The sequence below is a fragment of the Photobacterium sp. Alg240-V54 genome, assembly GCF_900537155.1.
In the GTDB taxonomy this organism is placed as follows: domain Bacteria; phylum Pseudomonadota; class Gammaproteobacteria; order Enterobacterales; family Vibrionaceae; genus Photobacterium.
In genome coordinates, this window is sequence record NZ_UNRL01000004.1 from 115,343 (window position 1) to 173,013 (window position 57,671).

General features: G+C 39.4%; 58 protein-coding genes, 1 pseudogene and 1 riboswitch (2 of these 60 running past the window's edge). Of the genes and pseudogenes, 25 read left to right on the top strand and 34 right to left on the bottom strand.

The window, feature by feature from the left end:
• Positions 1-359 carry the 5' portion of a beta-galactosidase subunit alpha gene (ebgA, locus tag G6R09_RS12270; protein ID WP_163922722.1) on the bottom strand. 2,719 nt of this gene lie to the left of the window's left edge, so 359 of the gene's 3,078 nt are visible here — the first part of the coding sequence; it begins with the start codon at positions 357-359; the stop codon falls past the left edge of the window.
• 249 nt (positions 360-608) lie between these two features.
• Positions 609-1,586: a transcriptional regulator EbgR gene (gene ebgR / locus G6R09_RS12275; protein WP_163922725.1), complete on the bottom strand. Its 978-nt coding sequence runs from the start codon at positions 1,584-1,586 to the stop codon at positions 609-611.
• Between the two features lie 344 nt (positions 1,587-1,930).
• Here ebgR and G6R09_RS12280 point away from each other — a divergent pair, with 344 nt between their 5' ends.
• The 3 genes from G6R09_RS12280 (at position 1,931) to galM (ending at position 5,354) form a co-directional block, all read left to right on the top strand.
• On the top strand, positions 1,931-2,992 hold the full coding sequence (locus G6R09_RS12280) for a UDP-glucose--hexose-1-phosphate uridylyltransferase (protein WP_163922728.1): 1,062 nt from the start codon (positions 1,931-1,933) through the stop codon (positions 2,990-2,992).
• Between the two features lie 64 nt (positions 2,993-3,056).
• Positions 3,057-4,247, top strand: a complete 1,191-nt coding sequence (gene galK, locus G6R09_RS12285; RefSeq protein WP_163922729.1) for a galactokinase — start codon at positions 3,057-3,059, stop codon at positions 4,245-4,247.
• Between the two features lie 18 nt (positions 4,248-4,265).
• Positions 4,266-5,354, top strand: coding sequence for a galactose-1-epimerase (gene galM / locus G6R09_RS12290; RefSeq protein ID WP_163922732.1), 1,089 nt, complete (start codon positions 4,266-4,268; stop codon positions 5,352-5,354).
• Between the two features lie 77 nt (positions 5,355-5,431).
• On the opposite strand, the gene G6R09_RS12295 is transcribed toward galM, so the two are convergent.
• Positions 5,432-5,950: a hypothetical protein gene (locus G6R09_RS12295; protein ID WP_065168602.1), complete on the bottom strand. Its 519-nt coding sequence runs from the start codon at positions 5,948-5,950 to the stop codon at positions 5,432-5,434.
• A gap of 233 nt (positions 5,951-6,183) precedes the next feature.
• Here G6R09_RS12295 and G6R09_RS12300 point away from each other — a divergent pair, with 233 nt between their 5' ends.
• Complete coding sequence (locus G6R09_RS12300; RefSeq protein ID WP_065168601.1) at positions 6,184-6,540, top strand: DsrE/DsrF/TusD sulfur relay family protein; 357 nt, start codon at positions 6,184-6,186, stop codon at positions 6,538-6,540.
• Positions 6,541-6,600: 60 nt separating this feature from the next.
• Here G6R09_RS12300 and G6R09_RS12305 read toward each other — a convergent pair whose 3' ends face one another.
• Entirely contained in the window at positions 6,601-7,626 is a 1,026-nt protein-coding gene (locus G6R09_RS12305) for a substrate-binding domain-containing protein (RefSeq protein WP_163922735.1), read from the bottom strand.
• Between the two features lie 178 nt (positions 7,627-7,804).
• Here G6R09_RS12305 and G6R09_RS12310 point away from each other — a divergent pair, with 178 nt between their 5' ends.
• The 5 genes from G6R09_RS12310 (at position 7,805) to G6R09_RS12330 (ending at position 11,479) form a co-directional block, all read left to right on the top strand.
• Positions 7,805-8,137: a tRNA-binding protein gene (locus tag G6R09_RS12310; protein WP_045030631.1), complete on the top strand. Its 333-nt coding sequence runs from the start codon at positions 7,805-7,807 to the stop codon at positions 8,135-8,137.
• 198 nt (positions 8,138-8,335) lie between these two features.
• Complete coding sequence (locus G6R09_RS12315) at positions 8,336-9,343, top strand: transposase (protein WP_163922738.1); 1,008 nt, start codon at positions 8,336-8,338, stop codon at positions 9,341-9,343.
• Positions 9,344-9,687: 344 nt separating this feature from the next.
• Positions 9,688-10,029: a 5-carboxymethyl-2-hydroxymuconate Delta-isomerase gene (locus tag G6R09_RS12320; RefSeq protein ID WP_163922740.1), complete on the top strand. Its 342-nt coding sequence runs from the start codon at positions 9,688-9,690 to the stop codon at positions 10,027-10,029.
• Between the two features lie 90 nt (positions 10,030-10,119).
• Entirely contained in the window at positions 10,120-10,512 is a 393-nt protein-coding gene (locus tag G6R09_RS12325; protein WP_065168596.1) for a cystatin domain-containing protein, read from the top strand.
• Between the two features lie 316 nt (positions 10,513-10,828).
• Positions 10,829-11,479, top strand: a complete 651-nt coding sequence (locus G6R09_RS12330) for a Qnr family pentapeptide repeat protein (protein ID WP_065168595.1) — start codon at positions 10,829-10,831, stop codon at positions 11,477-11,479.
• A gap of 62 nt (positions 11,480-11,541) precedes the next feature.
• Here the strand turns inward: G6R09_RS12330 and G6R09_RS12335 are convergent, their stop codons facing one another.
• The 6 genes from G6R09_RS12335 to G6R09_RS12360 all read right to left on the bottom strand — a co-directional run bounded on the left by G6R09_RS12335 (position 11,542) and on the right by G6R09_RS12360 (position 18,742).
• Positions 11,542-11,982, bottom strand: a complete 441-nt coding sequence (locus G6R09_RS12335) for a VOC family protein (RefSeq protein ID WP_163922742.1) — start codon at positions 11,980-11,982, stop codon at positions 11,542-11,544.
• Between the two features lie 101 nt (positions 11,983-12,083).
• A complete protein-coding gene (locus G6R09_RS12340) occupies positions 12,084-13,667 on the bottom strand; it encodes a Na+/H+ antiporter NhaC family protein (RefSeq protein WP_163922744.1) in 1,584 nt (527 codons plus the stop codon).
• Between the two features lie 83 nt (positions 13,668-13,750).
• Positions 13,751-13,925, bottom strand: a riboswitch (Lysine riboswitch).
• Positions 13,926-14,077: 152 nt separating this feature from the next.
• Positions 14,078-16,276, bottom strand: coding sequence for a cytochrome-c oxidase, cbb3-type subunit III (gene ccoP, locus G6R09_RS12345; protein WP_065168592.1), 2,199 nt, complete (start codon positions 16,274-16,276; stop codon positions 14,078-14,080).
• Positions 16,273-16,881 carry a cytochrome-c oxidase, cbb3-type subunit II gene (gene ccoO, locus G6R09_RS12350; RefSeq protein ID WP_065168649.1) on the bottom strand — a complete coding sequence of 203 codons (609 nt, stop codon included), beginning with the start codon at positions 16,879-16,881 and terminating at the stop codon, positions 16,273-16,275. The genes ccoP and ccoO overlap by 4 nt, the downstream gene beginning before the upstream one ends.
• Positions 16,871-18,292, bottom strand: coding sequence for a cytochrome-c oxidase, cbb3-type subunit I (ccoN, locus tag G6R09_RS12355; RefSeq protein ID WP_065168591.1), 1,422 nt, complete (start codon positions 18,290-18,292; stop codon positions 16,871-16,873). The genes ccoO and ccoN overlap by 11 nt, the downstream gene beginning before the upstream one ends.
• 87 nt (positions 18,293-18,379) lie before the next feature.
• The gene (locus G6R09_RS12360) at positions 18,380-18,742 is read right to left on the bottom strand and encodes a c-type cytochrome (protein ID WP_065168590.1); all 363 of its coding nucleotides are present in this window, start codon (positions 18,740-18,742) and stop codon (positions 18,380-18,382) included.
• A 312-nt stretch (positions 18,743-19,054) separates the two neighbouring features.
• Between G6R09_RS12360 and G6R09_RS12365 the strand changes: the two genes are divergently transcribed.
• Complete coding sequence (locus tag G6R09_RS12365; RefSeq protein ID WP_163922746.1) at positions 19,055-20,272, top strand: 3-phenylpropionate MFS transporter; 1,218 nt, start codon at positions 19,055-19,057, stop codon at positions 20,270-20,272.
• A 238-nt stretch (positions 20,273-20,510) separates the two neighbouring features.
• Positions 20,511-20,747: a hypothetical protein gene (locus tag G6R09_RS12370; RefSeq protein WP_065168588.1), complete on the top strand. Its 237-nt coding sequence runs from the start codon at positions 20,511-20,513 to the stop codon at positions 20,745-20,747.
• Positions 20,748-20,832: 85 nt separating this feature from the next.
• Here the strand turns inward: G6R09_RS12370 and artM are convergent, their stop codons facing one another.
• From artM to punC, 5 genes are all read right to left on the bottom strand, one after another.
• Positions 20,833-21,504 (bottom strand): arginine ABC transporter permease ArtM, encoded by a 672-nt coding sequence (gene artM / locus G6R09_RS12375; protein ID WP_065168587.1) that lies wholly within the window; start codon positions 21,502-21,504, stop codon positions 20,833-20,835.
• Complete coding sequence (gene artQ, locus G6R09_RS12380) at positions 21,501-22,205, bottom strand: arginine ABC transporter permease ArtQ (RefSeq protein ID WP_163922748.1); 705 nt, start codon at positions 22,203-22,205, stop codon at positions 21,501-21,503. Before artQ ends, artM begins: the two co-directional genes overlap by 4 nt.
• 3 nt (positions 22,206-22,208) lie before the next feature.
• Positions 22,209-22,943 (bottom strand): lysine/arginine/ornithine ABC transporter substrate-binding protein, encoded by a 735-nt coding sequence (locus G6R09_RS12385; protein WP_065168585.1) that lies wholly within the window; start codon positions 22,941-22,943, stop codon positions 22,209-22,211.
• A gap of 61 nt (positions 22,944-23,004) precedes the next feature.
• On the bottom strand, positions 23,005-23,733 hold the full coding sequence (gene artP, locus G6R09_RS12390) for an arginine ABC transporter ATP-binding protein ArtP (RefSeq protein ID WP_163922749.1): 729 nt from the start codon (positions 23,731-23,733) through the stop codon (positions 23,005-23,007).
• 428 nt (positions 23,734-24,161) lie between these two features.
• Positions 24,162-25,367 carry a purine nucleoside transporter PunC gene (gene punC, locus G6R09_RS12395; protein ID WP_163922751.1) on the bottom strand — a complete coding sequence of 402 codons (1,206 nt, stop codon included), beginning with the start codon at positions 25,365-25,367 and terminating at the stop codon, positions 24,162-24,164.
• Between the two features lie 104 nt (positions 25,368-25,471).
• Here punC and punR point away from each other — a divergent pair, with 104 nt between their 5' ends.
• On the top strand, positions 25,472-26,374 hold the full coding sequence (gene punR, locus G6R09_RS12400; protein WP_065168582.1) for a DNA-binding transcriptional activator PunR: 903 nt from the start codon (positions 25,472-25,474) through the stop codon (positions 26,372-26,374).
• Positions 26,375-26,439: 65 nt separating this feature from the next.
• Here the strand turns inward: punR and G6R09_RS12405 are convergent, their stop codons facing one another.
• The 14 genes from G6R09_RS12405 to G6R09_RS12470 all read right to left on the bottom strand — a co-directional run bounded on the left by G6R09_RS12405 (position 26,440) and on the right by G6R09_RS12470 (position 40,952).
• A complete protein-coding gene (locus G6R09_RS12405; protein WP_065168581.1) occupies positions 26,440-27,048 on the bottom strand; it encodes a CDP-alcohol phosphatidyltransferase family protein in 609 nt (202 codons plus the stop codon).
• A 17-nt stretch (positions 27,049-27,065) separates the two neighbouring features.
• Positions 27,066-27,701, bottom strand: coding sequence for an ATP-binding cassette domain-containing protein (locus G6R09_RS12410; RefSeq protein ID WP_087843406.1), 636 nt, complete (start codon positions 27,699-27,701; stop codon positions 27,066-27,068).
• Positions 27,698-29,374 carry an ABC transporter permease gene (locus tag G6R09_RS12415; protein ID WP_163922753.1) on the bottom strand — a complete coding sequence of 559 codons (1,677 nt, stop codon included), beginning with the start codon at positions 29,372-29,374 and terminating at the stop codon, positions 27,698-27,700. The genes G6R09_RS12410 and G6R09_RS12415 overlap by 4 nt, the downstream gene beginning before the upstream one ends.
• Positions 29,375-29,454: 80 nt before the next feature.
• Complete coding sequence (locus tag G6R09_RS12420; RefSeq protein WP_240345753.1) at positions 29,455-30,630, bottom strand: ABC transporter substrate-binding protein; 1,176 nt, start codon at positions 30,628-30,630, stop codon at positions 29,455-29,457.
• Positions 30,631-30,683: 53 nt separating this feature from the next.
• Positions 30,684-32,849: an FAD-dependent oxidoreductase gene (locus G6R09_RS12425; protein WP_163922755.1), complete on the bottom strand. Its 2,166-nt coding sequence runs from the start codon at positions 32,847-32,849 to the stop codon at positions 30,684-30,686.
• Positions 32,839-33,468 carry a carboxymuconolactone decarboxylase family protein gene (locus tag G6R09_RS12430; RefSeq protein ID WP_163922757.1) on the bottom strand — a complete coding sequence of 210 codons (630 nt, stop codon included), beginning with the start codon at positions 33,466-33,468 and terminating at the stop codon, positions 32,839-32,841. The genes G6R09_RS12425 and G6R09_RS12430 overlap by 11 nt, the downstream gene beginning before the upstream one ends.
• A gap of 469 nt (positions 33,469-33,937) precedes the next feature.
• A complete protein-coding gene (locus G6R09_RS12435; RefSeq protein ID WP_065168577.1) occupies positions 33,938-34,525 on the bottom strand; it encodes a TfoX/Sxy family DNA transformation protein in 588 nt (195 codons plus the stop codon).
• Between the two features lie 377 nt (positions 34,526-34,902).
• On the bottom strand, positions 34,903-35,907 hold the full coding sequence (purR, locus tag G6R09_RS12440; RefSeq protein WP_065168576.1) for an HTH-type transcriptional repressor PurR: 1,005 nt from the start codon (positions 35,905-35,907) through the stop codon (positions 34,903-34,905).
• Positions 35,908-36,290: 383 nt separating this feature from the next.
• Positions 36,291-37,088: a heme ABC transporter ATP-binding protein gene (locus G6R09_RS12445; protein ID WP_065168575.1), complete on the bottom strand. Its 798-nt coding sequence runs from the start codon at positions 37,086-37,088 to the stop codon at positions 36,291-36,293.
• Positions 37,085-38,122 (bottom strand): iron ABC transporter permease, encoded by a 1,038-nt coding sequence (locus G6R09_RS12450; protein ID WP_065168574.1) that lies wholly within the window; start codon positions 38,120-38,122, stop codon positions 37,085-37,087. Before G6R09_RS12450 ends, G6R09_RS12445 begins: the two co-directional genes overlap by 4 nt.
• Before the next feature lie 18 nt (positions 38,123-38,140).
• The gene (locus G6R09_RS12455; RefSeq protein ID WP_163922758.1) at positions 38,141-39,061 is read right to left on the bottom strand and encodes a hemin ABC transporter substrate-binding protein; all 921 of its coding nucleotides are present in this window, start codon (positions 39,059-39,061) and stop codon (positions 38,141-38,143) included.
• The gene (locus G6R09_RS12460; protein WP_065168573.1) at positions 39,061-39,477 is read right to left on the bottom strand and encodes a biopolymer transporter ExbD; all 417 of its coding nucleotides are present in this window, start codon (positions 39,475-39,477) and stop codon (positions 39,061-39,063) included. The genes G6R09_RS12455 and G6R09_RS12460 overlap by 1 nt, the downstream gene beginning before the upstream one ends.
• The gene (locus tag G6R09_RS12465; RefSeq protein ID WP_163922760.1) at positions 39,474-40,175 is read right to left on the bottom strand and encodes a MotA/TolQ/ExbB proton channel family protein; all 702 of its coding nucleotides are present in this window, start codon (positions 40,173-40,175) and stop codon (positions 39,474-39,476) included. Before G6R09_RS12465 ends, G6R09_RS12460 begins: the two co-directional genes overlap by 4 nt.
• 3 nt (positions 40,176-40,178) lie before the next feature.
• Positions 40,179-40,952, bottom strand: a complete 774-nt coding sequence (locus G6R09_RS12470; protein WP_163922762.1) for an energy transducer TonB — start codon at positions 40,950-40,952, stop codon at positions 40,179-40,181.
• A gap of 442 nt (positions 40,953-41,394) precedes the next feature.
• On the opposite strand from G6R09_RS12470, the gene hutW reads away from it, so the two are divergent.
• The 4 genes from hutW (at position 41,395) to G6R09_RS12490 (ending at position 44,592) form a co-directional block, all read left to right on the top strand.
• Complete coding sequence (gene hutW / locus G6R09_RS12475) at positions 41,395-42,771, top strand: heme anaerobic degradation radical SAM methyltransferase ChuW/HutW (protein WP_163923028.1); 1,377 nt, start codon at positions 41,395-41,397, stop codon at positions 42,769-42,771.
• 46 nt (positions 42,772-42,817) lie between these two features.
• The gene (gene hutX / locus G6R09_RS12480; RefSeq protein ID WP_163922765.1) at positions 42,818-43,339 is read left to right on the top strand and encodes a heme utilization cystosolic carrier protein HutX; all 522 of its coding nucleotides are present in this window, start codon (positions 42,818-42,820) and stop codon (positions 43,337-43,339) included.
• An 82-nt stretch (positions 43,340-43,421) separates the two neighbouring features.
• Positions 43,422-43,979, top strand: a complete 558-nt coding sequence (gene hutZ / locus G6R09_RS12485) for a heme utilization protein HutZ (protein ID WP_163922768.1) — start codon at positions 43,422-43,424, stop codon at positions 43,977-43,979.
• Positions 43,980-44,196: 217 nt separating this feature from the next.
• Entirely contained in the window at positions 44,197-44,592 is a 396-nt protein-coding gene (locus G6R09_RS12490; protein ID WP_163923031.1) for a hypothetical protein, read from the top strand.
• Between the two features lie 99 nt (positions 44,593-44,691).
• On the opposite strand, the gene G6R09_RS12495 is transcribed toward G6R09_RS12490, so the two are convergent.
• Positions 44,692-45,270 carry a hypothetical protein gene (locus G6R09_RS12495; RefSeq protein ID WP_065168567.1) on the bottom strand — a complete coding sequence of 193 codons (579 nt, stop codon included), beginning with the start codon at positions 45,268-45,270 and terminating at the stop codon, positions 44,692-44,694.
• 407 nt (positions 45,271-45,677) lie between these two features.
• Here G6R09_RS12495 and hypB point away from each other — a divergent pair, with 407 nt between their 5' ends.
• The 5 genes from hypB to hypA are packed head-to-tail and all read left to right on the top strand — an operon-like array spanning position 45,678 to position 49,147.
• Positions 45,678-46,412, top strand: a complete 735-nt coding sequence (hypB, locus tag G6R09_RS12500; RefSeq protein WP_065168566.1) for a hydrogenase nickel incorporation protein HypB — start codon at positions 45,678-45,680, stop codon at positions 46,410-46,412.
• 2 nt (positions 46,413-46,414) lie between these two features.
• Positions 46,415-46,654, top strand: coding sequence for a HypC/HybG/HupF family hydrogenase formation chaperone (locus tag G6R09_RS12505; protein WP_060997506.1), 240 nt, complete (start codon positions 46,415-46,417; stop codon positions 46,652-46,654).
• The gene (hypD, locus tag G6R09_RS12510; RefSeq protein WP_065168565.1) at positions 46,651-47,772 is read left to right on the top strand and encodes a hydrogenase formation protein HypD; all 1,122 of its coding nucleotides are present in this window, start codon (positions 46,651-46,653) and stop codon (positions 47,770-47,772) included. Before G6R09_RS12505 ends, hypD begins: the two co-directional genes overlap by 4 nt.
• Positions 47,769-48,800, top strand: coding sequence for a hydrogenase expression/formation protein HypE (hypE, locus tag G6R09_RS12515; protein WP_087843422.1), 1,032 nt, complete (start codon positions 47,769-47,771; stop codon positions 48,798-48,800). Before hypD ends, hypE begins: the two co-directional genes overlap by 4 nt.
• Positions 48,800-49,147 carry a hydrogenase maturation nickel metallochaperone HypA gene (gene hypA, locus G6R09_RS12520; protein WP_065168563.1) on the top strand — a complete coding sequence of 116 codons (348 nt, stop codon included), beginning with the start codon at positions 48,800-48,802 and terminating at the stop codon, positions 49,145-49,147. Before hypE ends, hypA begins: the two co-directional genes overlap by 1 nt.
• Before the next feature lie 136 nt (positions 49,148-49,283).
• Here hypA and G6R09_RS12525 read toward each other — a convergent pair whose 3' ends face one another.
• Positions 49,284-49,874: an isochorismatase family protein gene (locus tag G6R09_RS12525; protein ID WP_065168562.1), complete on the bottom strand. Its 591-nt coding sequence runs from the start codon at positions 49,872-49,874 to the stop codon at positions 49,284-49,286.
• 17 nt (positions 49,875-49,891) lie between these two features.
• Positions 49,892-50,704, bottom strand: a complete 813-nt coding sequence (locus G6R09_RS12530; RefSeq protein WP_082955755.1) for a pirin family protein — start codon at positions 50,702-50,704, stop codon at positions 49,892-49,894.
• A 101-nt stretch (positions 50,705-50,805) separates the two neighbouring features.
• Here G6R09_RS12530 and G6R09_RS12535 point away from each other — a divergent pair, with 101 nt between their 5' ends.
• From G6R09_RS12535 to G6R09_RS19940, 3 genes and pseudogenes are all read left to right on the top strand, one after another.
• Positions 50,806-51,693, top strand: a complete 888-nt coding sequence (locus G6R09_RS12535; protein ID WP_163922771.1) for a LysR family transcriptional regulator — start codon at positions 50,806-50,808, stop codon at positions 51,691-51,693.
• Between the two features lie 482 nt (positions 51,694-52,175).
• Positions 52,176-52,901 (top strand): hypothetical protein, encoded by a 726-nt coding sequence (locus tag G6R09_RS12540; RefSeq protein WP_240345743.1) that lies wholly within the window; start codon positions 52,176-52,178, stop codon positions 52,899-52,901.
• Between the two features lie 15 nt (positions 52,902-52,916).
• Positions 52,917-53,012: pseudogene (locus G6R09_RS19940) on the top strand (HNH endonuclease); the annotation flags it as partial.
• 150 nt (positions 53,013-53,162) lie between these two features.
• Here the strand turns inward: G6R09_RS19940 and G6R09_RS12545 are convergent.
• Both G6R09_RS12545 and G6R09_RS12550 read right to left on the bottom strand, forming a co-directional pair.
• Positions 53,163-55,766: a family 20 glycosylhydrolase gene (locus G6R09_RS12545; protein ID WP_163922774.1), complete on the bottom strand. Its 2,604-nt coding sequence runs from the start codon at positions 55,764-55,766 to the stop codon at positions 53,163-53,165.
• A 242-nt stretch (positions 55,767-56,008) separates the two neighbouring features.
• Entirely contained in the window at positions 56,009-56,998 is a 990-nt protein-coding gene (locus G6R09_RS12550) for a LysR substrate-binding domain-containing protein (protein WP_065168557.1), read from the bottom strand.
• An 82-nt stretch (positions 56,999-57,080) separates the two neighbouring features.
• On the opposite strand from G6R09_RS12550, the gene G6R09_RS12555 reads away from it, so the two are divergent.
• Positions 57,081-57,671, top strand: partial view of an aminotransferase class IV gene (locus G6R09_RS12555; RefSeq protein WP_065168556.1) — the 5' portion only. Its footprint extends 264 nt past the window's final position; 591 of the gene's 855 nt are visible here — the first part of the coding sequence; the start codon lies at positions 57,081-57,083; the stop codon falls past the right edge of the window.

A 57,671-nucleotide genomic window follows, 5' to 3' on the forward strand; every position in this document is an offset into this window, starting at 1 on the left:
CTTAAGAAAAAAGTACGTTGATATGCGCCTGTTGGGTTATTTGATGGCACGAAAGGTACATCAATTGGGAACGGAAACCCTTCGTCGGTGTATTGTAAGTTACCATGACCTTCCATTTGCCACATGTTTGGCACTTGGATTGTGCTCCAATCGTTCATCTCTTGGTTATAGAATTCTTCAGGAACGAGCAATGGATGAGTAAAGAAATTAAATGTCCATTGGCCACTTAGCAACATAAAATGCTGACTTAAATCACGCTGAAAGCGTTGTGCTTTATTTAATGCGTTGTAAGAGAAAAAATATGCACGAGGTGCCAGTCTATTTTCGCTAAGTAAGTTAATGTTTTCCCAGTTATTCACGATGCCTCCGAGACATGTTTTAATTATCTGGAGTCATTATTAAGTAAAGTTTTACTAAAAAATATAGGTAAAACTTTTTAGTATTAACTTGGTCACATTCTGTTTTGAGCTTTGTGAGGTGGGCTACAAAAAAATCATCACTGGCGTTTATTTGAGTGATCTTGCTCCTATTTTAGGCTGTAGTTGATATTTTAAACAAAAAAAACGACATCAATGATGTCATTTTTTTATTTATTATCAATATGTTATTTATTTTTTGGTGGTGCTACGTAAAATTAATTGGCTTGGTACAAATACTCGTAATGGAATTTTTCTGCCATCGCGACTGCGCTCTAATAATAAATTAACCCCTTGAGAACCCATTAACTCTGAGTGAATTCTAAAGGTTGATAACGGTGGATAAGTAAACTTTGCGGTTGGTATATCATTGACGCTGATTAATGAAATATCATCAGGAATATTGAGCCCACTTTCATGTATCGCACGTAATACACCAATAGCAATCGAATCAGATGCGACGAATAACGCGTTAGGATGATCGGTTGTAAGCATTTGTTTGGCTAATGAATAGCCTGATTGACTACTAAAATCACCGCGGTAGATATCTTTATCAGAGACAACGCCTTTAAATTTTCCATATTCAGTAAAGGTTAACTCACGAATATCGTATTTATCGGGGTTATCTTGACCGCCAATAAATCCAATTCGCTGATAGCCTTGTTGAGTAAAATGGTTAATTACTTCTTTGCTGAGTCGCTCCAAATCAATATCAATACAATCTATATCAAGGTTGTGATCGGTGTAATCAACATAAACGGTGTTATTTGATAAAGCACGTATTGCAATAAGATTGTCTTCACTGACTTGGCCAATGATCAATATACCATCAATGGCTTTAGGTGCGGCGGCAAGGTTACATTCATAGATATTGGTGAGTTTTATGCCCAATTTATCGCATTGAGTATCAATACCATGGCGAATCGCAAGATAGTATGGATCGTCAACTTCAACGTCTTGTTTGTAATTATATAAAGCGAGGAAATGAAGTGTGTGCTTTTTCGCCGTTTTTCGTGATTGGCTGGTGGTGTATTCAAGTTGCTCTGCAATCTCAAATATTTTTCGTTTGGTTTCATCCTTTACGCTAAGGCTAGGATCATCGTTTAAAACACGGGAAACAGTTGCTAATGATACGCCCGCTTTGGTTGCGATTTGTTTTAATGTTGCCATCTTTCCTCCGGCAATCCCTGCAACCTAAGTAACGTTTGCTGTGTGTTTGAGGGATGTGTTGTTATATTTTATAGAATGATATTATCCATTTTTAGTAAAAAACTCGAATAAATCAGTACCTGTTTGACAAAATTTTATCATTTCGTTCATATTTACACGGTTGTGACCGTAAAATAATTGAATCATATGCCATAAATTACCAATAAGGTTGATCTTATCCTGTGATGGTTTTCACGAATGATGCTTTTTGTGGAAACGTTTACATAACGTGTCATTGATCACGGAAGTTAATTTAAAATCGCTTTAGACTTTTTAGCATTACAGTATCTAACAGCGAAATTATTATGTCTGAAATTTTTGATCCGATTGACCATCCTCACCGTCGCTATAATCCTCTAACAGGGCAGTGGGTATTAGTTTCTCCTCATCGTGCTAAGCGTCCATGGCAAGGTGCTGATGAACAACCACAACCGGAATCAAATGTGGCTTATGATGATTCTTGCTTCTTATGCCCAACCAACACCCGTGTTTCAGGTGATAAAAATCCTGATTACACTGGCACTTATGTTTTTAGTAACGATCATGCAGCGTTAACAGCAAATACACCGTCAGCGCCTGAAAATAGTAACCCTCTCTTTCGTTGCCAAAGTGCGCGTGGTTTAAGTCGCGTAATTTGCTTCTCGCCAAACCATAGCAAAACATTGCCGCAGCTTTCAGTGCCAGCGATCCGTAAAGTGGTTGATACTTGGAATGAGCAGATAGAAGAGTTAGGTAAAGATTACGTTTGGGTGCAAGCGTTTGAAAATAAAGGCTCAGTGATGGGATGCTCGCAACCACACCCTCATGGTCAAATTTGGGCTAATAGTTTTTTACCCAATGAAATTAGTCGTAAAGACACCTTATTACGGGAATATTACTCACAGCATGGGACTAATTTATTAGTCGATTATGTTAATAGTGAATTAGCGGATGGCTCACGTACTGTTGTGGAAACTGAGCATTGGTTGGCAGTGGTTCCTTATTGGGCTGCATGGCCGTTTGAAACCATGTTATTGCCTAAAACCCATATTCGCCGTATGGATGAATTAACCGAAGCTCAGCGTGATGATTTAGCGTTAGCGATTAAAAAACTGACTAGCCGTTACGATAATTTATTTAAGTGTTCATTCCCTTATTCAATGGGCTGGCATTACGCACCTTTCTTTGAATCTGATCGTGATTTTAGTGACACCTCAACCGAACACTGGCAGCTTCATGCACTGTTCTATCCACCATTATTACGTTCTGCTTCTGTGAAAAAATTCATGGTGGGCTATGAGATGTTGGCTGAGAGTCAACGTGATTTAACCGCAGAACAAGCGGCAGAAAAGCTGCGTGCAGTCAGTGATGTGCACTATTTAGATTAAGTACTAGCAGCGTTAATGAATAATATTGTTTCTTGATAATCTTTGGTAATAGTAGGTAAAAATAATGACAACAAATCGTACTCAACACCTTATTGATAATGTATCGGCTGTTTTTGCATCTGTTTTAGGCTACAACCCTAGTCATATTGTTCAAGCTCCTGGTCGTGTAAATCTTATTGGCGAGCATACTGATTACAATGATGGCTTTGTGCTTCCTTGTGCAATTGATTATCAAGCGATAGTGGCCGCAGCTCGTCGTAACGATAATATTGTGCGTGTGGTCGCGGTTGACTACACCAATGAAATTAATCAATTTGATATCACTCAACCGCTTGAATTTGATAAACAGTGCATGTGGGTTAATTATGTTCGCGGTGTGATCAAGTGCTTATTAGATCGCGGTTATGTATTGGGTGGCGCAGATATTGTTATTAGTGGCAACGTACCACAAGGCGCAGGTTTAAGTTCATCAGCGGCACTTGAAGTGGTGATTGGACAAACGTTTAAGGCTTTATTTGAGCTAAATATTAGTCAGCAAGAAATAGCGCTAAATGGCCAGCAAGCAGAAAACCAGTTTGTTGGTTGTAATTGCGGCATTATGGATCAGTTAATCTCAGCTGAAGGTGAGAAAAATCACGCTCTCCTTATTGATTGTCGCTCGCTAGAAACTAAGGCTGTTGCAATGCCTGAAGATATGGCGGTGGTGATCATTAACTCTAATAAGAAGCGTGGTTTGGTTGATAGTGAATACAATACCCGCCGTGCTCAGTGTGAACAAGCAGCTGATTTCTTCGGTGTTCCAGCATTGCGTGATGTAACGCTAGCCATGTTTACTGAACGTGAAGCAGAATTAGCGCCAATGGTGGCAAAACGTGCACGTCACGTTATTACTGAAAATGCACGTACTGAACAAGCGGCAGTTGCATTAGCTAATAGTGATATGGCGTTAATGGCACAGTTAATGGCACAGTCGCATGCATCAATGCGTGATGATTTTGAAATTACCGTACTTGAAATTGATACTTTGGTTGACATGGTTAAAGGTGTTATCGGTGATCATGGTGGTGTACGTATGACAGGTGGTGGTTTTGGTGGCTGTATTGTGGCTTTAGTACCACCTACATTTGTTGATGCGATTACCGCTGAAGTGAATGCGAAATACCATGCAGCAACAGGCTTACAAGCGACGATTTATGTGTGTAAAGCCATGGCGGGTGCGGGTGTTATTAGTGAAAATGTTATGGCTGTTGCATAATTTACAAGGTGATCGAATATGTTAGATAACTTACCTCAACATGCAATAGCGTTACATCAATCGATAACAGCTGATATGGCTGCAGATGGGCTACCTGCCAAGTTGATTACATTAGTTAACCAGCAGGGCATGTCAGTAACTCTGATGGATATTGGTGCTACATGGTTGAGTTGTTGTGTACCTATAACGGTTAATCAGCAACTAGAGCTTAGAGAAGTGTTACTAGGGGTAAGTACGCTAAACAACTTTTATCAGCAGCAAGCTTATTTAGGCGCAACGGTTGGTCGTTATGCTAACCGTATTGCAGCAGGTAAATTTAGCTTAGACGGTCAAGACTACCAAGTATCGACAAACCAAAATGGCAATTGCTTACATGGTGGTGAGAATGGTTTTAGTCACCGTCGCTGGCAGATGCAGCAGCTAAATGCGACAGAAGTACAATTTAGTTTGTTATCAGCAGACGGCGATATGGGGTTTCCTGGTAATTTACGTGTTGTTGTTACCTATACACTCATGGAAACTAATGAACTGACTATTCGCTATAGTGCTGAAACAGATAAACCGACAGTGGTTAATTTAACTAATCATGGCTATTTTAATTTGCTAGGGGCTGATGGCGATAATGATTGTTTATCACATCAATTGACGATCAATGCCGATCATTATTTACCAACAGATCAACATGGGATCCCGTTAGGTAGCTGGAATGCGGTTGAGGCAACAAGTTTTGATTTCCGTCAGCCAAAAATGATAAATCAAGATTGGTTAGTTGATAACGATCAACAACAAGCGCATGGGTATGATCACTCATTTATATTAAGCTCAGATGTACGTCGAGCAACCACAGCTTGTGCAACCGTAACCGTGGCAGATAATTCATTAATAATGGATGTATTGACCACCAAACCGGCAATACAGCTGTATACCGGTAACTTTTTAGCTGGGTGTCCAAATCGTGTTGGCGGTGAATATGCTAACTACAGTGGATTGGCATTAGAAACGCAATTTTTACCTGATTCACCTAACCACCCTGAGTGGCATGATAATAATCCGGTATTACGCCCTAATCAGCATTACCATCATTTAACCAGTTATCGATTCCGATAGTTATTAATGGCCTCAAAAGTCATTGTTATTTCGCCCGCAGCTTAATTGATTAACGCTGCGGGCGTTTTCATTGGCAGTTAGTTATTATAAAAACCATTCAGTTGTTGAATAATCTCTTCGATACCATCGATGTTATGCAGTTTTTTGACACTATCATCAGGCACTTCAAAAATGTGTTTGATCGCCTCAGCACTAGCATTAGAGATACCATTAAGGCGGTATTCTAAACGTTGATGAATTAACTTATCTGAGGTGGTGACATATATCATGTCAATATCATCAATATGCTGACGAATATAATCACGATGCTTTTTCTTATAAGCACCTTGAGTGATTACCAAGCGTGGGTAAATAGCACGGTAATGGTTAATTTTATCAACAATTCGACAGAAAAACTGATCGCGCATATCTTCAGTGAACGGTTGTTTAGCTGCAATTACCTGACGCATTTCATCGGTAAGATCATCATCTGCATGATAAACAAACCACTCATTGTGCGCGCCTATCACATCCCCAACAAATGACTTGCCAGCACCCGATAGGCCAAACAAAAATAGCACCGATGGGGCAGAAGTTAGTTGAAGACGATGGCTCATTGAATGCTCACTGTAAATGACGGTTAGGTTATGGCAAATGCATTTAACATACAATTACTCGTTAGGGGCGTTAATGTGCCAAATAATTGCAACAGTTAACAGTTTAAAATTATAAAAAATACCGCTAAAGAATAAAAAATAGACATTAGGTGTGGTTTACCTGCATAAATGGCTATTGATAATCGGTTTTATGGTAAAACAGCTACTGAAATATCATCGCGAGTAACAAAATAATGCAAACCATACTAATGATAATTAATGATGCACCTTATGGCTCTGAACGACCATTTAATGCATTGCGTTTAGCTATCAAGCTTAACGAGCAAGAAGCACAACCCGTAGCAATGAAAATCTTTTTAATGTCAGATGCTGTCACTTGTGCTTTGGCAAAACAAGCGCCTGTAGAAGGCTATGATATTCAACAAATGGTCGAGATCATATTAGCTCAAGGTGGCGAAGTTAAATTATGTAAAACATGCTGTGCCGCACGGGGGTTAACAGCATTACCGTTAATTGAAGATGTTGTTATTGCCACATTAGATGACTTAGCTGAGTGGACACTTGCAGCTGATAAAGTGTTTACCTTCTAATACTCATTCATTGGGCTTTAAGTGACGTTGTAACTTGAAGCCCAATTAAATAATGCGTAATTAATGTAGTTCTGTTACTGATAATCGTTTAACCAACGTAGGTACAAACGTATGGGTAATTGTAGAATCAAGGGCTTCGACAGGTGTCGGTTGTTTGGCAGTTGTTGCTAATTGAAACGCCAATTGAGTGGCTTGCTCTGCCATTATTTGAATTGGATAACGTACGGTGGTCAGTTTCGGATGCAGATACTTAGCAATTAAACCATCATCAAACCCAATTAATGACATTTGATTAGGAACAGTAAGGCCATTTCCTTCAAGTACTGACAAGCAACCAGCAGCCATATAATCGTTATAAGCAGCAATGGCCGTTATTGGTAGGTTTTTGGCAAGAAGGTTTGTCATTGCCATTTCACCACCATCTTCATCCGGTGAGCCATACTCAATATAACTTTGCGGTGCTGTTAAGTTATGGGCGTGTAATGCGTCGATATAGCCTTGTTTGCGTTGTGCCGTATCTTCAATATCATGATTGGAACAAATATAACCAATATGCTGGTGGCCATTTTTAATTAATAGCTCAGTTGCTAAATATGATCCTCGATGGTTATCTAGAGCAATACAACGATCGGCAATGTCAGCAATAAAGCGGTTAATAAGCACCATACCGGGTACTTCTTTTGCAAAAGCAATCAATTCAGCATTGGATAAACTTTTGCTATGAATAATTAATGTATCGCAGCGATTATTGATCAACAGTTCAATCACTTCCCGTTCACTGTCTGCATTATGATAGCCATTACCAATTAATAAATGCTTGCCATGTTGACGGGCGATATTATCGATCGATTTGATCATTGCGCCAAAGAAAGGATCTGAAACATCGCCGACTAACACACCAATGGTGTTGGTTGATTGGCTGACTAAAGCACGAGCATTAGCATTAGGACGATAACCAAGTGCTTGCATTGCTTGTGTTACCGCGGTAATGGCGGCTTCACTGGCTTTAGGCGATTTGTTGATCACCCTTGATACGGTTGCGACAGATACATCGGCGAGCTTCGCCACATCTTTGATTGTTGCCATAATCACCTCTATTACTGTTAGATCTATTAAACTACGGTTGTGTAAATAACGCAATTTAACTGTGTGATATAGCTAACTAATTCGAAATGATATTCTTTGTAAATCAATATTTAATTGCTAATGTAAACGTTAACAATTTTGTGTGCTTATCGCTACTATTAACCATAAAGGAGAACCCATGGATACCATTTCATACGCAGACTTCGCTAAATTAGATATTCGTGTAGGTAAAATTATTGATGTTGTCCGTCATGAGAATGCCGATAAACTGTACATTGTTCAAATTGAAGTAGGTGAGACGAAACTTCAAACTGTGACCAGTTTAGTACCTTATTACACTGAAGAACAACTACTAGGTAAGCAAGTGGTGGTGCTGTGTAATTTAGCCAAAGCCAAGATGCGCGGTGAAACATCAGAGTGTATGTTGCTATGTGCTGAAACCGATGATGAATCTGAAAGTGTGTTATTAACTCCAGAACGCTTAATGGCAACCGGCGTAAAGATTGTTTAATTGCTTTTTAATAAGCTAAGTAGGCAGTGGCGAAGGGGGTTTTTATTTTTACATATATAGAAAATTACTGATTCGTCACTATCTACCTTTTTCACAGGACAGCCATAACTTTGCATACACTTTCATTGGACAGCCATAACCTTGCACATCAACCACGAGTAACTACACTTAAGCTTCAAGTTGCTTATGGTGAAACTGATGACAATCTCAAGACGCAAATTGATCGAGCCGCAAATTACGCCTTTTTATCATGTGATTAACCGTTGTGTACGACGGGCGTATTTGTGTGGTGACGATCCGTATAATGGCAAAAACTATCATCATCGACGAGGTTGGATAGTAAATAAAATCAAACAATTAACTACTATATTTTGTATTGATGTTTGCGCTTATGCGGTGATGAGTAACCATTATCATTTGGTACTAAAAATAGATATTGAGCAGCAACAGAAGCTAACCTCAAAAGCGGTAATTTCACGCTGGTTGCAGTTGTTTAATGGTCATCCTATTGCTGTCGATTTCTTAAAAGAAGGACAAGTAGGTACAGATAAACAGCAAGCGTTATCAAATTTAGTGAAGGAATGGCAGCAACGATTAGGTAGTATTAGCTGGTTTATGCGCTGTCTTAATGAAGAAATTGCTCGCAAAGCCAATAAAGAAGACCAATGCAAAGGCGCGTTTTGGGAAGGGCGGTTTAAGTCTCAAGCATTGTTAGATGAACAAGCGTTATTATCTTGTATGATGTACGTTGATTTAAATCCGATTCGAGCAGGCGTTACACAGTCATTAGAGCAATCAGATTTTACCTCGATTAAACAGCGTATTCGTGAATATCGTCAACCTAAAACATCAGCTAAACAACCATCTTCACATAAAATGCACTTCCAACTATTACCTTTTGTTGGTGCCGAACATCAAGCGAAAACAGCCGTAATAAACTTTGCTTTTGCCGATTATCTTGAACTTATCGACTGGACTGGTCGCTGTATTCGCAATGATAAAAAAGGTTTTATAGCATCTAACCAGCCTAAAATTTTACAACAATTAGGAATAACGCCAGACGCTTGGTTTGAACATAGTGAGCAGTTTATGGAGCAGTATGCCAATGTAAGTGGTAAATGGTCTCGAATGTGTGCTTTTAAACAACATGTGGGTGGTCATTGGTGTAAAGGAAAAGCGGCGAGTCATCAGCTACATCCTAAGTGAATATAGATTCTAAATAAAAGATGAAATACTGCAATAATCACTAGAATTGTGGGTGTTTGCGATCGTGAAATATGGGAGTTGGATTGATTTAACCAAAATATAAGGAATAAGCGGTAATATTTATAGTAAAAAAGTTAATTACAGATGGAATAGTTAATTTTCTCTGGTGATTTTTGAGAACGAAAACTTTTGGCTGTCCAGAATTAAGGTATTGATCACAGAACGATACATTAGCGATTAAAACCTAATTTTGTGAACTAATATTAGTGATGTTAAGCAGTTATGTAATTTATTGTGTGTTAACGTCAAAAATATTAGTAAGTATTTTAGTTAGGAGCAACAACATGCCGCATTGTATCGTCGAGTATGCGAAGGACTTAGAAACTCAAATTGATTTAAATGAGTTAATGACAACCACACATTTTTCTATTTTTAGCTCAGGTATTTTTGAAGAAGAAGATATTAAAACTCGACTGATTCCGTATGAGATTTACCGTACAGGTACAACAGAGAAGCCTTTTGTACACGTTACATTAAGAATCTTACCGGGACGCAGTGAACAACAAAAAGATATGCTTTCAGAAGTATTATTGCATCATATTGCTGCTATGTTTAATTCTGACATTGCGATTAGTGTTGAAATAGAAGATATCAATCAACGATCTTATCGTAAATACGTCGTGTAAATTTGCATATTTTCATTTTTTGCAATTAAACTTGCAATGAACACTGTTTTTATGTTGTTATAAACATGTCTACTATAAATAGGAAAAGTTATGAATAAGAAACTTCTGGTGGTTGCTTTAGGTTCATTAGCATTAGTGGCGTGTAGTGCACAAGATGTTAAAACGACGCAAGAGGCAAGTATGCAAACAGGGTGTGATTATACTCAAGCTATTCCTGGTGGTTGGCAGCAAGGGGAAATTACACCTGAAGTGACTGCTGCTGCTCAAGCTGCTGTAAAAGACATTGCGGGAGATCATCAATTAAAAGATGTATTACATGTTACTCAACAAGTTGTGGCTGGTATGAATTATAACGTGACATTTTCGATTGAAAATAATGACGTTTACACTGCCAAAGTCTTCCACAGTTTAAAAAATGTTTATACTGTTGAGCATGTTGATAAAACTAATGGCGCCGTTTCAAATTGTGACGTAAAAAATTAATCGATCACGTTTGGTTGTTATTTGATTGATTGAGTGAAAAATAGTCGTTGTTATTGAGAAATTATCAATAATAGCGGCTATTTTTTTATGTCGATTTTAAGATGGTTTAAATGGTAATAGTAATGCGAATATAAAATTTTAAGCGGGCGTACGACCATCATAAAATAATAGTTAAAAACATGGTTACAGCTCGTTTGTGTGGTATTTAAAATGAAGCTAAAAAAACAATAAACACTCTGATATTTTTGCTAGTAATTGATGGTTTATTGTTATTAATATAGACCTAAAGTTTACTATTTAAGTAGAGTAATAATTGATGCATGTGACAAAAAAACAATTTGATGGCGAGGTGTTTACGCATCAAAATTTAGCTGAAGCAACCTTTGAACAATGTCAGTTTTATCGCTGTGACTTTTCTCGTACCAATTTAACCGATGCATGTTTTATTGACTGTAGTTTTATTGAAGCAGGGGAAACAGAAGGGTGTAGTTTTGCGTATGCAAAGTTAAAAGATGCTAGTTTTAAAGGTTGTAATCTCGCGATGGCAAACTTTAGAAATGCGCAATGTTTTGGTATTGAATTGCACCAATGTAATCTTAAAGGCGTAGATTTCCACTATGCCTCATTTGCGAATTATATAACCCAAAGTAGCTTTTTTTGTTCGGCATTTATTTCAGGGTGTGATTTAAGCTATGCTAATTTAGAAAGTGTAATGCTTGAAAAGTGTGAGTTATTTGAAAACCGTTGGCGGGGAGCTAATTTAATTGGTGTGTCATTTAAAGGCTCTGATTTAAGTCGCGGTGAATTCTCAAGCGAACAATGGCAACAAGCAATATTTCAAGATACTAATTTATGTCACGTTGATTTAGATGACGTTGATGTTCGACGTGTTTCTTTAGCGGGTGCTCAAATTAGTGATTGGCAACAAGAACAGTTGCTGAGTAATTTAGGGATCATTGTTTTATAATTGTAAATTACAAATGCCACAGGAGCGCAAAACAAACCCTGTGGCGTACAATTGCCCCAATTTTACCATTCGCCAACATTAGGCTGTGAGATCCATGGTTCAGCAGGGGATAGCGGCTCGCCTTTTTGCAGTAATTCAATTGAAATACCATCAGGTGAACGAACAAATGCCATATGACCATCACGTGGTGGGCGATTAATCGTTACACCGTTATCTTGTAGCTGTTGGCATAATTGATAAATATCATCAACGCGAAATGCAAGATGACCAAAGTTACGCCCACCGCTATAAGCTTCAGTATCCCAATTATAGGTTAATTCTAACAGTGGTGATTGAGTTTGGGCTGCCGCTTGTGCTTGAGATGGTGCGGCTAAAAAGACCAGCGTGAAACGTCCACGTTCACTTTCTTTTCGGTGCGTTTCAATGAGCCCTAATTGTTGGCAGTAAAAGTCCAGTGAGGCATTTAAATCACTGACACGTACCATTGTGTGTAAATATTCCATTGCTTATCTCCTGATCAAAAAAATCCCCGCGGTTTTGTGCTATAGAATAAATCAAATAAGCACAAAAACGAACGGGGATTATTCTTAAATAGCGGCTGTTTTTAATTTACAGCTGCGATTAATTGTTGTTTCTTATCTTGGCGAACGTGGTAAACGCAGCATCCAACGAACCATACTGAACTTACAGCGATACCAATCACAGTAGAGCCTGTGATCCCCATTGCTAAGTAACCTAGGAAAGCACCAAAGGCAACGGTTAATGCATACGGTAACTGAGTCATTACGTGATCCATATGGTGACTACCTGCACCCGTTGCTGACAAAATACTGGTGCTTGAGATAGGCGAGCTGTGATCACCAAATACTGATCCTGCTAATACCGCTGATAACATAGGCATTAATAAGTTAACGTCACTCGCGATTGCCATATCACCTGCGAGAGGCAACATGATACCAAATGTACCCCAGCTGGTGCCGGTGGCAAAAGACATACCACATGATAGTAAGAACACTAATGCAGGTAGTAGCGCAACAGGCAGACCATACTTTGTTAATGATGCTAAGTATTGGCCTGTTTCCATATCACTTACAACAGTACCAATTGTCCATGCAAATAACAGAATGATAATAGCTGGCATCATCGCTTGAATACCTTGAGGTGCAGCCGTTAACCATGTTTTTAGTGGTAGCTTTAAGCGTAATGCTAATACAATAGATACTGCCAGACTACATAGCGCGGCGTACACTAATGATGAACCGACATCAGTATGTTCGATTGAACCAATTAAGCTAAATGGTTGGCCTTTAGTGGCTAACACATCAGCACCACTGATGATCATAAATACAATACTAGAAACCGTTAGGGTTAGAATTGGTAATACCATATCGATCATGGTGCCATTACCTTCACCTTCAGTGGTGATTTCTAATCCTTTTGGATGACCTTTTGCTTGATCCCAAAGTTGCCCCTCACGTGCACGTTGTTCGTGTTTACGCATTGGACCAATATCAAGTTGGAACGTGATCACTACCAGCACCATCAATAAAGTAAATACAGCATAGAGATTCATTGGAATCATCTGTACAAACAATGAAATAGGGCTCGTTTCTGTAATGTCATTGGTCACTAAAATGCCACCAAGGATAGCAATAATATATGCACCCCATGATGAAATAGGCGTGATAACACATACAGGTGCCGCGGTTGAATCTAGCAAATAAGCCAGTTTTGCACGCGAAATTTGAAAACGGTCGGTTACTGGGCGGCAAATAGGTCCAACAGACAGACTGTGGAAAAAGTCATCAATAAAGAAAGCAAATACCATCATACCAGTTAGGATATTGGCACTGCGACGATCTTTACAACGACGTACACCCCATTCAGCAAATGCTTTGGTTGCACCTGTTGCGGTCATTAAGCTAATCAAGCCTCCCAGTAATAACATAAACAATAACATGTTAACGTTACTGGTGTTGATAGCGCCATCAGCCCAAACTAAGCCAAGAATTTGATGTAAAAGATATTGTAGTGCTGCGAGTGGGTTGTAATTATTTAGAAGGATTGATCCTGCAATAATGCCCGCGCCTAAGGATAACAATACGCGGCGGGTAGTAATTGCAAGAATAACTGCCAGTAGTGCGGGTACCACTGATAGTAGTGAATCAGAATATTGGATTAAATTCATGGATCTCTTAAACACCTATAATAAGGTGGAGATCTACCGAAAGGATAGAGAAACAGATTTCTTGAGAAATAATACTTCTTATCCCTTAGGGTAGCGCTCCATAGACAACATAACTATGGCAGTTCTGCACTTATTCAATACAGAACCAGCGACTATTGATGACTCAACAATCACTTCGGCGCTGACTCCTTTCTTCGATTTTCATTGGGGATCTCCCTCCAACCGAATACTCTTAGGCAGCGCGCCTCTACTCAAAGGATTAAGATTTGACTATACCTAGATATTTCCCACAAGCAATAAAAAATAACGCTTAATTGTGTAATAGGCGTAAAATGCAGCATTTCAACTAACTGATTTTAGTTTCAATCAGTTAGCGAGAGTTTATTTCGTTATTGTTGCATATTATCTCATTATTCTAGATCATTACTCATAGGTTGAGTCATATTATGGATATTACCTGCAAATCCCGCTTTAGTAAGATCTTTACGAATTGTCGTGACTTGATTTTCTGTAACGGGAATGTCTCTGCCGCCTAATTTTTGACGTACAAAAGTGATTAGCTGGGCCAAATCAGCATCATTTAATACCGTATTGAAACTACTCATAGGCATAAAATCAATTTCCTGCTCTAAATAGTTCGGTGTAAGACCTCGAATGGTGACGGCAATGGTGTCATAAGGGTCTTTGTGCATAATAATACCATTATTGAGTAACGTCGGCGCTATACCTTCACGACCTTTACCATCAGCGCCATGGCAAGCACCACAGGTTTGAATGTACAACCCATAAAGCCGTTGTTCTTGCTGACGAATATCCGTTGGTGGCGTGGTTGCCAAATCACTTAAATCTGGGTTTTGAACATTTACTTGAGCTGGAATTAAATTACCAAAACCGGGTGGGTTGAGTTGCCCAACTGATTTATCAAGCACATTATATTTATCGCCAGTAATAAGATATTCAGCAATAGCACTGACATCATCACGGGTTAAATAGCGAGTGCTGTTTTTGACAACTTCAGCCATGCCACCAAATGCGGTGCCTTTTTCTGAATGACCTGTTTTCAGAAAATCGGTAAGGGAATCAATTGTCCAACGATCTTGATAAAGCTCCGTTGCGGTAATATCAGGTGCCATCCAACCATCAATTAAATTACCTTGGAACAGTTTTTCGGCAATTAAAGCTTGGGCGATATTTCGTGGAGTATGACATTCTGAACAGTGACCTAAGCCCATGGTTAAATATTTACCACGACGCCAAGATTCAGTGCTATCGGCAGGGTATTCAAGTGGATCAGTATTGAGAAAAGCAATATTCCAACCCAATAGACCTAAGCGAATATTACTAGGAAACATCATCTGATTATCACGATTACGAGTATTAACGTAACTAAGTGATTGCATGTACGCCCATAATGCTTGGGTGTCAGCATCTGTCACATATTGATAAGAAGAATAGGGCATTGCTGGATAAAGATAACCATGTTTTCCCTTACCTTTATGGAGTGCGTCATAGAACTCGTTATAGGTGTAATCACCAATACCAAATTCAGGGTGAGACGATATATTGGTTGAATACATGGTGCCAAATGGAGTCACAAAACCTAATCCGCCACCAAATAATTCTCCTCCTTCACCAGTGTGGCAAGCGACACAGTCACCTGCGTAAGCTAAATATTGGCCTTTAGTGATTAATGTTTGGTCTAATTGAGCTATTTTGTTAGAGCGAACGGTGTGTTGATGGCGAATGTAAGCACCAAGCGCTTGAATTTCAGAGGCAGACAGTTGGTCAGCAAACGCAGGCATGACGTTATTTAAGCCGTTATTAATCGTGTTAATAATACCTTCAATACTGCCATCATGGAGCCAGACATTATCGGCTAAGTTGGGGGCTCCAATTAATTGATTTCCCTGAGCATTACTGCCATGACAGCTGGTGCAATTATTGGCAAAGACAGTTTTACCTTGTTGTAATGCAAAGGCTGGAGCTGAAATAATCCGATCCGCTTGTAAAGAGGCAATATAGGTTGCGACATGCTTAATGTCTTCGGCTGATAAAATTGTTTTCCAGCCAGCCATGACACCATTTCGGCCTTGAGTGATTGAATGATGAATATCTTTATCTGTACCACCATAAAGCCATACATCATCAGAAAGATTGGGGAAATGGGTTTGGCCCTCAGCTTCACTTAAATGGCAGGCGGCACAATGGGTCTGAAACAATGCATCACCGGCACTGACTATCGTCGCATCTTGACTGAGTTTTTGGTATGAACTACCACTGAGTTTGGCTTGGCTAATTTGTTTTTTTAAGTCAGTAGGGTGAGGCTTGGTGGCTTCACTGGTTGATGTCCAATCCATAAGGCCCTGCCAATTACCAAGGCCAGGGTAAAGAACGAAAAAGCCCGCTGATAAAACAAATGCGATAAAATAACAAAACAATAATAACTTAGGTACTGCAGCATCATTTTCTTTAATATTATCAAAGCTATCAACGGTTTTATTTTGATCTGCGGTGTGATTTTTTCGCCAGTAATAGACCACTACTGTGATCATAAGAATCAGAAAGAGTAAGGTTAATACAATAACCCAGTTGCTCCAGAAAGTGTTCATTGCTGTACTCCCTGATCTTGTCCCAAACTTTGTAAATAGGCTATCAGTGCTTCAGCTTTGGTACTGCCTTTAACTGCTAAACGCGCTTGTTGTATTTCGCGGTCGTTATAAGGTACACCAAGCGTGCGTAATGCTTTGAGTTTGGCTTCTGCATCTTCGCCATCCAATACTTGCTCAAATAACCATGGATAAGCTGGCATAATGGAAGTAGGTACAACATGGCGAGGATTATTAAGGTGGATTGCATGCCACTCATCAGAATATTTACGCCCAAGGTTTGTGAGATCGGGGCCAGTACGTTTAGAACCCCATAAGTTTGGGAACTCATAAATATCATCACTTTCACGACTATAGCGGCCATAGCGTTTTACTTCGGCATCTAAAGGCCGCACCATCATGGTATGGCAAGTGTGGCAACCCTCACTAATATAGATATCGCGCCCCTCAACTTCGAGTGCAGTGAGCGGTTTAGCACTTGATTCTGCAATTAATTTATTTTGATAAAAAAAAGCGGGTAGTACCCAAACCAGAAAAGAAAAACTGGCCACAATCACGGTAGAAATGATTAAAATAAATACCGATTGTGTGAAATCTTTATTTAGCATGATCATTGACCTCTTCGGTTGAGGACGCCGTTGCTAAGGGTTGTTTAAGCGTGCGGTAAAGGTTATATATCATTAATAATAAACCCAGCACAAAACTAACACCGCCAATGAAGCGGGCGAGCATCCACGGCGAAGAAAAATTCATCGCATCGACAAAACTGTAGGTTAAGCTGCCATTAGGCTGTTGTTGTAACCACATATAGCCTTGGCCAATACCTGCAATCCACAGCGCAACTGCATAAATGAGTATGCCGATATGTGCCAACCAAAAATGCCATTTAACTAAGCGATTTGACCATAATTGCTGGTGGCCCCATAGTCGTGGAATAAAGTAATAAAACACTGCAATAGCTGACATGCCAACCCAACCGAGAGCTGCTGAATGCACGTGACCAATGATCCAATCGGTATTGTGGGCAATCATGTTAAACCATCGAATCGCCAGTAATGGGCCTTCAAATGTCGCCAAAGCGTAGTAAACAATGGCAGAGAAAAAGAACCACATAATGTAATCATGTTTAAGTTTGGGTTTATTGTTGAGTAAAGTCATGATGCTATTAAATGCGCCACCCCATGACGGCAACCATAAAATCAGCGACATAACGATTCCGAGGTTTTGTAACCAGTCAGGCACTGATGAATAAATAAGGTGGTGTGTTCCTGCCCAGGTATAAAAGCCGACTAAGCCCCAAAAATGAATCACGGATAAACGGTAAGAATAAATAGGGCGTTCCGATATTTTGGGAATGAAGTAGTAGTTCATGCCAATAATACCGGCAGTAAGGAGAAAGCCGACGGCATTATGTCCCCACCACCACTGGACAATGGCATCTTCTGCGCCAGAGTAAATAGAGTATGACTTCCAAAAAGTAACCGGTAATTCAAGATTATTGACGATAAAAATCATCGCAATCACGATAATAAAAGCGCCATAAAACCAGTTAGCCACAAAAATATGAGATACGGTTCTTTGGGCGATAGTGCCAAAAAATAAAATGGCATACAGAACCCAAATCACCGCAATTAAAATATCAATTGGCCATTCGAGCTCGGCATATTCTTTTGAGGTTGTAAAACCCAGTGGAAGAGTGATCACAGCCAGAATTAAGACTAACTGCCAGCCATAGTAAACAAACCAAGATAAGCTTTTATTAAATAAGGGAACTTTACAGGTACGTTGAACGATATAAAGCGAAGTACCCATAAGAATATTAACCACAAAGCCAAAAATAACCCCATTGGTGTGTAATGGACGCAAGCGACCAAATTGAAAATATTCTGAGTTTAAATTGAGTGCAGGCCAATAAAGTTGTCCGGCAAGTATTACGCCAATCGTCATGGCGATCAGCCCCCAAATAACACTGGTGACCATGAAGTATTTAACAACTTTATAATTGTATTGAATATCCATTCCAAAAACCTTTGACTGTGTTATTGGTCAAAAAATGATAACGAGTCATTAATCACAGATAGTTATCTCAGCGATAAAGCTGATAATTTAGTCATCATTTTTTAAAGGTGTCGACGTTACTTGATTGAAATAAAACGCAATGTCTTGCATGTCTTTCTCACTCAGGGCATCAGCTTGGGCATGCATGAGAATCGCAAGACCACCATTACGTTGACGCAACTGATAGGCTTTAAGTGCCGCAACAAAATAGGCCTGTTTTTGCCCTTGCAAATTGGGGTAGGTATCGATTGTAGAAATACCGTCAACGCCATGACATGTCATACAGATAACTGATTTTTCTTTTCCTTGTGAAAATTGGGTTTCAGTCGCCGTTTCTGTTGCTAATGTTGTAACTGAAAAGAGTAATACGTAGAGCGGAAGTAGTAATCTAACTAAAAAATTTATTGTCATTGTTATACTCAGCTTTAATATTATGGTTACTGTAGTAAAGATAATCTGTTTTAAAACACTCTTTAAAGATAGAACGATCACTGCGTTTTTGAAATGTAAGATTGCCTAAATGGCGTTAATTTAATGTGTAAAGCTAATGTCAGGACTGTATTTGAATGTTTTTAAATAAAAAGACGAAACGGAGTCGTATTTTGGACATTTTTATTTTTAATAATGAATAGAAAATGTTAAATATGAATAAGTGCAAGTGATAATAATTTTCGTTATTATTACGTAAATTATTTAGAGTTCTTAATAAGAGTTGCTTATTTTATGTTTCAATGTCGACCTGCGATATGGATGTCTATTTACCAGTTTACGTTTTTCTTTGCTTATGGAGTGTATTTACCTTTTAGAGGCCTATGGTTAGAAAAGTTAGGGATAACAGATGCCGATATTGGTATGTTAGTTGGGTTAGGGTTAGCTTCTCGTTGTATTATCAATTTTACCCTCACACCACTTTGTCATAAGGTTGAACACTTAATTCCAGCACTGCGCTTGTCAATGTTTCTTGGCGTTTTAGGGTTTATTTCTTTTATTTATATTGGTGAGTTAAAAGCAAACTTTTGGGTATTGGCTATTTTAATTATTATGTTTAATTTAGCGATTGGACCTGCGGTTGCTATATCAGATGCAATATCAAACCATTATGCCGCTGATAAGCAATTAGATTATGGCTATACCCGTTTATGGGGAGCCGTTGCTTTGACTGTTGCTTCTGCTTCAATGGGATTAATAACTAAACATTGGGGGATTACTGCTGTACCTATTTTAGGTGCGTTGGGACTCTTTATTACCTTTTTAGGTACAATGATAAAACCCACAGTACCGATGAAATGTAATCATAAAAAAACAGATAAGATTAATATTATTAAAGTGTTATGTGATAAAAAAACATTAATCTTTATATTAGTCGCTTCATTGCTTGAAGGCAGTCATGGTGGTTATTATTTCTTTAGTGCTATTTATTGGAAGGATGCAGGATACAGCACTGAAGTGATCGGTTATCTGTGGAGCCTATCTACAATTTCGGTTATTGTTTTCTATTTCATTAGTCGTAAAGCATTTTCTAATTGGAAGGTTAAATCATTATTTAAATTAGCGGCTATTTCTGTTGTTATTCGTTGGACATTAATGGCGTATTCAACGGAATTGCCAGTGTTAATTGCTTGTCAGATTCTACACGGCGTTACTTTTTCTGGCACAATTTTATCATCAGTACGCTATGTTGAAGAGAACAAAAAGCATAACTATATGGGGTTACAAGCCCTTTACCATGCCATTCCTGCAGGATTCGCGTTGGCATTAGTGTCTGCTGCTTGTGGTTGGATTTATCATCATAGTGATATTAATGTGTTTTGGTTTATGGCTGCAATGGGTATACCGTGTTTATTCTTGAGTGTCATTGGTGATGGTGATGATAATAAAGATAAACAGATAACCTATGGTCAGACAGTACGATTTAGTCCAGAAGAAAAAAACTCAATATAATCATTAGCAACTATATGTTTTAGCAACAAGAGCTGAGGAATCGACATTTAATCATAGTCTTTTATATTCATCTCTTTCTCGCTGATGAGTATAAAAGGTTAGGCGTAATATTTATGGGAAATAGTTATAAAATGGATGTTTTATTATAACGAGTTAACAAATATTTAATTATTAGGTGGCATTTGCAATCATAATCTAATATTTTAAGAGAAGTTATAAAATAATAAGGATATTTTTTATGAATTTCTTCTTTCGCGCCAAGAAAGCTGAAAAAGGAACAACAGCATCACAGGCAAAGCAACGACTTGTTAGTGAGATTTCTCGCCATAGAAGTACACGTCATTTACAATTAATGAAAGATGAACTTGCATCGCTATTATCACAATTTACGCATATCAAAGAAAATAGAATTGATGTAGTAAAAAATACTAAATCACAAATGGTGTTAAAAATTAATGCTAAATTAAGCCATTAATTATGCCGTGTTTTACAGTACCAAGCGATTAAAAAGCCGACATAATGTCGGCTTTTTAATAGGTTAAAATGGCGAAATAGTGGTGTTAACGTGCCGCTTCAAAGGCCAAGGCTTTTTTCTCAAATACGCGGAAAATTAAAGTCAGCACGCCATTAACAGCGAGGTAAAATGCACCAGCTACTGCAAAAACAGTCAGGGTGTCATAAGTCTGCGCATTAATTCGTTGGGCATAACCCATAATATCCATAATTGTGATGGTACTTGCGAGTGATGTGCCTTTAAACACTAAAATAACTTCATTTGAATAGGCTGGAACGGCGCGACGAATGGCAAAGGGCAGTAATACACCGAGAGTTGCCTTGGTATTCATGCCTAATGCTCGACAAGCATGCCATTGGCCTTTGGGAATGGCATCAAACGCGCCTTTAAATAATTGTGTACTATAAGCTGCTGTATTTAAAGCTAATGCAAGCATGGCACAAAACCATGGTTGACTTAACCAATCCCATAAGAAACTTTGACGAATAACCTCAAACTGCCCTGGCCCATAATAGACTAAGAAGATTTGCACTAATAAAGGTGTACCTGTAAACAGAGTAATAATACCACGACTGATCCAATGAATAATGGGCGTACGTAATATTAAGCTGGCTGTCATTAATAAGGCTAAGCTACAACCAACAAATAAAGAGGCGGCAGTTAATTCAAGGCTAGTAATTAATCCTTGTACCATAAGCCAAAAGTTTTGTTCATTCATGCGATTGCTCCTTGGCTTTTATTTTTGATTACATTAGAGCCATCTTGCTCGCTGAATTTGTTTTCGATTATTTTAATGACACGCTGAGTAATTAAAGTAATGATTAAATACACCGCAGCCGCTGTAGCATACCAAGTGAAACTTTCATGGGTTGCAGCTGATGCTAACTGCGCCTGTTTGAGTAAATCCGTTACACCAATTAACGAAACTAACGCCGTATCTTTTAATAATACGAGCCATTGATTAGTTAACCCAGGTAAAGCGTGACGTACGGCTTGCGGTAAAATAATACTGAAAAATGTACGTTGTTTACTGATACCTAGTGCATTAGCGGCTTCTTGTTGACCTTTAGGGACGGCTTTTAATGCTCCGCGTATTGTTTGAGCAGCATATGATGCAAAAATAAGCGATAACGCAATTACACCCGATAAAAACGGGCTAATTTCAATAAACTCGCCAGTAATGTAAAAAATAATTTGGCCCGAACCAAAAAAGATAAAAAGTACCACTAATAGCTCGGGCAGACCACGGAGGATAGTCACGATAAATGTTGTTGGCCAAGAAATAACACGATAACGTGACATTTCGCCGCCTGCAAATAACATCGCTAAAACTAACCCTACCGCTAAACTGACAAAAGCGAGCTGGACTGTCATCCAGCTAGCTTCTAGCAGGGATTGTGAATATCCCGTTAATATCATAACTTACTTACCAAAATACTGTTCAAAGATTGCTTGGTATTGACCATTTGCTTTAATGGCTGCCAATGCTTTATTTAATTGTTCAACTAATGCTTTATTGTCTTTATTAACGGCAATACCAAAGCCATTTCCAAAATATTTTGCATTAGTAACTGGTTTGCCGACATAAGACAGTTTGTCGCCATTGCCTTTTTTGAACCACTCCGCGACAACTGCTGTATCACCAAACACAGCATCAATACGGCCATTTTGCATATCGATAAATGCATCTTGATAGCTGGTATATGGTACCGCAGTTACTGCTGACATTTGATCAGTGATATAGCTCTGGTGAGTGGAACCATTTTGAACCCCAACACGCTTGCCGTTAAGTGCTGCTTGATCAGCAACATGATCTTTTAATGATACAAACGCGGCGGCATTGTCATAATAGGTATTACTAAAACTGACTTGTTGTTGACGTGCCGCTGTAATATCCATCGCTGAAATTGCAGCATCATAACGCTTGAATTTAAGTGCCGGAATTAAGCTATCAAATGCTTGGTTATGGAAGGTACAGTTGGCTTTCATTTCAGTACATAACGCTTTGGCAATATCAATATCAAACCCTTGAATTTGATTATTAGCATCCATGTATTCAAACGGTGCGTAAGTGGCTTCAGTGGCAAATTTTAGATCTTGTGCAATTGCGTGACTTGATGCTAGACCAATCATTGCGGCTAATAAAATTTTCTTCATCGCTATACTCCATGCGGTTTATTACGCAGTTCTATCTACGTGGCTTTAAAAAGGATACCTATTAGTGTTTAAGGTATTCTTCAAATTGAGGTGTTTTTGGGGTGGTGAAAGAAGCATGGCTACCATGTTCAATAACGCGACCGTTTTCCATATATAAAATATGACTTGCAATTTTTTTTGCAAAATCAACTTCATGGGTAACAACAACCTGTGTGATTCCAGTGCCACTAAGATCTTTGATGATCTTAACGATTTGACTGGTGATCTCAGGATCAAGTGCTGCTGTTGGTTCATCAAACAGTAAGACGTCGGGTTTCATCATCAATGCACGCGCAATCGCAACCCGCTGTTGTTGTCCGCCAGAAAGTTGCAGTGGCCATGCATTCGCTTTATCTGCAAGTTGCAATTGCGTCAGAATATCGAGAGCTTGTTGTTTGGCGGTTGTTTTAGCAACGCCTAATACTTTGATTGGCGCTTCAATAAGATTCTCAATGACGGTTTTATGTGGCCAAAGATTATATTGTTGAAACACCATGCCGACTTTTCGTCTTAGCGCTAAGCCTTTTTGTTCAGCAATAGGTTTTGAAAAATCAAATATATTGTCAGCAATCGTTAGTTCACCGTCAGTGGCATTTTCAAGCAGGTTTAATACGCGTAGCAGCGAACTTTTACCTGCGCCACTTGGGCCTAATAAAACAAGGGTGTCGCCAGTGCTGCAAGTAAAGCTGACATCATGCAGTACTTGGTTGTGGCCATAAAATTTATTGATATTACTTACTTGAATACTCATGCTCTAATACTGCATTAATCGTCACTTAATTTATATACTACTCACCACGATATCTTATGCAAGAGAAATGTATAAAAAAAGAAATATGTTGCAAATTTGTTTGTTTTATAGTGCTTTGGCAAGTTATTCTACTGGATGTAAGTCTGTATGGTAACAAACATTAAACATAAAGGTGGTGTGGATACTAGAAGGAATAAAGCGCGTTAAAATGACATATATTGTGACTTTTATAAAATGATTATTTAGTCATTTGTTAGTGATTGTCTGTGTAAGTGGATTAATAGTTGGATGGTTGTGCTATTCATGAAGGCAAAAAGGCGAGTAATTAAAGAATGAATATATATCAAACAGGAGATAATTGAGCATAATTAGAGGGCAAAAAAAAGCAGCCATAGAGACTGCTTCTGAAATGATTAAGGTGTGGGTAATTAAGCGGTTGCGGTTATAGATTGCTGGTGGCGTGATTGTGCAACCAAAATGAAACCGAAAATCGCAATGAAACCTGTGATAAACATAGCCACTGTTACCGTTAATAAACCGTAGCCAGCAAAAGCTGAAACCAAACCACTGGCAGCGAAACATACCATCGTTTGCATAAAGTTTAATAGACCTGCAGCAGTCGCACTACAATTTCTAAAGTCAGATAATGCAGCACTAATAACTAATGGGTAAATAGCACCATTAGCCACAGCAAGGAAGCAGAACGGAATTAGAATTGGCCAGATAGTCGTAACAGTCATTGAAATAGAGATAACAAACATGATTAACACGCTGCTAAAGAACAATGCCAAAATCCACGGCAATAGTTTCTTGCTTTCGAAATGATTTAATAATGAACGACAACCATAGCCACCGACAATAAAGGCAACTGTTTGTGGTGCATAGCTCAAGCCAATATCAGTGCCTGAATAGCCCATTGCTGACATTACAAACGGCGAACCGGTTAGGTAAGCAAAGAAAGCTGCTGAACATGCTGCGAAAATAAGCATGTTGCCCCAGAATTTTTTTGAACTCAGGATTTGAGCGTAATCTTTACGTAACTTAGTCGTTAGTTTTTCTTGCTGTTGGCTAAGGTTCGCACTTTCAGACTCTTTTAATGTCATGATAGCTAATACTGCGCCAAAGCCGACTAATGCAATAAAGATGCTACGCCAGCCTAATTGATGCTCAAGCATTGCACCTAGCAAAGGCGCTAAAGCTGGAGAAAGAGCAACTAACGGCATGATGGTAGCAAAAACACGCTCAGAAACTTTGCCGTCGTAACGGTCAACAACAACTGCTTGCCAGATAACGGTTGCACTACATGCACCTAATGCTTGTACAAAACGTGCAGCAAGGAATACTTCAATATTAGGAGCAAATGAACAGGCAATAGAAGCAAGGCTGAACAGCACCATACCGCCAACAAGTACTTTAATACGTCCAACGCGATCAGAGAGAGGACCATAAATAACTTGGCCTAATGCCATACCAAGCAAAAATACACTGAGTGATAGGCCGATAAGAGATTGGGTTGTTGCAAAGTCGGCGCGGATCGTCTCAAACGAAGGCAAATACATGTCAGTGGCTAGGAAACCTAGCATACTTAGACATGCAAACCAGAACAGGGTTATTTTAGATGGTTGATTTTTCATTTTATACTTTTCGTCAATATTACAATTGCCGTTAGTGTAATACTGGTTTTAATGGCTGTGAAACGCTAAAATTTAAACCATGCTTTCAAAAAATTTGATGTGATATGTTTTCCTATAATGATCTACAGGTTATTGACGTTGTTGCCCGCCGTGGCAGCTTTTCAGGTGCAGCAGAAGAATTGCATAAAGTACCAAGTGCTATTAGTTATACCGTAAGATTGATAGAAGAACGTTTAGCTGTCGAATTATTTGTTCGATTACATCGACAGGTTAAACTAACACCTGCTGGGGAATATTTTGTCGAAGAATCACGCAAAATAATCAAACAAATGCAGTTAATGAAATACCAAACTCAACGCGTAGCAAATGGCTGGTCACAAAATGTATCAGTCGCTTTAGATACTGTTGTGCGTCAAAGTCGCGTCAATATGTTAGTTCGTGATTTTTATGAACACTTTCCTGATGTTGAATTGCATCTTACGATGGAAGTATTTAATGGAGTATGGGATGCATTAGCTGATGGACGGGCAGATATTGCGATAGGCGCAACAGCAGCAGTGCCTGTCGGTGGCAGCTTTGATTATCGTGATATGGGAACATTAACTTGGAAATTCGTGATTGATCCTCAACATCCGTTAGCAAGTTGTGATCATCCATTAGAAGCGCATGAGTTGGCGCAATATCCCGCCGTTTGTTTAGAAGATACCTCACGAACATTGCCAAAACGGATCACTTGGTTGATGGATAATCAACGCCGTATTCTGGTTCCAAATTGGCACAGTGCGATGCAGTGTTTAAAAGCAGGCTTAGGCGTAAGTGTGGTACCCAGTCATATGGCTGTCCCATTAATTGAAACGGGAGAGCTAATTGAAAAAGAGCTCGCTATCAAGCCATCAGTTAGCCCATGTTGTTTAGCATGGAATACTGAAACCATGAATCCTGCGGTAACTTGGCTGCTAGATTATTTAGGCGATAGCGAGCAATTACACCGCCAATGGGTACGTTGATGAATCGCACAATAAGCGGAGTGTGAGACGGCTGGATATAAGTGTTTATATCCAGCGACGTGGCCCTAATTTTTTAAGGTGTGATAACCAGCCCAAATACGAGTAGCTGTGGTTATCCAACATAAAGAGCCAAAAATCCATGCGATAGTGGCAAAGTGTTGTGGGAATAAACAAAACAGCACGAAGCAGGCGATGGTTTCAGTGCCTTCTGTTAGGCCACCAATGTAGTATAACGACTTTTGTTTATATACAGGACTTTCTATATTGCGTTTGCTCGCCATGATAGCAAATGCAAGAAAACTTGAGCCAGTACCGATAAAAGAGAAGATTAAGAACGCACCCGCTATCGCATTTTGACTTGGATCTGCAAGTACAAATCCAAATGGAATCAATGAATAGAACAAAAAATCCAGAGTTATATCAAGAAACCCACCGCAATCAGTGATCCCTTGCCGACGAGCAACCGCACCATCTAAGCCATCAAATAATCGATTAATAACAATAAAAAACAGAGCCAAGCCATAATATTCAAATGCAAGAGCAGGCAGGGAAAAAAGGCCAATCACAAACCCACTAAGGGTGATTTGGTTGGCACTAATACCATAATTTTCAGGTAATGCTGCCAGCTTTGCTAAAGGTTGGCGTATAAGAGTAATGCTGTAACGGTCGAGCATGGTATTTTCCGTATTATTTAGTGCCAAGGCCAGTGTAAGACATCACCATCAGTGGGAATATCATCATCATCATGAGTAACCATTAACGCAGGAATGTTGCGTTGTTGAATTTGGTCAAACACAAACTGGCGAAATGCAGCGCGTAACGTTTTATCTAATTTGCTAAATGGCTCATCAAGTAATACGGCTTGTGGTTGTGATAATAATAACCGCATCATGCTGATCCTTGCTCGTTGCCCGCCGGATATTTGATGAGCTTGTTGATGTTGTAAATCAAGCAGACCTAATTCGTCCAGTGTTGCTAATGCCATTTTTTTGCGTTGTGGCCCTTTTATTTGGGAAGGTAAACCAAACGCTAAATTTTGCCAAACATTAAGATGAGGGAACAATAAATCATCTTGAAAAACAATCCCAATATGGCGCATATTCGGTGCTAGTGAAATGATAGATTGCTGATTTAATTGAATATCTCCCGTTGCTGTGAAGTCAGCAGCTAAATGACCAGCAATTGCACTAAGAATGGTTGATTTACCACTGCCACTTGGGCCCATTAGGGTCTTTATTTGTCCATTCTCAACATCAAAGCTAAGAGGGCCGATGAGAGTGTTATTGTTATTATGGCGTAAAGTCAGCTGTGAAACAGACAGCGTCATAAGGTCACCTTTGTTGTTGAAGTATCAGATGTTTGCTGCTTTGCAAACATCAGCGCGAGAGTAAAAAAACCTAAGGGTAATAGACCTTGTAACAGACCATAAACGGCGCTGATACGACGATCTTGACCACTTGCAAGGGTAACGGCTTCCGTTGTTAGGGTTGGTATGCGCCCAGCACCAAGCATTTGTGTCGGAAGGTATTGCGCCAAACTGACACTGCATCCAACCGCAAATGCTAACCATAATGCAGGTTTTAACTGTGGGAATTTGACTCGCCACCATGTTTGCCACCCCGTGAGTCCTAAACTGCGTGCGGTTTGATCTAACCGTTGATCATAACTGCGCCATGGTCCGTCTAACGTAAGGTAAATATACGGGAAAACATACAACCAATGGCTCCAACTCACCCATAACCAAAAATGTTGTCCAGCCACAAAAGAGACTGCTATTTGCATACCAAACAATAGTGATAATTGTGGTGCAACCATTGGAACAGCAATCAACATCGTCGGAATACCGCGTTGGTATTTTTGACGGTATTCAAGACAAATAATGGCCATGAGTAATGCGCAAAGGCTACTGGTTAACGCTAAAATAATGCTGTTACTCATCAGTTGTTGCAGTGGTTCAAGTTGTTGTTGCCAAAAGCGAAGGCTATATCGACTTGGTAATAAATCAGGGAACCGCCAGCGCAGGGCAAATGACCACACAGCTAACATAGGAAGCATAATTAATGGCAGTAATAATAAGCTGTAACTGCATAAAGTTGCAATTATTGATGATGGTTGAGAATTACGTGGCTGAGTTGGTTGTGCGCCACGATATTGCCATGCTGTTGAATATGATAAAAACCACCATTCAAGACAACGCAATAATCCAAATGTACTAATAACAATAGCTAATAATAATAATGCTGCCGCTGCTGCTCGTGGTAATTGAGTTAAATCGGCATCTGTAAACCATTGCCAAATGAGCATAGATAAGGTGCTAGGGTGAGTCGGACCAATAATTAATGCGACATCAACTACCGCCAGTCCATAACCTGCAACAGCAAAAATAGCTAAGCGTAATTTGGGTAACCATAATGGAAGAATAACGCTACGCCACGTTTGCTGGTGGCTGTAACCGAGACTAACGGACACATTATAAAACCGTTTTATATCGAGTTGTTTTAATATACTCAGACTCATTAATAACAAAAACGGTGTCTCTTTAATGGCTAATGCAAACAATAATCCTAAACCATAACGATCATGGATCAGGGTTGGATATAGCGTATCCGTCAGACCAAGATGGTGCCAAATTCGAGCCAACCAACCAGTAGATGAAAACAGTAATCCAAACCCAAGAACAAAGGCAACATGGGGAAATGCTAATAGTGGCGCAAGTAAGCGTTCAATTTTTTGCCACTGTGTTGTTAGCCAGAAATGGCGCAAAATTAAATAGCACCACCATAAGGCAAGTGCTGTGCTTCCTATTCCTGTTAATAAAGTTAACCCAATAGAGAGGTTAAGATCTGGCCAAGAAAACAGTTGTTGCCAACCTAACAATGAGGGCTGATGCATGTTTAATGCTGGTAACCATGCCGCAGCAGGCGCCAAGATACCCACAAAGCCAATTATCAATGGGCTTGCAAATAGCAATAAAGTAATAATAAAGATAAGGGCTAACATAGGGTTTACATCGATCTCAGACGAAGAAGCTAACTTGCTATCATAGTGCAAGTTAGCTCAATTTATAATAACTATAACAATTAGTTACCGTATCTTTGTTGCCATTGCTGTTCAATGGCTGCTAGCCATGTTGGATTTGGCTCAGCAATTGCTGGGTAGGGTTTAAAGCTCTGCTGGTTATAAGGTGCCGATAATTGCTTAAAGGCTTGTGGGTTTAAAATGGTTGGATCGCCCCATAAGTTGGTATCGGCCTTACGGGCCTGTGCTTGTGGGCTCAACAGAAAATTAATCGCTACTAATGCGCCTGCTTTGGCGTTGGCATTCCATGGAATTGCCAAAAAGTGAATGTTGGTTAACGCACCAGCATTAAAAGCATAGGTTTTAGCTTTGTCGGTTAAATTACCATTGGCAATCGCAGCAGCTGCCGCATTTGGATTAAAGGTAATGGCTAACAATAATTGTTGATCATCAAGTAACTGCACTGTTTCTGCAGTACCCGCTGGAAATTGCTTACCTTGATGCCATGCCACTTTATGGAGTTGATCGAGATAATGCCATAATGGCGCAGTAACCCGATCAAACAAAGCTTGATCTTGAGGCAGCTGCAATGGTTGATATAAGGCTTTTTTATCAGTTGTTAACTCTAATAACGCCGCTTTTAAAAAGCCCGTACCATGGAATTCTGGTGGTTTTGGATAGCTAATTTTCCCTGGGTGTTGTTGTGCTAAAGCTAATAATGCTTTAAAACTTTTAGGTGGATTTTTTAATGTTTCGGGATCGTAAATAAACACCAATTGTCCCACGCCCCATGGTGCTTCTAGCCCTTGAGTGGGCTCTGAAAAATCTTTATCAATCGGCAGTGATTTATCAACATATTTCCAGTTAGGTAATTGATGAGTAAATGGCCCATAGAGCAGACCATTTTGCTTCATTGAACGAAAATTTTCACCATTGATCCATACCATATCAACACTACCACCACTGTTTTTCCCCGCGGTTTTTTCGGCTAATAAACGTTGCGTGGTCTCAGCAATATCGGTGACTTTAACTTGTTTTAGGGTTACGCCATAACGCTGTTGTAATTGGGTGTTAGCCCACAATAAATAATCATTAATTTCTTGGCTGCCACCCCAAGCATTAAAATACACCGTTTCACCTTTGGCTTGAGTGAGCGTTTGTTGCCATGTTGGCGTAATGTGGGTGACAGCTGGTGCTTCACTGGCGTGTGCCGCGATACTACTGACAAGCATTGCCATTGCAACAGGCAGTTTTTTTAGCGTTGGAAAGCGTCTGATCACAATTGATATCCTTATTTTTGGCGCGATGAATTGCGCATCCAGTCATGGTATTTTTTAACCCAAGCAAGTAATTTTTGGGGTGCATGGGCTTGTTTCCATACGCCTGCTGTATATTTTGCGCCTTCGCTCATGGTTGGATAAGGATGTATGGTGCCTAAAATCTTATTGAGCCCTAGATTGTGACGCATGGCTAAGGTAAATTCGGCTAGCAAATCTCCCCCATGATGACCAACAATCGTCACACCCAGAATTTTATCGCTGCCTTTAGGGGTTAAGACTTTAATAAAACCCTCATCATAGCCATCGGCAATAGCCCGATCTAAATCATCAAGCCCGTAGCGAGTGACTTCATAGTCAATATTTTGCGATTGTGCTTCTTTTTCGTTAATCCCCACTCGCGCTAATTCTGGTGCAGTATAAGTTACAGCAGGGATCACGGAATAATCGACTTTGAACTTCTTCAGTGAACCAAACAAACTGTTTACAGCGGCATACCAAGCTTGATGAGCGGCAACATGTGTCAGTTGATAGGGGCCAGCAACGTCACCAACAGCATAAATATTTGGGTATTGCGTTTGTAGATACTGATTAACAGCGACAGTGCCGCGTTCAGTTGTGGTAATGCCGAGTTGTTCTAAGCCAAACCCTTGTACATTTGCTACGCGTCCCAACGCGACCATTACCGCATCAAACTCTACAGCAAGCTGGTGGTTATTGTGTTCTAGCAACGCTCGTTGAGTTCGAACGCCGTTATCATCAATAATCGATTCAAACTTTACAGCGTTATGTTGCAATAAAACATTAACACCATCACTGGTGAGGGCTTGCTCAACCAATGTTGCAGCGTCAGTATCTTCACGGCTCAATAGTTGTGATGAGCGTTCAACAACTGTTACTTCAGCGCCTAATCGACAGAAACTCTGTGCTAATTCACAGCCAATCGGGCCACCACCTAAAATCAATAACCGTTTAGGAAGGGCAGTAAGTTGCCAGATGGTGTCTGAAGTTAAGTAATCAACCGTTTTTAAACCTGGAATGTCTGGTACAAGAGGACGCGCGCCCGTTGCTATTACAATATTACGAGTTGTAATACGGTCGCCATTCACTTCAACTTCCCATGGTGACAAGATTGTGGCATCACCCGTTACGCAGTTAACCCCGAGTTTAGAGTAACGTTCGATAGAATCATGCGGTTCAACTTTTGCTATCACGTTATGAATACGGCCCATAACTTGTGCAAAATTGACATTATCGATATGAGCATCGATACCCAATTTAGCGGCATTTTTAATATCAGCAGCAGTGTGCGCGGCACGAATAAGCGCTTTTGAGGGTACACAACCGGTATTTAAACAATCACCGCCCATTTTGTGGCGTTCAATCAATGTCACTTCAGCTTTGACTGCCGCAGCAATATAGGCACTGACTAAACCACCCGCACCGGCGCCAATGACCACTAAATTTTGATCAAAGTGGGTCGGTTTTTGCCATTGTTGATAGCGTTTTTTATTTTCCATAACTTTCATAATCCATTTAGCGATGAGTGGAAACAGCCCCAATAAAAATAAAGAGACTAAAACGGGCGCAGAGATAATGCCGCTTAATGATTCTATTTTTCCTAGTTGAGTTCCGGCATTAATATAAACCGCCGTTCCGGCTAGCATACCTAATTGGCTTACCCAGAAAAAAGTCCATGCTTTAATCGCTGTTAATCCCATCAGTAGGTTGATTAGAAAAAACGGAAAAACGGGGATTAAACGTAAGCTCAGTAAATAAAAAGCCCCTTCTTTGGCTATACCTTGATTTAATGTTGTTAAACGCTGACCAAACTTTGCTTGCACCCAGTCGCGTAAGATAAAACGGCTCGATAAAAATGCCAATGTTGCGCCAATGGTGCTGGCAAACGACACCATGATCAAACTGGTCCAGAAGCCAAATAACGCGGCACCTAGCAGGGTTAAAATTGATGCGCCAGGAATAGAAAGGGCAGTGGCTAATACGTACAGACTAAAAAAGCTGATATAAGACGTTATTGGGTTTTCAGCAATATGATCCTGTAGCGCTAATTGTTCGCGCTTGGCATATTCTAGGGTTAGAAAATGCCCGAGATCAAAATAGAACCAAGCACCAATAAATACAGCGATTACAGCCAATAATACAATTTTGTTATTTTTCATCTAAGCTCCTTGGTGGCTGTTCAGTTGAAGTCGAAGAATCATTAGTCGTTGGTTGTTGAGTAGCATTATTTGTTTGTGGTTGAATTGGCAATGAGCAAAAACCTTGTGCAGGCACGTCAAGCGCAGTATTAAATTTTGCGGATAAATTTTGAAAGCTAATTAAGGCGGTTAACTCGATGATATCATCACTGCTATACCACGCTGCGAGAGCGGCAAGCATTTCGTCACTAACGTGTTCACCAGTAATAGTCATGGCTTCAGTGTAGGTCAGTACCGCTTGCTCTTGTGCGGAGAAGTGGCTAGAAGATTGCCAATTTGCCAATGCTTTTATTTTCTCGACTGAGTGACAGCGTTCTGCGAGTTTCATGCCGTTAGCATCAACACAGAAGGCACAGTTATTGAGTTGTGATACACGAACGCAAACCAATGAACGTATCACGGCATCAAGTGGGGATTTTTTACGATCAAGGTAACCAAAGAACACCGCCACTAACCAGAAGAGTACCGGCTTACGTCCCCATAACTTAGCAGGATTGAGTACTTTTCCAAAATGGCGTTCTTGTAACCACAGTAAAGGTTTTACCCATAATGAGAATGTATTTTTGGTTAATATACGCAAGGAATGTCCTTATAAAAAGTAAGTCACAACGACTCTTAACTACCAAGACCAGAAAAAGTGACATTGTATTTCATTTAATAAGAAAAAATTTGTTTATTATTGCAATTGGTTGAAATTGCAGCAACAAATACAACCTTGAGAGGCAGCAAAAAGAATGTGGTGGGCACAATGATATGCAAACGTTGATGAATGGTGAGTAATCATTATCGAACGTTAAAAATACGTTTAAGACGCCAGAAGAGAACTGATAAATGAATAAAATATAAAACAAAAAAATTACGTTTTATTTAATATTTATATCATCTATTAGTCGATATATTTAAATAAATGATATTAAGCTATTATTTTTAATTTACATTCTATCGAGGGATGCTTTAAATAGCGTGTTAATACCAAAGTAGAATAAATTAAAGAGGCACTGGGCCTCTTTATTCTTAAGCGTCACTTAGCCAGTTGACGAATATATTTATTATAGTTTTGCTAGCAGTTCATTGCGTCTGCTTTCTGGTATTACTGACCAGTGTTGGCCATGTATAGCACCTTCAAGTGCCCATAACAATTCTATACTTAACGACGTTTCTTGTGTTTTTTGTAACGCCTTATAAGCTTCGAGTGCGCCAATGTCATGCAGTTGTTTGATAGTTTTAATACCTACTTTTTTGAGCATTCGTTCATTTGAAAGCCGTAAGTTGGGTAAGTCTTTAATTCTATCTGGTGTACAGCAGTCTTTGGCTTTTTTATCAGCTTGTGCTGCCTCAAGAGAATATTTTGCCTGCTCGACAATTTTCTCTGGGTGTTGCCACCATTCATCAAGAATAGCGTAATGTTTTGTAATGACAGGGAAACCACGTTTTTTATAAATATATGGTTCTAAACCCGCTTGTTTAAATTCCTCTTCTGTTTTCGCGTTTGCACGTAGGTGGAGTTTATTATTTACCACAAGAGCAAACATTGCTTCTCCTGCGAAAATACCAAAACCGCCAAACATAGAACGCGATTTTACATTACCTAAATGGTCTAATAGTTTTAATGAATCTTTTAATATTGGTTTGTCCATACTTCTACTCGGTGAATAAATGAGTGTCACCTAACATTAAAGTAGTTGTCGTTTTACTTTTATTAATAAAGTTATTTACATCACAAACGAACTACTTTAAATCATTCATGTATTACTCTATAAATAGACTTATCAATAGCGAAGTTTTATTTATAGTTTGTAAGTCTTTTGCTTACTATTATATGTATTTACATGAATCATTATATTCTATCTTTTAACAAGTGAAGTTTGAATATTGATGAAAGCTGATGAATATGTGATATCGCTCATATTTCTTGGTAAGAAACAACGTTTTAATAGCGTTTAGAGGCAGGGGAATTATATTGATAGGAAAAAAAAGCCAATATAATTATTGGCTTGATAAATAGATAACGCTATTAGCGTAGATCTTTAACAGATTTTCGTTCAACGATAGCAGGGGCCATTTCAAAAATTTGAGGTTCGTGATCTTTGTCTTTCATTCGTGCCATCAAAATTTTAATTGCTGTTTTACCTAAGCGACGTTTTGGCTGGTGGATAGTCGTTAGTGGCGGCGCAAAGTAGGGCGCAAGATCAATGTTGTCATAACCAATGATAGAAATGTCATTCGGTACGCGTAGTCCCGCTTGTTCAAAGGTACTAATCAGTGCCATCGCCATAATGTCATTAAAACAAAAAATAGCGGTTGGGCGATCAGTCATCGCAATATATTTCTCAGCAGCTTCGACAGCAGAATCACACTCAAAATCGCCTTCAAGGATCCAGTCTTGGTTAACCTCTAAATTTGCTTCTGTCATCGCTTTATTGAAGCCTTTTAAGCGCTCACGACAGGTCGATTTATCATTGTGGCCAGATAGACAACCGATACGGGTATGACCATGTTCGATAAAATATTTAGTCGCAATATAGCCACCTTGTTCGGCATTATCTTGAATTTTATCAGTATGTGGGCTTTCTGGGCCCCAATCCATGACTACCATAGGTAAATCTTTTTGGCGCTCAAGTAGATCCAATAACTTCTGATCGAGATCTGAACACATTACTAATAAGCCATCGACACGTTTTTCTGCCAACATGCGTAAGTAATCGCGTTGCTTAGAAAGGTTGCCTTCGGTATTACATAAGATCAGAGTGTAACCTTCACGGTAACAATACTCTTCAACACCATGCACAACTTCAGCAAAAAATGGGTTGGTTGATTTAGTCACCAGCATACCGATGGTACGAGTCGTGTTACATTTTAAACTGCGTGCCACTGCGCTTGGTGCGTAGTTAAGATCTTCAACGGCAGCAAGAACTTTTTTCTGCGTTGCTTCTGCGACAAAGCGCGTTTTATTGATCACGTGTGAGACTGTTGTCGTTGAAACACCAGCCATACGTGCAACATCTTTAATGGTTGCCATATTTATTCTTCTAATAATGAGCGCTAGAAATGATTCTAGCCAATGGTGTGGTACCAAATTGAGTAATCACTGAGAGATATAAAATCCATCTTATTGCGTTAGTCGTCTCGTTAATTATTCAATTTGGCACCGATTATGTATCTGTTACATACTTAAATAGTATCCAACAACAAAATCCGCATCTATTTTGCGGCTTTATAATTATTACATATTTTTCAAGTGTAATCGCTTGCGTTCACATTTTACTGAGTGTTTCGCGTAGTGCAACGATTCTATTGTTTTGGATTAAAATATTTGATGCTATCAACAAAAAAACGTAAATTTCAGCAAATTTATCGTAGTGTTACTGAAATTTACTTGATGGACTCATCATGTGTGGTTAGTTAACATGCTGATAATAGATAAGGGTAATCATGGATAGGATGGCGGTGAACAGAAACTTGCCAACCATAGACAGTATTAATCACTGCCGGATTTAATGCTTGCCATGGTGTGCCATCGGCTTGAATTTTTCCATGTTGAATAATTACCATCCGCTGAGCATATTGGGCCGCTAAATTAAGATCATGTAATACCACGATCACCGCTGCACCTTGAGCTGCCATCGTTTGTGCCATTTGTAGCGTTTTATGTTGATGGGCTAAATCTAAGGCTGAAGTTGGCTCATCTAACATTAAAATGCATTTATCATCGGCTTGGCTTAATTGGGTTAATACTCGTGCAAAATGGATCCGTTGTTTTTCACCACCAGATAAGGTGGGATACAACCGCTGAGCAAGCTCAAGCACATCGGTATTAGCCATTGTTTGGTTAGTGATGTGATTGATTTCTTGGCGAGATAAACACAATGGCATAGTGCCAAGTTCTACCACTTCTTTACAGGTAAAGCTAAAAGAGAGTGAACTGTGCTGCGGTAGAATGCCTAAATGACGCGCCAGTTCTGCGCGTTGCCAATCATTGATATCACGATTGAAAAATGCCACATCGCCACTTTCAGGTGAAATCTCACCACATAAGATTTTAAGCAAGGTGCTTTTACCCGCGCCATTAGGGCCTAATAGCGCAGTAACTTGACCTGCTTTAATATCAATACTGAAATTATCTAATAACACTTTATTGGCTAATGTGAGCTGTAAGTTACGTGCTGTAATCGCCGTCGAGTGTGAGAGTGTCGCCGTCATGCGATTCTGCCTTTTTGCTTATTAAGTAGATAGATAAAAAATGGAGCGCCTAAAATAGCGGTAATAATACCTACCGGAAGTTCTTGTGGTGCAAACGCACTACGGGCGATCATATCTGCGACGAGTAGTATTAAAGCGCCTAAAATAGCCGATATTGGCAACAATGTCTTATGGTTAGGGCCTGAAATCATGCGCCCTAAATGCGGAATAACCAGACCAATAAAACCAATTGGGCCGGTAATCGCAACGGTGATCCCAACTCCTGCGGCACACACAATAATTAAACTGCGTTTAAGGTGTTGAACATCAACCCCCATATGACGGGCTTCGGCTTCACCTAATAAAAACGCATTAAGTGCATTTGCTTGACGGTAACAATAATAATAAATCACGATAAGGCTTATAAAAGCTAACCCAATACCAGACCATGTAGCCCCAGCAAGTGAGCCCATAGACCATAAAGAGAAATCACGTAGGGCTTGGTCATCAGCAATGTAATTTAATAACCCCAGTCCTGCGCCAGATATTGCACCAATCGCAACCCCTGCAAGCAGCATAACCACGACAGAGGTGCCATTTTTGTCAGTACCAAGGTGATACACCAAATAAGTACTTATTGCGCCACCTAAAAAAGCAAAAAAGGGTACGGCACCAATGTTCATTAATAGTGGGTAATGCGTCATCAGCGGAGCAAATAAAATGATTGCAAATGCCGCTCCTAGGCCAGCACCGCCTGATATACCAATAATACCAGGGTCGGCAAGAGGGTTACGAAATAACCCTTGTAACACGGCACCACAAATTGCCAATATAGCGCCAATCGCAATACATAATAATGTCCGTGGTAACCGTATTTGATGGATCACTAAATCAACATGAGTCGCAAGGTGATGCTCGCCGGGTAACAGGGCAATAAAGCTGTCTTTATAGCTAATATCCATCGGCCCTATCGCAATCGAACTGAGTAGCGCAAATAAAAGCGAACAGATACTGATCACGTAAATGACGGAGGGAGAAATACGAGTAACATTCATGACGACATTGATCTCAATTTACGATTGTGGATAAAAAACACCATTAAGGCGCATGGCTTCATTAATACTGTGAATACCTAATCCTCCAATCAGGGCTGTACCGTCAATCACCGCAATGGCATTGTTTTTTGCCGCAGGTGTTGCCGCTAACATGGGCATTTTTTCCAGCAACTGTTGCATGTTGTTAATTGATGCAGTGGTGCGATCACTTAATAAAATAATGTCGGGTTGCATCTGCAAAATAGCTTCCGTTGATACTGGCTTATAATTAGCCACTAATTGCGCGGCAGGATTAATTGCACCTGCTAAAGTAATAATGCTATCGGCGGTGGTATTTTTGCCCGCAATACTGATTGGACGACCATCATGGATCATTAAAAACAACACCTTTTTAAGCGGGTGTTGTTGATCTAAATTGTGCTGTTTGATGGCATCCACGCTGGTTTGGAGTTGTTGCTTAAGTTGCTGCGCTTGCTGTTGATGTTGGGTTAATGCCGCGACTTGATCAATACGATGCAGTAAATCAGCCACTGTTTCACCGCCATTGACGATATCCACTTCAACCCCTGACTGTTTTAAAAGGGTTAATGTTTTTGGTGGCCCCATTTCATCAGAGCCAATGATTTTAGTTGGCGCTAATGCAATCAAACTTTCTGCTGATAGTTGGCGGTGATAGCCTACTTTAGGCAGGCTCGGTGCGACTAAGTTTTTACTGGTGACATCTACAGCAATCAATTGTTGCTCAGCACCTAGAGCATTAATAATCTCCGTAATTGCAGCACCCGCACTGATGACTCGTGGCGAATCAGAATCAGGTTGAGCCTGAGCCTGTGGTGAAAACAAGCTTGATGCTGTTATTAATAGTGTAATTGGCAACAGTGCTTTGCGAGCAATATGACCCCAAGAAGGTGCGATAAAAACAGAGTGATGACGGTCCATTATTGTTGTTCTTCCATTAATAGTTGAGTGGCTTTGATGTCGTTTTTTTGTAGAAAAGCTAACAGTTTGAGCATTTGTTCGACCGAGGCTTTTTTATCAGCGCCAATCACAACCGGTTTATTGGGAGCAGCTTTGACTGCGGCTAATAGCTGCAGGTTAAAACTATCCCAGTCATTGATGGTTTGGCCTTGTAATGCCCAATAAGGTTCAGTTGCGACCAAATTGATAGTAATTGGATCAGCTTTGGTGGTTTGTAATATTTGAGTCGATGTTTGTGGTAAGTCGACATCTAATGCTTTGATTTGAACAGTTGCGGTTAGTAGCAAGAACACCATCACAATAAAAATAATATCTAATAATGGGGTTAGATCAGGGGTTAAGTCGTCGCTATCGTGACGGTTATTAATCGTTATCATGCTGATGTGCCACTATAAGCAGGGTTCTCTTCGCAAGTATCACACGGTTTTGCTGGGCTATTTTCAGCATCAATATTCATGCCTTCGAGCCATAAATTACAGCGGTTTAAGCTATGCTCAAGTTTCGCCATAATACTGTCAGCCCATAGTCCTAATAATTGCGAACCTGTAATTGCGGGTAGGGCAATAATCAATCCTGCAGCAGTCGTACGCATCGCAAGCCCCAAACCATCAGCAAGATCACTTGGCGTAACCGAACTGGTAGAGAGGGCGATACCTTTAAACATATCAATCAAGCCAAGTACAGTGCCAAGCAATCCTAACAATGGACTAATCACACCAATTAAACTCAGCAATCGTAACCCAGAGCGTAATTGTTGGCGTTTTTGCAATAACCAAATATTGGCCGCATCTTCTCGTAACGGTTTAGTAAAGTGACGATGAGCGATCAGCATCGCAATACCTTTACACAATAGTGGCCGTTGGTGCTTGAGTTGGGCTGCTAATTGTTCAAGTGCGCGATCGTCATGTCTATTTTGTTGCTCAAGTAAAGCCGTGACTTTGGTTTTACCAACACCAGTACAAAGAAAAACTTGTATTAAGCGTTCGACTAAAATCATGACCGTTAAGGCAGAGCAGGCAAGTAACGGCCATGTCATTAGGCCAAATTGTTGAGTAAGCGTATCGACTACAGTCATGGTTTAATCCAATTTAAAACGTACAGGGATCTGTACTCGGTGGGCAATTGCCTTACCGTTAACAATGTGAGAAGAAAAGCGCCATTTCTTAATTGCTGCAATCGCTGCATTATCTAAAATTTGTGCGCCCGATGATTTAATCAGTTTTTGTTTAAGTTGTTGTCCTTGAGCACCTATCCACACCTCAACCAATACTTGACCTTCAATACCACGCCGTTTGGCTAATTTGGGGTAATTAACCGGACTTGGTCGAGTTGCAAACGTTGGCTTTGAGACTAATTGCAAAGTTTGTGCACCAGTGTTGGTGTTGTTTTTTTGTGGTGATTTACCGAATTGATTTTTAATTATTTTTTTGTTGTTAAGTGTGTTTTTTATAGTTGTTGGTTCTTTTTTGGTGCTTTGTGGTGTTTTTTTAACTATTTGTTTTTTTTCAACAACTGCTTTTTGAGGATGTTTTTTAGCCGAAGATTTATGTCTTTTTGTTATTGTTGGCTTTTTTTTGACAACCTTTTGGCTAACAGTATCAGTGTTTGATAAACGTTTAACCTCTGATTTAATAGGTTTTTTTACGGTTTTCTCAATAGGTTGTGCTATAGGGTTTATCGTTGGAGTGTTGTTGTTCTTAGCGGCTGGCATTGCTGTAAATGTTAAACTAACTCGAGGATTATCTGCTCCCATAGTAAGTGTCAGTGGCTCTTTGGTTGGCATAGCGGCAAGGAACATACTGTGCACCAAAAGTGATACCGCTCCTGCGGCTATATAACGTTTAGTATTCACTCTTTTCACCTAAGGCTAAGATGAGATCGACGCCTGTGGTAGCAATTAAATGTCTGTGCAAAATAACGTCCTCACGATGTAATGTGTATTTTGTTAATATTTTTAATTGGTTAGCGGTGTGATATTCACAGTCCTAGCTTGTTTTTAGCTATTATCCACGAAATGCGAATAATATCAATTATCATTTGCAATATTATTCAATGCAAAATATCATGCTAACAAACAACATTTATAAGCACTGATAAAAGTGGCGATGCACCACTTTTACGCTGATATTATTGTGATAAGCATTTAGAAAGTGACAGCAAACCATTATAAATAGTGTGGTTAGTATCGATTTGTTGCCAACCTGATCGAAAAGACTAATAACAACTGACGTAGAGGGGCTAGTGACATAGCCATTAAAATGATAAATGCCGACCGATTAACATTGCCAGCTAATATGCCCGTAACATTGGACACGTCTGTTTTTGACAGTGATATTCTAGGTGAGAATACACCCGATCCATTGCGGTTTGGTTTTCGACGTAAGTTATCGGCCCATGCTGGTGGCGGTCACCATGCACCGATTACTGTTGAACAGATTCAACCACTCGCCCAACGGGTATTGCAGCAAACGACGCCGCCTTTCAATAAGCGTTGCTTATATGTTCATATTCCATTTTGTCGTGTGCGGTGTACTTATTGTAGCTTTTTTGAATATGCTTCAAGTCAACGCTTAATTGATGACTATTTTGCAGCATTGATGGCAGAGCTTAAATGTAAAGCATCACAACCCTGGACGCAGGCAGCCCCATTTCAAGCGGTTTACATTGGTGGTGGTACACCAACTGATTTAACTGCTGCGCAAATTAAACAACTCGGCACCATGATTCGCCGTTATTTTCCATTAGCCACCGATTGCGAGCTGACTTTAGAAGGGCGTATTAACCGTTTTAATGATGAAATGTTTGATTCAGCACTCGAAGGGGGATTTAACCGATTTTCATTTGGGGTGCAAAGTTTTGATACGCAAGTACGTCGTCAAGCAAAACGGTTAGATGATCGCGAAGTGGTGCTCAAGCGCATCAGTGAACTAGCAGCGGCCGATCAAGCACCGATTGTAATTGATTTACTCTATGGTTTGCCTTATCAAAATATTGATGTGTGGCGACATGATCTTGATGATTTTCTCGATTCTGGCGCCCATGGTGTCGATTTATATCAATTAATTGAAATGGGTAATACTCCAATGGGAAAAATGGTCGAACAAGGCCGTTTACCTCAGCCTGCAGATACCATCACTAAAGCCTCAATGTTTGAAATTGGGGTCGATTATTTGGCTAAGCATCACTTACGGCGGTTAAGTGTTAATCATTGGGCGCGCGATAACCGTGAGCGGAGTTGTTATAACAGCTTAGCAAAAACAACCGCAGAAGTGTTGCCACTTGGTGCTGGTGCAGGAGGGAATGTTGGTGGTTATGGCTTTATGCAACACCGTAAACTAGAACGTTACATGGATGACGTTAGCCAACAGCATTTTCCATTGTCGATGATGGTTAAATCCTCATCCCATGCAGTAATCAATACCACCATTAAAGCGGGCTTTGATCGTGGAGTGCTTGTTGCCAAAGAACTTGATAAACAAGCAGGGTGGCCATTATTTAGTTATTTCTTGCCGCTATTTGAGCATTGGCAAAAAAATGGCTTCGTAGCACTAGAACAACACGGCAGTCACCGTTATTTGAATTTAACGTTAGCAGGGCAATTTTGGTCAGTGACACTGGCACAGGCATTGATTCAAGTGGTGACAACAGCGATATCGAAACCGCAACCGTAGTCATATTTCAACGCAAAAGATTTATTAATTAAAAAGGATGATAACTGTGTTTACTCGCTATTCTCAGGCTGAATTAACAATCAAGGTTGCTGATATTCTGCAACAAAATGACAAATTGCATGCAGGCGCTATTGCTGAACAATTGCAGGTCACCGAAGGTGAAGTCGTGCTATCGTTGCCATCAACGTTGGTTGTGCCGTTAGCTGGTCATTTGGCCCAAGCTATCGTTGAAGCTTTACCTAGCTGGGGAGCTGTGACAACAATTGTACATTCAATGGGATCTATTTTTGAAGTTAAAGCTCCTTTTCCTAAAGGCAAGTTAGCCCGTGGTTACTATAATTTAATGGGGAAAGACGGCGAACTACACGGGCATTTACGCTTAGATCTTGTTGAACATATCGCACTAGTTAGCAAGCCATTTATGGGCCAAGAAAGCTATTTTATTGGTTTTTTTGCAGCCAATGGTGAGTGTGTGTTTAAAGTCTATTTGGGAAGAGATAAACAGCGTAATTTATACCCGCAGCAAATTGAAAAATTCCAGCAGCTAAAACTATTAGCCAATCAATAACCTTTGTCAGTTAAAAAATAATAACAACATACATAACTAGAAAATAAGTCAGCCCGAATAAAAAAGGAAGAAGGGATATAACATGAGTGAAGTAAAACAACAGCGCTTACAAAACCGTTTAGGGCCAGAGATTAAAGAATTTCGTGAAACGTGTTTAACACTGCAACTGGCAACCGTCGATATTAATGGCAAACCCAATGTGAGTTATGCACCGTTTGCATTATTGGATGATGGTTACTACGTATTAATTAGTCAAATAGCCAAGCATGCGCGTAATTTACTTGAAAATCCGCAGGTTTCATTGATGATGATTGAAGATGAAGCCACAGCTAAAACCTTGTATGCCCGTAAACGATTAACCTTTGAAGCTGATGTTAGTGTTGTTGATCGTAATTGCGAAGGGTGGACCTTAGCTGTCGCGGCTTTGCGCCAACGTTTTGGTGAAATTATTGATGGCTTGAGTGGCTTAGAAGACTTTGTTTTATTCCGTTTGGCACCGACTCAAGGTTTATTTGTAAAAGGGTTTGGTAAAGCGTTTCAAGTCAGTGGTGATGATTTGGTGGATTTTGTGCACTTAGAGCAAGGCCATCGCCGTATTAAAGATGGCTCAGAAATTGAAACACCCGATGAGAAATTATAAAACGCAAAAAATTAATAACGATTAACTATCACTATTTAACCCATCATGCCTGCTATTCATCACAGGCATGTGTTCGTTTAGGGCGTTATAGCAGACCCTAGCGACAGTGGTTGTCGATAAGTTGATCCCGATCATCGTAATTTAGAGCACAACTTGAACTTGGTAAAATACCTGTGATAATTAGGTTATTAATTGCTTAATTATTCGGATAAAAATGATGACGGAAGAACATAAAAAGGGTATTTGGTTTGCCTATATTGCCAGTTTTCTGACCCCATTTACTTTACTATTATCAGGTATTATCGCCATTATTTATGCGGGTTATAAACTCGATAAAGGCACTGATGAAGTCACTTATAGCCATTATTACACCATTATTCGCAGCTTCTTTTTGTTTTTAACATTTTTTGTGGTGTTAGGTGTTTCTGCGGCAACAACAACTGGCATGATTGCGGGTGCTGAATATTGGGTTCATAGCGATATTTTGCATAAAGTACTGCATGTATTACCGTTTATTGGTGGTGCGATTGCTCTGGTAGCAATTGTTATTTGGTTCGCTAAAATTCTTAATGGCATGCGATTATTAAGCCAAAATCAAGCAGTGAAGTTGTAACTGGCAGCTTAAAATAATCAAATAAAATAGCACCAATAAAAAAGGATAATCGATTGATTATCCTTTTTTTTATGGCAATGAGAATAATCTCAATGGCGATTATTTCTTAAATTGCATTACAAGTTTGTCTAGTTGCTTAAGCAGATCAGTTGTTTTTGGATCTTGCTTTTTCATTGCCGCAATTACGTCATCTTGTACTTGCTTGTCTTGCTTGCTGATTGCAGGATCATTCAAGATAGTGCGTTGTTGCTTCTCAAGTGTAGTACGGATAGTGGTAAATTCTTTTACTAACTCAGTACGCTTGTCGTTAGAAATATCTTTCTTAGTCGCTTCAACTTGAATTTCTTGAGCACGTTTAATGAGCTTCTCAGGCTGGTAACCCAATGCTTTAACTTTATTGTTAAACGCTGTTTCGTAAGCTTTCATCTCAGTGATAAGTTGAGGGTTTGCTTTCAGTGTTTTTACACGAATAGCGGCAAGCTGTTGTTGGATTTTACCAATTTCGCCAGCTACATGCTGTTGTTCAGCTGTGATCTGGTGAGACGAGGCCATAGGCACAGTCGTTGGCGCATCTTTAGCCATTGCTACTGCTGGTGCTGCTGCAAACGCACAAGCTAAAGCGATAGGCGCTGCAACTTTAAGAAGTTTAGTTTTTAAGCCAGATGTTTTAGTCTGCATTATGGTTTCTCTTATGTTCAATGAATAACGTTTCTATTCAAGAAAGCGTGAGAGAGCATCGTTAGCGAGTCTCAGCATCATAATCTTGAAGTGCTTACGACATAACATACGCGCACTGATCTACCGTTATGTCAGATCAGTGTCATTAAGCCTGAAGCTAAACTGAATAATATAGGTTTGCATTTTATCAGTTAGTCGAAAAAGGCGATATATATATAATATCAATCTAATGATCCGCAAAATAAATTGTCACACAAATTGCATTATTCTTTTAAAGCATAGATAATCAATGCTCATAATTCTCAGAATTTGAGTGTTTAATAACCTGAACTGAGTCCTGTTTCATTTTTCTAACGTTATCGATTTTTGATTAACACCTTAGAAAATCCCCCTCTGCTGGAGTTCATATGTGCCAAGATTGCGGTTGTTCATTACCGAGAGGTGATCATCATCACCATCAATTACAAGCTAATCCACAATTAAATGATAAAAAGACCTTATCTGTTATTCATAAAATTCTTGATAAGAATGACGTGGAAGCGGCCCATAATCGAGCACATTTTGAAGCCCAAAATGTGACCGCATTTAATTTAATGAGCAGCCCAGGTAGCGGTAAAACCACATTACTTGAGCATTTGCACCAGCATACCGATCTTAAATATGCCGTCATTGAAGGTGACTTAGAAACCTCGCGTGATGCTGATCGTTTAAAAGCACACGGTATTGACGCTTATCAAATTCAAACAGGTTCAGCCTGTCACCTTGATGCCTTTATGGTACATGGCGCATTACACCATGTTGATCTTAAAAATCTTGATATTTGCTTTGTTGAGAATGTCGGAAACTTAGTTTGTCCTGCTAGCTACGACGTGGGTACACATAAAAATATCGTGCTAGTTTCAGTACCTGAAGGCGACGATAAAATTGAGAAATACCCAGTGATGTTCCGTCGTGCCGATTTAGTATTGATTACCAAGTGCGATTTACTGCCATATTTTGACTTCAGTATTGAAGAAGCTAAAGCACAGCTTAAAAAGCTTAATCCAGAGGTAGAAGTGATTACCTTATCGACTAAAGACGCAGCAACATTTGCTCCTTTGGTGACTTGGATAACGGCGAATCTACGCCCACAGGAAGCGTAATTATGTGTTTATCTATTCCTTCTCAGGTAGTTGAAGTTCACGAAGATAATACCGTTACCGTTGATACCATGGGTGTTAAACGCCGCGTTAGTTGTCATCTATTAATGGATGAGCTGGTGGTGGGCGAGTATGTATTGATTCACATTGGTTTTGTAATGAGCAAAATCGATGACAAAGATGCACAAGAAAGTCTTGAAATGTATCAATTTATTATGGATGAATCAGGACCACTGCCAATATGAGTTTTGATCTTAAAAAACTGTATGAAGGCTTTCGTGACGCCGATACAGTATTAAATCTGGCCGAACAAATTAAGCAGCTAGCGGTAGATTTACTCGAACCGATGCAAGTGATGGAAGTGTGTGGTGGTCATACCCATACCATCATGAAGTATGGTTTAAAGCAGCTATTACCCGATAATATTGATTTTATTCATGGCCCTGGTTGCCCGGTGTGCGTGATGCCTAAAGAGCGAATTGATCACGCTGCAGCATTAGCGAGTCAACCCAATGTTATTTTAGTTACGTTGGGCGATATGATCCGTGTGCCTGGTTCAAAAGGCAGCTTGGCACAATACCGCGCTCAAGGGTGTGATATTCGACCTATTTATGACCCACTTGATTGCTTAACCATTGCACTTGATAACCCTGATAAAGATGTGGTTTTCTTTGCGATTGGTTTTGAAACCTCAACCCCAATGACGGCGATTTTGATTGAATTGGCGGAACAGCGTCAGGTTAATAACCTCTATTTCCATATCAACCATGTGCTGGTGCCACCGGCGATTGATGTGGTAATGGCAGATCCTGCGGTGAAAGTGAATGCGTTTATTGGCCCTTCGCACGTGAGTGTTATTGAAGGGGCTAAAATTTATCGCTCAGTCGTTGAAAAGTATCAAACGCCAGTGGTTGTCGCAGGCTTTGAGCCAGTTGATGTAATGGAATCTATTCTGCGCTTAACTAAGCAAAGGGTCGCTGGTATTGCTGAACTTGATGTGCAATACACGCGTGCAGTAACAGAAGAAGGCAATACGGTTGCTCAAGCGGCGGTAAAACGCTGTTTTGATATTCGTGATAGTTTCCGCTGGCGTGGTTTAGGCCCAATCGCTAATTCAGCATTACAGTTAAATGAAAAATACCGTCATCGTGATGCTGAAATTAAATTTGCTGATTGTTTGCCAATGACACCGATTGATGATCATAAGGCTTGTCAGTGTGGTGATATTTTACGAGGCTTAGCAAAGCCTAAAGATTGTAAAGTTTTTGGTCGTGGTTGTACGCCACAAACGCCGCTTGGCAGTTGCATGGTGAGTTCAGAAGGTGCGTGTAATGCGTATTTCCGATACCGAGGTGTTAAATGAGTGAACAAGATTTTTCTGCATTATCGACCACAAAATCGATTCAACTAAGCCACGGTGGTGGTGGTCAGGAAATGAATAAGCTAATTAAAGGCCTATTCTTTAAAGCGTTTGATAATGCCATTCTGCGCAGCGAAGAAGATGCCGCAGTATTAACCCTTGAAGGTAAAACCGCCTTTACGACTGATTCATTTACAGTGTCACCGTTGTTTTTTGCTGGTGGTAACATTGGTAAATTAGCCATTGCAGGCACTGTGAATGATTTAGCGATGATGGGCGCACAACCACAATATTTAAGTTGTAGTGTGATTATCGAAGAAGGGTTTGACATCGGTAAGCTTAAAACTATCGTTGAAAGTATGGCCACCGAGTTAAGTATCTCTGGTGCTAAAATCGTTTGTGGTGATACCAAAGTTGTGCCCAAAGGGTGTGCTGACGGTATTTTTATTAATACCACGGGTGTTGGCAAAATTATTCAAAGCGGTATTTCAGTCCGTAACCTTGCTGATGGTGATGCAATTATTGTATCGCGTGATGTTGGTCGTCATGGCGCAGCTATTTTAATGGCGCGTGAAGGCTTAACCCTTGAATCAGAGCTTATCAGTGATTGCAATACGCTATGGCCTGCAGTTGAGGCACTTATTGCTGCTGGGCTTGATATTCATGCAATGCGTGATGCAACTCGTGGTGGTTTATCGGCAGTATTAAACGAATGGGCACAAGCGTCTGATGTTGGCATCAATGTCGTTGAAGATGATGTACCTGTGAGTGAAGAAGTGCGCGGTCTATGTGAATTATACGGGTTTGAACCGTTTGATTTAGCTAACGAAGGCACGTTTATTATTGCATTGCCACAAGCGCAAGCACAACAAGCATTAGCGGTGCTTGAAGCCTTTGCTGCCTGTGAAAATGCGGCTGTGATTGGTTCTGTGAATAATGAGCATGCTGGCCGCGTTATTTTAACCAGCGGTTGGGGCAGTCGTCGTTATTTAGATCTTCCTCAAGGTGAATTACTACCGAGGATCTGTTAATGCACGAGTATTCCATTGTCGGCGCACTTATCGAACAATGCGAACAACATGCGCGTGATAATAATGCTGATAAAGTTACTCGCGTTGCGATTAAAGTCGGTATTTTAAGTGGAGTAGAGCCAGCGTTACTTGAAACCGCTTTTCAGACTTTTAAGCTTGAAGGCATTTGCCATGACGCTGAGTTTGAAATGAATATTCAGCCACTGGTGTTATCCTGCCTTGAATGTGGTCAAGAAACCATTCATAACGAGCGCAGTATTATTTGTCAGCATTGTGGAAGCAATCGCACCCATGTATTGGATGGTGAAGATTTAATGCTAATGCAGCTTGAAGTCGAGCAAAGCTAAATCGCATAAGCAGCTATCATCACTAAGAAAGGCCATACCCGTTAACACAGGTATGGCCTTTTTAAATTTCCCCGTCATTCCCTACAGTGAATGCCCGTGAGTGCGATAGGAATCTACTCTCCGCACGTCCTAAACCCTATTGCTTTGATAGTATCTCTTCAAATAATACCGTCATTAATTTTTGACCATTTTCTGTGGTCCAATCTTGTGCTAATTCTGCAATTAATTGATTCGTTGAAGTTAGTGTTACTCCATTTGATTCCATGCGACGCAATGCGGTTTCATCCGCTAATGTCGTTGGCGATCCTGAGCCATCCACGACAACTTGTACTCGATAACCTTCTTGAACAGATGTAAGCGCAGGGTAAACAACGCAAACGTCAGTGGTTATACCGGCAATGATTAAGTTTTTACGGCCTGTTGCAGCAACAGCTTGAGCAAAGTTTGGATCTTTCATCGCATCAACAATACCTGCTCTTTGAATGCGTAATGCATACGCTTCAGGTACGGCTTGTTGCAGCTCATCAAATAATAACCCTTGGACATTACTTTCTTGGCTAGAGGTTAAAATTAGAGGCATTCCTGTCTCTTTTGCAGCACGCGCTAAGGCTAATGTATTACGTTTAATTTGCTCTAAATCAGCAGAATGAACCCATCCCATAGTGCCCACTTGATGATCAATGAGAAGCATTGCACTGTTTTCTGGTGTGAATAATGTGTTTGTCATAGTGGTATTCCTTATTATTATTTCATCATTGTTTTAAAAAGTTGCGCAATATTTTGCTGGCCAATTTTGGCATTTTCGTAACTAGTGTGGACCGATGGCCCTGTGGGTAAAATCGGTTGTGCTAAAGAAGCCGCTGACACAAAAATAAATTCACTATTATCCGTTTCAGCGATGATCTCTAACATCGCAGTATTATCAATGGTGATTAATTGTTGGGTTGCGACACGCTCGCCAGATATTGAGATGCCACCTTTTAGTACATATATAAAGCGTGAATCCTGCTCTGGTGTCGGCGCATAACGCCAGTTGGCACTTCTGGCTGATAACGTTATATGATAATAGTTCATATCAATAATATGGCTAATTGGACTTTTGATCCCTGCGTATTCCCCGACCAATATTTTCGTTGATGTATTTAACTCTTTGATAATCGGCAGATCTTCACTAGAGACACCTTGATAGCGCGCTTCACCCATTTCGATGTTTTTTGGCAAAGCAGTCCAAAGTTGAAATGCCTCAAAGTGACCGTCTTGTGAGGTTAATGTTTCTTTATGCAGCGCGCCTGCACCCGCTACTAATAGTTGAACACTGCCTGTTGGTAATTTAGCAACGTTACCTTGTGAGTCTTGATGGGTGAGATCGGCATGAATAACATAAGTAATGGCAGCAATACCTGAATGGCCATGAAAATCGAATCCAGCTTCCGTTTGGGCCGAATTCAATTGGAAATGATCCCACATTACAAAAGGATTTAATTGCTGCATATTATCTTGTCGAATAAAGCTGTTTATTGGCCCATGGCGTAGACCAGTATAGTTTGATTTAATCACGATAAACTCCTTCTGTTTGATGGAATAAGTGTATGCTTTAATCGAATGCTTTATTAGATGGTATAATTAAGTTTATCTATCCCATATTTATTGGTAATTGAATGATTGATTTAAACGAGATTAAGATCTTTGCAACTGTTGTTGAGATGAACAGCTTTGTTGATGCTGGTAAAAAGTTAGCCATGCCATCAACCACTGTTAGCCGCAAAGTTCAGCAATTAGAAACAGCGTTAGGGGTACGGTTATTAAATCGCAGCACCCGTAAATTATCGTTAACTAATTTAGGTGAAATTTATTACCAACAGGTGAAGCCTTTTTTGTGTGGCATGGAAGAGGCTAATCAATCGCTACAACAAAACCAACAAATACCTGATGGCTTAATTCGTATTACAGCCCCGTTTGATTTCTCAGTTTATTATTTACAGTCAGTGATTAATGATTTTCTGGATAGATACCCAAAAGTGAAGATAGAACTGATCGTCAATGACAATCTACTGGACATGATTGATCACAACGTCGATATTGCTTTTCGTTCCGGTGAGCTTGCAACACCAACATTGATAGCGAGAAAAATACTGCGTAAGCAAATCATCTATTGCGCCAGTAAAAGCTATATCTCACACTATGGCGTACCTCAATCACCGAGTGACTTAATCGATCATAATTGTATTTTATGGCAGCAATCTGAAGCCAAGCAATATTGGACATTCGCGTATGAAAATGGCTTAAAAGAATTCCCAGTTAAAGGCCGTTTTGCTGCAGACAATACCCATTTACATATTACTGCAGTGCGTGAGGGTAGAGGCATTGCACGGTTACCAGAAGGGTTAGTTGAACAATATATTGATAGTGGGGAACTGATACCGATTTTATCTGAATATAGCCATGAATCAGGAAATATGTATATGGTGTATCCCTCTCATCGCCTACAACCACAAACCACCCGCTTGTTTATTGATTATGTGATGGATACTTTTCATGGGCAGTAATACTTACGCAATTTAGGAAGGTGAATCCCAATCCAATTTCCGTCATTCTATACGATGAATGCCAACCTCAACTCCGTCATTCTATACGATGAATGTCAACCTCAACTCCGTCATTCCCTACAGCGAATGCCCGCGAGGGCGATAGGGAATCTACTCTCCGCGCGTTTTAGAGTTATTATTTTCATGGGTGTCTGTAATGCTCAAACACGCTGTGAGTAGATCACGGATAGCTTCGTTCCTCAACTTTCGAGATGACGAATAATAGGCTGTGTTATTCACCTGCAATACATATATCATTTTATTGATAATTAATGACTTTGTTTGAAAGTGACAGATATTTAAAATGAGTTGATAATTCATTATGATGCATATCACATTTTCAAAAAATTAGACATGATACTCCACTGGTTGAGTAATAGAATCCAGCGCGAAAAACATCTATTGAGTAAATACTCAATGGGTGAATTATTGCTGGAGATAATATGAATAACTTATCTATAAAACAAGAAATAGAACGTCGTGGAAGATTATTTAATGCAATAACTTATGTTGATATTGCAGTTGGTGTTACTGCTGGCCAATTAAGAGAATTAGGGATTTACAGTGGGGCCGCAGGGGTATGGGTTAATACCGAACTAACTAGAGGCATTGTTTCTGATAACTCTGGTGTTGCTGTTAGTATAATGCATACTGGTAAAGACTACAGCGACGATTTTTCAGAGCAAGGTATTCATTACGATTTTCCTTCCACTCAGCGTAATGGCTCTCATGATAAAAATGAAATTCAAGCACTTAAAAACTGTTATGAGGCTAAAATACCGTTATTTGTAATTAGTAAATCAGCCAATAAAAAACTAAGAGATGTACATATAGGTCTAATTGAAAACTTTGATAGCCAGTACAAAAAAGCTTATATAAAGTTTGTTTCGTTAAATGTATTCAATGTTAATGAGCCTCAATTGGTAAGAGACACTCAAGCTGAATATTTAGCAAAATTTGATACGGCAATTAGGGGTTCTCTTACTGCAACATCAAGTGAACGTAAAAAAAGAATATTAGCAGCAGATAATAAACCTAAAAAAGTATTAAGGTATATTGAAGACTACGCTCGAAATCCAGATGTAGTGGCGGAAGCTTTATATAAAGCGAATGGAATTTGTGAAGCCTGCCATCAGCCTGCACCGTTTATAAAGAAATCAAATGGTTAGCCTTATTTAGAAGTCCATCATATCAAATCATTATCAGATGGGGGCGAAGATTCGCTTGAGAATGTACAAGCCATATGCCCTAACTGTCATCGGAAAATGCATTTTGGTTAGATCTTAATAACAAAGCCTCTATTTTTATAATATTAATGGGGCAATTTACTCACCCTAATATTAGCCTATTGATAGGTGCTGGCCATACGATACCAGTTAGCATAGCCCCAGCAAAGACAGTGATGGGGCTATTGTTATTAATAATGGTTATTATTGCTGTATATCAAGTTGAGTAACACGACTATAACGATGGTTGGTTGAAGAAGTACGCAATAAAACATTTTTGTTATCGGCAACGTTAGCGGGCTTAGTATAGTCAACCCAATGATTACTATTATCAAAGGAGTACTGAATTTTTACTGTTGGATATTCAGTATTTGCAATGAGTTTACCATTAACTACTTTTGCACCAACCATAGGTAACCGATAGTGAATACTGTCGCCGTGTTGGTGGTAGTTGTCCATTTGCAAGAGTTCTTTTTGACCTAAACGGTTAGCAAATTCTTCCCAAGCAATATGTCTAGCTTGATTCCGTTGAGTTTTATTTTTAATTGTCTCCCAATCAGCTTGATGCCAAGCACGTTCAGCAACGGCAATGAGACGTGGGTAAATCATATATTCTAATTGCTCATCGGTACGAATTGTCTCACCAAAGACCGCAGCTTCAATACCTAAGATATGCGATTCTGCCGCAGGTTTTAATGTAGGCAAAGGCCCTAAAGTACCATTGCTGATATCTTTAGCGGTGATTTTGGTGCCATTTTGAAAGATATCAATATTTTTATAAATATCAGCTGGCGTAAAACTAAATACTTTTTCAGTATTAATAAAGCGGGTAGCCCAAGGATTGCCTCGCTCATAGGGGGAGGCTTCTTGCGGTTGATCTAAATATAAATAAGGGGCATTACTGAGGATGACATCATATCCAGCATTGACCAATCGATTCGCTCGTCCTCCTGATTGCCATTCCCAGATACTGTTCCACACCTGTGCGACAAGATTCCCTTTAATGCGGATGGTATGATTTTTATGATCAAAAGCATCACCGTAGGCATGCAATTCCAAATGATGCGCGGTTGAAATTTTATTGACCTTATTGAAAAAATACTCACCAAGTTGTGCTGTTGAATGTAATTGATCGTTATTTGAGATTAATTTTTTACAAGCTGGCGAATTGACCCAAGCGCCTGCTATTTCATCCCCGCCCAAGTGGATCACTTTTAGTGGTTGAATATCAGCATGAATTTTCTTCATTTGGGTAAGTAAAGTATCAACAAAATTATATGTTGAATCTAAACAAACATTAATCGCGTTATTGGTATACAACTGAACTGATTTATATTGAGTGGTATCTAACGGATCTAACAGACGATACTGTTGTGCTTGGTTTATTTTACCCTCGGCTTTTAATTTACGATAACGAGATTCCATAGCGTAAATAGCGGCACGAGCATGACCCGGCATGTCAAATTCAGGTATGACTGTAATATGATGCTCATTAGCGTATCTCAATATGTCTTTATAATCTTCCACACTATAATATTGCGTTTTTTTATCAGGGCCAGCGCCTAGTACGGGCATTAAACATTTGGTTTCTGATATATCATGGCATTGCGTTGCACCAAACTCTGTGAGCTCTGGAAGAGTAGGAATTTCAAGGCGCCAACTTTCATCGTCAGAAAGGTGTAGATGAAGGACATTCATTTTGTAGGTCGACATTTGATCGATTAATCTTAAAATGGTGTCTTTAGTATAGAAATTACGGGCAACTTCTAATAAAAAACCGCGGTATGGTTTTCTGGGTTGATCATTAATAAAACCATTAGGTAAGGTATTTCCATGTTGTTTTATTAGACTAAGTAAACTTGTTTGGGCATAAAATAAACCAGCATCTTTGCCTGTTAAATCGATATGATTATTATTAATATTGAGTGTATAAGCTTCATTACCAATATCCTGGTCAATTAATCGAATAACTTTTGAATGCGGTGATATAGATTCTTTGACTAAAATTGGTGTATTTGAAAGTGATAGTTGTTCACGTAAAATATTATGTAATGCGATAGCTTGTGATTTATTTTTTTCTGTGTAGACAATAGACCAGCTATTATCTATGGTCGTTTTTCCTTGTTTTTTAATAATAGATTTAGGTGTGGGTGTTATAGCGAAATTATCTAATTCTTGAACTGACTTTGTTTTATATTGTTCAAATCTACGATTGGGTGTAGCTAAAGGAATAATATCTTGTGGAGAACGTTTTAATTGAATGTTTGATTTAAATGGTTTAACAAAAATTGGGTCTTCAAAATTGGTACTATCAATAATAACGGGTTTTGTTTTATTTGAACTAACATACCAATTAGGTAAAACAGCAGAGTCAGAGATAATGAAATAATTACTACTAAGTGTAATAACTCGCGACTCTCCAGCTTTAATCGACTTAGTATTGGCTAGAGGAGATAAGGTTTTTATGTCTCCAAGGTGTTGTTTAATATGAAATCCATTGCTAATTGTATCTTGAATATCTCGTCTTATGCCAAAGTAAATAGACCAATCACTCATTGGAATGGTTTTATTTCCGTTATTTTTTAATGTTATATCAACGAGTTGTTTTTTTTGTTTGGTTTTATCATTAAAATTTTGTCTTACATTAACGCTAATTAAAATATGTTCAGCAATATAATTAATGGTTGATTGTGAGTTTGATACCAGGTTTGATGGTTTTGCTATTTTGTATGATTGACTATCATTATATGCATAAGTATTAAATGATAGTGCTGTAATTAAAGATAATAATAATGGATTTATATTCATATAAATACACCTCTTAATATGAAATTAATGACTATATTTGTATAACAAATGAAGTGGTGAATGTTACACGATTTTTTATTAATAAAAAGTTAATTAATAAAATACCTATTAAAATTTTGTTATGTCATTGAATTAATAAAGATTGTTTTTATTACATTAAATGTTTTTTTGACGTTACACAATAGTGGGAATTATAATTTATTGTTTTAATATTAATGCTTATGATAGTTTAAATATTAAAATCACATTCCTTTACGCTGTTTATTAATATCAAAATTAAGTTCGGTAAGGTACTGCGTCATCTGTTTATTATCTTGAATAATTTGTTGTTGTAGCCACTGGCGATAGTTTTGTTGTAACGGTTTATAACCGCTGTTTAAGTGGCTTAATAGTAAATAATGTAACCCTGTTACTATCGGCATTTTAAACGGGATCACTAATCGACCACTGCGTAAGGCGTTAAGCGCAAATAATAAATCACAGACTAACACCCCTAAGCCATTTTCAGCGGCAGAAAGTGCCATATCTAACGTTTCAAATTCATAGCCTTTAGTCGTATCGAGCGTTTCTGCTGCCATTGCTTTAGCCCAAGCCTCCCAATGGATATGCCCATCAACACGAGTATGAATCAGTGTTTTGCCAACTAAATCTTGTGCAGACTTAATATTACCATCACGCTCCATATAGCTTGGAGATACCACCACAAACAGTGATTCTTGGCGCAGTAATTCAGCATGTAAGTTATCAAAAGGATAGTCAATGCAAGCATGAATGACTAATTGATTTGCTTCGGGTTGAATATAATCGCTGATGGTGCGCAGCCAGGTAGTTTCAATATGCAATGATAATTTAGGCAAGTTTGTGTGGAGCTGCTCCATACGTGGAATCAACCAACGGCAGGCAAAGGTTGGAGGGGCTTGTAAGCGTAATTGTCCTGTTTGTCCTTGAATTTCATCTACAGCACCTTGCAAACAATCTAAGGCTTCGACACAACGGTTGTAAAATAATCGCCCGATATCAGTAAGATAAATCTTTTGGCCTTTTCGAATAAATAACGATGCATTGAGAAAGTGTTCAAGTGCTTTTATTTGCTTACTGATCCCACTTTGAGTGATAGCAAGCTCTTCTGCAGCAAGAGTGAAGTTTAAATGCCTAGCTGCTGCTTCAAAAACGCGAATAGATTGTTGAGAAGGAAGACGTTGATAGCGCAGCTTAGTATGACTTTTTGTCATGATAGGATAACCAGAAGTCGTTTGTTGATAGCATTATTTTCCCATAATCTGTGTTGATTAGATAGTTGTAGTGGGTTAAGTGATGACAGAAAAGCATAATGAACAGTTGGCATTTTTTAATGGGAAATATATGCCAGTGGCGGAGGTTGCAATCTCACCGTTTGATCGTGGTTTTTTATTTGGCGATAGCATTTATGAAGTGATACCGGTGTATAACGGAAAAATGCTAGGTGGTGATCTTCACTTACAGCGGTTAATCAATGGCTTAATAGCGATTGGTATTACATCACCTTATGCTCTTAGTGATTGGCGTACTATTGCTCGTACTGTACTAGCGACGCGTGAAGCAGCCCAAATGCTGTATATTCAGGTATCACGTGGCGCTGAAGCGTCTCGTAAGCATCGATTTCCGATTGTATCTGAGCCAACTGTTTTGATTTTTTCAACGCCATTTACTCCTTCCGTATCGCTTGACTACCAAGGCTGTGCCGCGACATTACAGCCAGATAAGCGTTGGCAACATTGCGATATTAAAGCCACTAGTTTATTGGCTAATGTCTTAGCATATCAGCAATTGTATTGTGATGATGCTGCGCACAACGAGGCATTATTTGTTCGTGATGGTGTAGTCGTTGAAGCTGCAAGTAGTAATTTGTTTATGGTAAAAGATAAC

What these genes read in the sequence shown, in the direction of transcription:
- punR (WP_065168582.1), top strand. Translation starts at nt 25,472, where the DNA reads ATGTTTTCCTATAATGATCTACAGGTTATTGACGTTGTTGCCCGCCGT.
- G6R09_RS12540 (WP_240345743.1), top strand. Translation starts at nt 52,176, where the DNA reads ATGAATAACTTATCTATAAAACAAGAAATAGAACGTCGTGGAAGATTA.
- G6R09_RS12305 (WP_163922735.1), bottom strand. Translation starts at nt 7,626, where the DNA reads ATGGCAACAATCAAAGATGTGGCGAAGCTCGCCGATGTATCTGTCGCA.
- hypD (WP_065168565.1), top strand. Translation starts at nt 46,651, where the DNA reads ATGAGTTTTGATCTTAAAAAACTGTATGAAGGCTTTCGTGACGCCGAT.
- hypA (WP_065168563.1), top strand. Translation starts at nt 48,800, where the DNA reads ATGCACGAGTATTCCATTGTCGGCGCACTTATCGAACAATGCGAACAA.
- galM (WP_163922732.1), top strand. Translation starts at nt 4,266, where the DNA reads ATGTTAGATAACTTACCTCAACATGCAATAGCGTTACATCAATCGATA.
- ccoO (WP_065168649.1), bottom strand. Translation starts at nt 16,881, where the DNA reads ATGCTAAATAAAGATTTCACACAATCGGTATTTATTTTAATCATTTCT.
- G6R09_RS12300 (WP_065168601.1), top strand. Translation starts at nt 6,184, where the DNA reads ATGCAAACCATACTAATGATAATTAATGATGCACCTTATGGCTCTGAA.
- G6R09_RS12495 (WP_065168567.1), bottom strand. Translation starts at nt 45,270, where the DNA reads ATGCAGACTAAAACATCTGGCTTAAAAACTAAACTTCTTAAAGTTGCA.
- punC (WP_163922751.1), bottom strand. Translation starts at nt 25,367, where the DNA reads ATGAAAAATCAACCATCTAAAATAACCCTGTTCTGGTTTGCATGTCTA.
- G6R09_RS12370 (WP_065168588.1), top strand. Translation starts at nt 20,511, where the DNA reads ATGAATTTCTTCTTTCGCGCCAAGAAAGCTGAAAAAGGAACAACAGCA.
- G6R09_RS12335 (WP_163922742.1), bottom strand. Translation starts at nt 11,982, where the DNA reads ATGGAATATTTACACACAATGGTACGTGTCAGTGATTTAAATGCCTCA.
- hutZ (WP_163922768.1), top strand. Translation starts at nt 43,422, where the DNA reads ATGAGTGAAGTAAAACAACAGCGCTTACAAAACCGTTTAGGGCCAGAG.
- hutW (WP_163923028.1), top strand. Translation starts at nt 41,395, where the DNA reads ATGCCCGTAACATTGGACACGTCTGTTTTTGACAGTGATATTCTAGGT.
- G6R09_RS12365 (WP_163922746.1), top strand. Translation starts at nt 19,055, where the DNA reads ATGTTTCAATGTCGACCTGCGATATGGATGTCTATTTACCAGTTTACG.
- G6R09_RS12545 (WP_163922774.1), bottom strand. Translation starts at nt 55,766, where the DNA reads ATGAATATAAATCCATTATTATTATCTTTAATTACAGCACTATCATTT.
- G6R09_RS12325 (WP_065168596.1), top strand. Translation starts at nt 10,120, where the DNA reads ATGAATAAGAAACTTCTGGTGGTTGCTTTAGGTTCATTAGCATTAGTG.
- hypE (WP_087843422.1), top strand. Translation starts at nt 47,769, where the DNA reads ATGAGTGAACAAGATTTTTCTGCATTATCGACCACAAAATCGATTCAA.
- G6R09_RS12415 (WP_163922753.1), bottom strand. Translation starts at nt 29,374, where the DNA reads ATGTTAGCCCTTATCTTTATTATTACTTTATTGCTATTTGCAAGCCCA.
- G6R09_RS12425 (WP_163922755.1), bottom strand. Translation starts at nt 32,849, where the DNA reads ATGAAAAATAACAAAATTGTATTATTGGCTGTAATCGCTGTATTTATT.
- G6R09_RS12465 (WP_163922760.1), bottom strand. Translation starts at nt 40,175, where the DNA reads ATGACTGTAGTCGATACGCTTACTCAACAATTTGGCCTAATGACATGG.
- G6R09_RS12445 (WP_065168575.1), bottom strand. Translation starts at nt 37,088, where the DNA reads ATGACGGCGACACTCTCACACTCGACGGCGATTACAGCACGTAACTTA.
- G6R09_RS12405 (WP_065168581.1), bottom strand. Translation starts at nt 27,048, where the DNA reads ATGCTCGACCGTTACAGCATTACTCTTATACGCCAACCTTTAGCAAAG.
- galK (WP_163922729.1), top strand. Translation starts at nt 3,057, where the DNA reads ATGACAACAAATCGTACTCAACACCTTATTGATAATGTATCGGCTGTT.
- G6R09_RS12435 (WP_065168577.1), bottom strand. Translation starts at nt 34,525, where the DNA reads ATGGACAAACCAATATTAAAAGATTCATTAAAACTATTAGACCATTTA.
- G6R09_RS12360 (WP_065168590.1), bottom strand. Translation starts at nt 18,742, where the DNA reads ATGACAATAAATTTTTTAGTTAGATTACTACTTCCGCTCTACGTATTA.
- G6R09_RS12550 (WP_065168557.1), bottom strand. Translation starts at nt 56,998, where the DNA reads ATGACAAAAAGTCATACTAAGCTGCGCTATCAACGTCTTCCTTCTCAA.
- G6R09_RS12410 (WP_087843406.1), bottom strand. Translation starts at nt 27,701, where the DNA reads ATGACGCTGTCTGTTTCACAGCTGACTTTACGCCATAATAACAATAAC.
- G6R09_RS12330 (WP_065168595.1), top strand. Translation starts at nt 10,829, where the DNA reads ATGCATGTGACAAAAAAACAATTTGATGGCGAGGTGTTTACGCATCAA.
- ccoN (WP_065168591.1), bottom strand. Translation starts at nt 18,292, where the DNA reads ATGGATATTCAATACAATTATAAAGTTGTTAAATACTTCATGGTCACC.
- G6R09_RS12460 (WP_065168573.1), bottom strand. Translation starts at nt 39,477, where the DNA reads ATGATAACGATTAATAACCGTCACGATAGCGACGACTTAACCCCTGAT.
- G6R09_RS12280 (WP_163922728.1), top strand. Translation starts at nt 1,931, where the DNA reads ATGTCTGAAATTTTTGATCCGATTGACCATCCTCACCGTCGCTATAAT.
- G6R09_RS12320 (WP_163922740.1), top strand. Translation starts at nt 9,688, where the DNA reads ATGCCGCATTGTATCGTCGAGTATGCGAAGGACTTAGAAACTCAAATT.
- G6R09_RS12340 (WP_163922744.1), bottom strand. Translation starts at nt 13,667, where the DNA reads ATGAATTTAATCCAATATTCTGATTCACTACTATCAGTGGTACCCGCA.
- G6R09_RS12525 (WP_065168562.1), bottom strand. Translation starts at nt 49,874, where the DNA reads ATGACAAACACATTATTCACACCAGAAAACAGTGCAATGCTTCTCATT.
- G6R09_RS12295 (WP_065168602.1), bottom strand. Translation starts at nt 5,950, where the DNA reads ATGAGCCATCGTCTTCAACTAACTTCTGCCCCATCGGTGCTATTTTTG.
- G6R09_RS12310 (WP_045030631.1), top strand. Translation starts at nt 7,805, where the DNA reads ATGGATACCATTTCATACGCAGACTTCGCTAAATTAGATATTCGTGTA.
- G6R09_RS12385 (WP_065168585.1), bottom strand. Translation starts at nt 22,943, where the DNA reads ATGAAGAAAATTTTATTAGCCGCAATGATTGGTCTAGCATCAAGTCAC.
- artQ (WP_163922748.1), bottom strand. Translation starts at nt 22,205, where the DNA reads ATGATATTAACGGGATATTCACAATCCCTGCTAGAAGCTAGCTGGATG.
- G6R09_RS12455 (WP_163922758.1), bottom strand. Translation starts at nt 39,061, where the DNA reads ATGGACCGTCATCACTCTGTTTTTATCGCACCTTCTTGGGGTCATATT.
- purR (WP_065168576.1), bottom strand. Translation starts at nt 35,907, where the DNA reads ATGGCAACCATTAAAGATGTTGCACGTATGGCTGGTGTTTCAACGACA.
- G6R09_RS12535 (WP_163922771.1), top strand. Translation starts at nt 50,806, where the DNA reads ATGATTGATTTAAACGAGATTAAGATCTTTGCAACTGTTGTTGAGATG.
- artP (WP_163922749.1), bottom strand. Translation starts at nt 23,733, where the DNA reads ATGAGTATTCAAGTAAGTAATATCAATAAATTTTATGGCCACAACCAA.
- G6R09_RS12505 (WP_060997506.1), top strand. Translation starts at nt 46,415, where the DNA reads ATGTGTTTATCTATTCCTTCTCAGGTAGTTGAAGTTCACGAAGATAAT.
- G6R09_RS12490 (WP_163923031.1), top strand. Translation starts at nt 44,197, where the DNA reads ATGACGGAAGAACATAAAAAGGGTATTTGGTTTGCCTATATTGCCAGT.
- hypB (WP_065168566.1), top strand. Translation starts at nt 45,678, where the DNA reads ATGTGCCAAGATTGCGGTTGTTCATTACCGAGAGGTGATCATCATCAC.
- G6R09_RS12450 (WP_065168574.1), bottom strand. Translation starts at nt 38,122, where the DNA reads ATGAATGTTACTCGTATTTCTCCCTCCGTCATTTACGTGATCAGTATC.
- G6R09_RS12315 (WP_163922738.1), top strand. Translation starts at nt 8,336, where the DNA reads ATGACAATCTCAAGACGCAAATTGATCGAGCCGCAAATTACGCCTTTT.
- G6R09_RS12420 (WP_240345753.1), bottom strand. Translation starts at nt 30,630, where the DNA reads ATGGCAATGCTTGTCAGTAGTATCGCGGCACACGCCAGTGAAGCACCA.
- artM (WP_065168587.1), bottom strand. Translation starts at nt 21,504, where the DNA reads ATGAATGAACAAAACTTTTGGCTTATGGTACAAGGATTAATTACTAGC.
- ebgR (WP_163922725.1), bottom strand. Translation starts at nt 1,586, where the DNA reads ATGGCAACATTAAAACAAATCGCAACCAAAGCGGGCGTATCATTAGCA.
- ccoP (WP_065168592.1), bottom strand. Translation starts at nt 16,276, where the DNA reads ATGAACACTTTCTGGAGCAACTGGGTTATTGTATTAACCTTACTCTTT.